Annotated in this window: 39 protein-coding genes and 1 riboswitch; of the genes, 16 read left to right on the forward strand and 23 right to left on the reverse strand. The window is 49.2% G+C overall.

What is annotated here, in order from left to right; all coding sequences use genetic code 11:
• Positions 1–115 precede the first annotated feature (115 nt).
• From FQ015_RS11800 to moaA, 6 genes are all read right to left on the reverse strand, one after another.
• Positions 116–820, reverse strand: a complete 705-nt coding sequence (locus FQ015_RS11800; RefSeq protein WP_000373624.1) for a Bax inhibitor-1/YccA family protein — start codon at positions 818–820, stop codon at positions 116–118.
• 136 nt (positions 821–956) lie between these two features.
• The gene (gene moaE / locus FQ015_RS11805) at positions 957–1409 is read right to left on the reverse strand and encodes a molybdopterin synthase catalytic subunit MoaE (RefSeq protein WP_000852287.1); all 453 of its coding nucleotides are present in this window, start codon (positions 1407–1409) and stop codon (positions 957–959) included.
• A 1-nt stretch (position 1410) separates the two neighbouring features.
• On the reverse strand, positions 1411–1656 hold the full coding sequence (gene moaD, locus FQ015_RS11810) for a molybdopterin synthase sulfur carrier subunit (protein WP_000598604.1): 246 nt from the start codon (positions 1654–1656) through the stop codon (positions 1411–1413).
• On the reverse strand, positions 1649–2134 hold the full coding sequence (gene moaC, locus FQ015_RS11815; RefSeq protein ID WP_000080885.1) for a cyclic pyranopterin monophosphate synthase MoaC: 486 nt from the start codon (positions 2132–2134) through the stop codon (positions 1649–1651). Before moaC ends, moaD begins: the two co-directional genes overlap by 8 nt.
• Before the next feature lie 2 nt (positions 2135–2136).
• On the reverse strand, positions 2137–2649 hold the full coding sequence (gene moaB, locus FQ015_RS11820) for a molybdenum cofactor biosynthesis protein B (protein WP_000084639.1): 513 nt from the start codon (positions 2647–2649) through the stop codon (positions 2137–2139).
• A 21-nt stretch (positions 2650–2670) separates the two neighbouring features.
• Positions 2671–3660: a GTP 3',8-cyclase MoaA gene (moaA, locus tag FQ015_RS11825; protein ID WP_160524093.1), complete on the reverse strand. Its 990-nt coding sequence runs from the start codon at positions 3658–3660 to the stop codon at positions 2671–2673.
• Positions 3648–3792: riboswitch (molybdenum cofactor riboswitch) on the reverse strand. It overlaps the preceding gene by 13 nt.
• A 265-nt stretch (positions 3793–4057) precedes the next feature.
• Here moaA and yvcK point away from each other — a divergent pair.
• Complete coding sequence (yvcK, locus tag FQ015_RS11830) at positions 4058–4966, forward strand: uridine diphosphate-N-acetylglucosamine-binding protein YvcK (protein ID WP_001246025.1); 909 nt, start codon at positions 4058–4060, stop codon at positions 4964–4966.
• A 175-nt stretch (positions 4967–5141) separates the two neighbouring features.
• On the opposite strand, the gene FQ015_RS11835 is transcribed toward yvcK, so the two are convergent.
• The gene (locus tag FQ015_RS11835) at positions 5142–7439 is read right to left on the reverse strand and encodes a pentapeptide repeat-containing protein (protein WP_160524094.1); all 2298 of its coding nucleotides are present in this window, start codon (positions 7437–7439) and stop codon (positions 5142–5144) included.
• Positions 7440–7922: 483 nt separating this feature from the next.
• On the opposite strand from FQ015_RS11835, the gene FQ015_RS11840 reads away from it, so the two are divergent.
• Positions 7923–9575, forward strand: a complete 1653-nt coding sequence (locus tag FQ015_RS11840; protein WP_039021611.1) for a hypothetical protein — start codon at positions 7923–7925, stop codon at positions 9573–9575.
• A gap of 158 nt (positions 9576–9733) precedes the next feature.
• On the opposite strand, the gene uvrB is transcribed toward FQ015_RS11840, so the two are convergent.
• The 5 genes from uvrB to bioB form a co-directional block, all read right to left on the reverse strand.
• Positions 9734–11755 carry an excinuclease ABC subunit UvrB gene (gene uvrB / locus FQ015_RS11845; RefSeq protein ID WP_039021612.1) on the reverse strand — a complete coding sequence of 674 codons (2022 nt, stop codon included), beginning with the start codon at positions 11753–11755 and terminating at the stop codon, positions 9734–9736.
• Positions 11756–12333: 578 nt separating this feature from the next.
• Positions 12334–13011, reverse strand: coding sequence for a dethiobiotin synthase (gene bioD / locus FQ015_RS11850; protein ID WP_000044827.1), 678 nt, complete (start codon positions 13009–13011; stop codon positions 12334–12336).
• Positions 13004–13759, reverse strand: a complete 756-nt coding sequence (gene bioC / locus FQ015_RS11855; protein WP_000246780.1) for a malonyl-ACP O-methyltransferase BioC — start codon at positions 13757–13759, stop codon at positions 13004–13006. The genes bioD and bioC overlap by 8 nt, the downstream gene beginning before the upstream one ends.
• A complete protein-coding gene (bioF, locus tag FQ015_RS11860) occupies positions 13746–14900 on the reverse strand; it encodes an 8-amino-7-oxononanoate synthase (RefSeq protein WP_032302731.1) in 1155 nt (384 codons plus the stop codon). Before bioF ends, bioC begins: the two co-directional genes overlap by 14 nt.
• Positions 14897–15937 carry a biotin synthase BioB gene (bioB, locus tag FQ015_RS11865; protein WP_000951213.1) on the reverse strand — a complete coding sequence of 347 codons (1041 nt, stop codon included), beginning with the start codon at positions 15935–15937 and terminating at the stop codon, positions 14897–14899. Before bioB ends, bioF begins: the two co-directional genes overlap by 4 nt.
• Before the next feature lie 86 nt (positions 15938–16023).
• On the opposite strand from bioB, the gene bioA reads away from it, so the two are divergent.
• From bioA to FQ015_RS11880, 3 genes are all read left to right on the forward strand, one after another.
• Positions 16024–17313: an adenosylmethionine--8-amino-7-oxononanoate transaminase gene (gene bioA, locus FQ015_RS11870; RefSeq protein ID WP_072039642.1), complete on the forward strand. Its 1290-nt coding sequence runs from the start codon at positions 16024–16026 to the stop codon at positions 17311–17313.
• A 58-nt stretch (positions 17314–17371) separates the two neighbouring features.
• Positions 17372–17848: a kinase inhibitor gene (locus tag FQ015_RS11875; protein ID WP_160524095.1), complete on the forward strand. Its 477-nt coding sequence runs from the start codon at positions 17372–17374 to the stop codon at positions 17846–17848.
• 151 nt (positions 17849–17999) lie between these two features.
• A complete protein-coding gene (locus FQ015_RS11880; protein ID WP_039021614.1) occupies positions 18000–19283 on the forward strand; it encodes a putative acyl-CoA thioester hydrolase in 1284 nt (427 codons plus the stop codon).
• Between the two features lie 69 nt (positions 19284–19352).
• Here the strand turns inward: FQ015_RS11880 and FQ015_RS11885 are convergent, their stop codons facing one another.
• The 3 genes from FQ015_RS11885 to FQ015_RS11895 form a co-directional block, all read right to left on the reverse strand.
• The gene (locus FQ015_RS11885; protein ID WP_105278137.1) at positions 19353–21614 is read right to left on the reverse strand and encodes a hydratase; all 2262 of its coding nucleotides are present in this window, start codon (positions 21612–21614) and stop codon (positions 19353–19355) included.
• A 182-nt stretch (positions 21615–21796) separates the two neighbouring features.
• The gene (locus FQ015_RS11890) at positions 21797–23230 is read right to left on the reverse strand and encodes an anion permease (RefSeq protein WP_001036488.1); all 1434 of its coding nucleotides are present in this window, start codon (positions 23228–23230) and stop codon (positions 21797–21799) included.
• 74 nt (positions 23231–23304) lie between these two features.
• The gene (locus FQ015_RS11895; RefSeq protein ID WP_160524096.1) at positions 23305–24357 is read right to left on the reverse strand and encodes a 4-oxalomesaconate tautomerase; all 1053 of its coding nucleotides are present in this window, start codon (positions 24355–24357) and stop codon (positions 23305–23307) included.
• A 183-nt stretch (positions 24358–24540) separates the two neighbouring features.
• Between FQ015_RS11895 and FQ015_RS11900 the strand changes: the two genes are divergently transcribed.
• On the forward strand, positions 24541–25494 hold the full coding sequence (locus tag FQ015_RS11900; protein ID WP_000679972.1) for a LysR family transcriptional regulator: 954 nt from the start codon (positions 24541–24543) through the stop codon (positions 25492–25494).
• Between the two features lie 40 nt (positions 25495–25534).
• On the opposite strand, the gene pgl is transcribed toward FQ015_RS11900, so the two are convergent.
• Entirely contained in the window at positions 25535–26530 is a 996-nt protein-coding gene (gene pgl / locus FQ015_RS11905) for a 6-phosphogluconolactonase (RefSeq protein ID WP_000815435.1), read from the reverse strand.
• Positions 26531–26684: 154 nt separating this feature from the next.
• On the opposite strand from pgl, the gene ybhA reads away from it, so the two are divergent.
• Entirely contained in the window at positions 26685–27503 is an 819-nt protein-coding gene (ybhA, locus tag FQ015_RS11910) for a bifunctional pyridoxal phosphate/fructose-1,6-bisphosphate phosphatase (protein WP_105278139.1), read from the forward strand.
• Here ybhA and modC read toward each other — a convergent pair whose 3' ends face one another.
• The 4 genes from modC to acrZ form a co-directional block, all read right to left on the reverse strand.
• Complete coding sequence (gene modC, locus FQ015_RS11915) at positions 27504–28562, reverse strand: molybdenum ABC transporter ATP-binding protein ModC (RefSeq protein ID WP_105278140.1); 1059 nt, start codon at positions 28560–28562, stop codon at positions 27504–27506. It abuts the gene before it with no gap.
• Positions 28563–28564: 2 nt separating this feature from the next.
• The gene (modB, locus tag FQ015_RS11920; RefSeq protein ID WP_000604034.1) at positions 28565–29254 is read right to left on the reverse strand and encodes a molybdate ABC transporter permease subunit; all 690 of its coding nucleotides are present in this window, start codon (positions 29252–29254) and stop codon (positions 28565–28567) included.
• Entirely contained in the window at positions 29254–30027 is a 774-nt protein-coding gene (modA, locus tag FQ015_RS11925) for a molybdate ABC transporter substrate-binding protein (protein WP_000101979.1), read from the reverse strand. The genes modB and modA overlap by 1 nt, the downstream gene beginning before the upstream one ends.
• 165 nt (positions 30028–30192) lie before the next feature.
• Positions 30193–30342: a multidrug efflux pump accessory protein AcrZ gene (gene acrZ, locus FQ015_RS11930; protein WP_000891515.1), complete on the reverse strand. Its 150-nt coding sequence runs from the start codon at positions 30340–30342 to the stop codon at positions 30193–30195.
• Between the two features lie 128 nt (positions 30343–30470).
• Between acrZ and modE the strand changes: the two genes are divergently transcribed.
• The 7 genes from modE to gpmA all read left to right on the forward strand — a co-directional run bounded on the left by modE (position 30471) and on the right by gpmA (position 38273).
• Positions 30471–31259 (forward strand): molybdenum-dependent transcriptional regulator, encoded by a 789-nt coding sequence (gene modE / locus FQ015_RS11935; protein WP_039021617.1) that lies wholly within the window; start codon positions 30471–30473, stop codon positions 31257–31259.
• Between the two features lie 67 nt (positions 31260–31326).
• Positions 31327–32799, forward strand: a complete 1473-nt coding sequence (gene modF / locus FQ015_RS11940) for a molybdate ABC transporter ATP-binding protein ModF (protein WP_105267134.1) — start codon at positions 31327–31329, stop codon at positions 32797–32799.
• Between the two features lie 260 nt (positions 32800–33059).
• Complete coding sequence (gene galE, locus FQ015_RS11945; RefSeq protein ID WP_001265443.1) at positions 33060–34076, forward strand: UDP-glucose 4-epimerase GalE; 1017 nt, start codon at positions 33060–33062, stop codon at positions 34074–34076.
• A 9-nt stretch (positions 34077–34085) separates the two neighbouring features.
• Positions 34086–35132, forward strand: coding sequence for a galactose-1-phosphate uridylyltransferase (gene galT, locus FQ015_RS11950; RefSeq protein ID WP_039021619.1), 1047 nt, complete (start codon positions 34086–34088; stop codon positions 35130–35132).
• Between the two features lie 3 nt (positions 35133–35135).
• The gene (gene galK / locus FQ015_RS11955) at positions 35136–36284 is read left to right on the forward strand and encodes a galactokinase (RefSeq protein WP_039021620.1); all 1149 of its coding nucleotides are present in this window, start codon (positions 35136–35138) and stop codon (positions 36282–36284) included.
• On the forward strand, positions 36278–37318 hold the full coding sequence (galM, locus tag FQ015_RS11960) for a galactose-1-epimerase (RefSeq protein WP_000931381.1): 1041 nt from the start codon (positions 36278–36280) through the stop codon (positions 37316–37318). Before galK ends, galM begins: the two co-directional genes overlap by 7 nt.
• Positions 37319–37520: 202 nt before the next feature.
• The gene (gene gpmA / locus FQ015_RS11965) at positions 37521–38273 is read left to right on the forward strand and encodes a 2,3-diphosphoglycerate-dependent phosphoglycerate mutase (protein WP_001295305.1); all 753 of its coding nucleotides are present in this window, start codon (positions 37521–37523) and stop codon (positions 38271–38273) included.
• Between the two features lie 157 nt (positions 38274–38430).
• Here the strand turns inward: gpmA and aroG are convergent, their stop codons facing one another.
• On the reverse strand, positions 38431–39483 hold the full coding sequence (gene aroG, locus FQ015_RS11970) for a 3-deoxy-7-phosphoheptulonate synthase AroG (RefSeq protein ID WP_039021240.1): 1053 nt from the start codon (positions 39481–39483) through the stop codon (positions 38431–38433).
• A 315-nt stretch (positions 39484–39798) separates the two neighbouring features.
• Here aroG and FQ015_RS11975 point away from each other — a divergent pair, with 315 nt between their 5' ends.
• Together FQ015_RS11975 and zitB are read left to right on the forward strand one after the other, a co-directional pair.
• Entirely contained in the window at positions 39799–40179 is a 381-nt protein-coding gene (locus FQ015_RS11975) for a YbgS-like family protein (RefSeq protein WP_000784342.1), read from the forward strand.
• Between the two features lie 113 nt (positions 40180–40292).
• Positions 40293–41234 (forward strand): CDF family zinc transporter ZitB, encoded by a 942-nt coding sequence (zitB, locus tag FQ015_RS11980; protein WP_000951276.1) that lies wholly within the window; start codon positions 40293–40295, stop codon positions 41232–41234.
• Here zitB and pnuC read toward each other — a convergent pair.
• The gene (gene pnuC / locus FQ015_RS11985; protein WP_000345406.1) at positions 41231–41950 is read right to left on the reverse strand and encodes a nicotinamide riboside transporter PnuC; all 720 of its coding nucleotides are present in this window, start codon (positions 41948–41950) and stop codon (positions 41231–41233) included. The genes zitB and pnuC overlap by 4 nt on opposite strands.
• A gap of 37 nt (positions 41951–41987) precedes the next feature.
• Complete coding sequence (gene nadA, locus FQ015_RS11990; RefSeq protein WP_000115319.1) at positions 41988–43031, reverse strand: quinolinate synthase NadA; 1044 nt, start codon at positions 43029–43031, stop codon at positions 41988–41990.
• Positions 43032–43349: the final 318 nt, after the last annotated feature.

Here is a 43349-nt window from a genome sequence, read left to right on the forward strand (position 1 = left end):
GGTTTTAATAACTGGCTCAAAGCTGAAAGCTTTCCGGAACCCCCAGCCTAGCTGGGGGTTTTCTGTGCACAAAAAAATCCCGACACATGGCCGGGATATTGATGGTGAAAAAGAATTAACGGCGGTTGCCGAAGATCCGCAACAACATCAGGAACAAGTTGATGAAGTCCAGATACAAGGTTAACGCGCCAAGAATGGAATATTTGCGCAGATTTGACGTGTCGCGGGTATCAATCTGCTCACCCATATTTTTCAATTTCTGAGTGTCATATGCCGTCAATCCGACAAAGACAATCACGCCGATATAGGTAACTGCCCACATCAATGCTTCGCTTTTCAGCCAGAAGTTAACCAGCGATGCCAGCACAATGCCGATTAACGCCATAAACAGCATATTGCCAAAGCCACTTAGATCGCGCTTCGTGGTGTAACCGTACAGGCTCATTGCGCCGAACATCCCGGCAGTAACGACGAAAGTACTGGCGATAGAAGCAGCAGTATAGACAATGAAAATACTGGAAAGCGTAAGACCCGTCAGCGCCGAATAAAGCATAAAGAGCATCGTCGTTACACCTGCGCTCAGCTTTTGAATCATCGCTGATAACACAATAACCAGTGCTAATTGCGCGATGATCAGACCGATTAAAAAAACACGGTTAGTGAACAATAGCTCCATCACGGCCGCAGAATTAGCCGCATACCAGGCAACAAATGCGGTCAGCAACAAGCCAACGGTCATCCAGCCATAGACTTGCGCCATATAAGTTTGCAAGCCAGCCCGGGGTTGTACAATTGAATCAGAACGTGGGAATCTGTCCATGACGATCTCCTGAAGATATAAGGAATATCTTAAGGATACTGCAAAATGATGAGGCTGTGCATCGACGCAGCGTAAACGCATATACTGAGCGGTGAAATTGCCGGACGCAGCGGTGCCTAATCCGGCTAACAAAAAACTACCAGCGTTTTGCCGCCTGCTGATCGCTCTCCCGAGCTTCGACCCAGCGGTCGCCTTCCGGCGTGGCTTCGCGCTTCCAGAACGGTGCGCGGGTTTTGAGATAATCCATAATAAACTGCCCGGCTTCAAACGCACTGCTGCGATGCGCACTGGTGACACCGACAAAAACGATTTCATCGCCCGGCCATAATTCCCCGATGCGGTGAATCACCGTGACGCGCCCCAGCGGCCAGCGGTTACGCGCTTCATCGACAATTTCTGCCAGTGCTTTTTCAGTCATCCCCGGATAGTGTTCGAGGGTTAATGCTTTGACGCTGTCGCCAAGGTTATGGTTGCGCACCTTACCGGTAAAGGTGACTACCGCACCGTCTTCATCACGCTCCGCCAGCCACGGATACTCTTCTCCTACGCTGAATGGCTGCGGGCCGACAACAATTTTGGTTTCTGCCATTTTAACCTCCGGTCACCGGCGGGAAGAAAGCAACTTCGTCGCCGTCAGTCAGCGGATGGTCAAAACTCACCAGCGTCTGGTTGACGGCAGCCAGCAATTTGCCATCTTCCAGCGCCAGCGCCCAGCGATCGCTCTGCGCAGCCAGATGTTGGCGTAACGCTTCAACGGTTGGGAAATCCGCAGCCACTTCGCTTGCATCTGTTCCCACCAACTCGCGCACCTGGGCGAAAAAAAGAACTTTAATCATCCGCTTCCACCTTAAAGTCACCTGACTTGCCGCCGCTCTTCGCCAGCAAACGTACCGGACCAATTACCATATCTTTTTGCACCGCTTTGCACATGTCATAAATGGTCAGCGCCGCCACGGAGGCCGCGGTTAACGCTTCCATTTCAACGCCGGTTTTCCCGGTCAGGCGGCATAAGGTTTCTATACGCACCCGATTGTGCTCCGGCTCGGCCTGCAAATTGACTTCAACTTTACTGAGCATCAGCGGATGACACAGCGGGATCAAATCCCATGTGCGTTTTGCTGCCTGAATACCGGCGATACGCGCAGTGGCAAATACGTCGCCTTTGTGGTGGCGACCATCAATAATCATCGCCAGCGTCTCGCTGCGCATGGTGACAAAGGCTTCGGCGCGCGCTTCACGCACGGTTTCTGCTTTGGCGGAGACATCCACCATGTGCGCTTCGCCAGCGGCGTTGATATGGGTCAGTTGCGACATACTTATTTCTTCAAATGTGGATGGAAATTACACGGACGCGTACGGGCATCCAGCTGCGGTGCGATGATATTTTCCCAGGCGGTACGGCACGCTTTGGTTGAACCGGGCATGGCGAAAATTAGCGTTTTGTTAGCGACGCCCGCTACCGCACGAGATTGCAACGTTGAGGTGCCAATCTCTTCGAACGACAACATCCGGAACACTTCACCAAAACCTTCAACTTCACGGTCGAACAGCGGCAGCAGTGCTTCAGGTGCCTGATCGCCTTCGGTCAGGCCAGTACCACCCGTAATCAACACTACTTGTACATCGTCGCTGGCGATCCACGCAGATACCTGAGCGCGAATAGCGTAGCGGTTTTCTTTCACAATGGCTTTATCGACAACGTGATGGCCCGCTTCTTGCGCCGAATCGCGCAGATAGTGACCGGAGGTATCGTCTTCTTCACCGCGACGATTAGAAACCGTAAGAATAGCAATACGGGTCGGGATAAATTCAGTGCTTACCTGACTCATCTGATCTCTCCTTTTGACGTTTTAGCCGCCAATGTACGATAAGTTTTGCGTAATACCGGTGTTGTTTTGATGCAGGAAATGGGTCTGTTTTTTCTCCCGCAGCGCCGCTGAAATACGTGCTTCCAGCGCCTGTTGCTGGGTATCGTCTTCCAGTAAATCGCGCAGGTTAACGCCGCCTTCACCGAACAGGCAGAGATGGAGTTTACCAATGGAGGAGACGCGCAGGCGGTTGCAAGTGGCGCAGAAGTCTTTTTCATACGGCATGATAAGGCCAATTTCTCCGGCGTAATCCGGATGACAAAAGACTTGCGCGGGACCGTCGCTGCGTTGACGTAATTGGTGGATCCAACCGCGACGCAGTAGCTCGTCACGCAGAACCTGCCCAGAGATATGATGCTTGCGGAAAAGCTCGCTGCCCTCGCCCGTTTCCATCAGTTCGATGAAACGCAGCTGGATGGGGCGATGCTGGATCCAGTTCAGAAAGGTGTCGAGTTGGTGATGATTAACATCACGCATCAGCACGGTATTGACTTTGACCTTCTCAAAACCGGCCTCAAATGCAGCATCGATCCCTGCCATGACCTGATTGAATTTATCCTGTCCGGTAATAGCATGAAACTGGCGAGCGTCGAGGCTATCGACACTCACGTTGATACCAGTAAGACCAGCATCACGCCAGTTCGCCACGTCGCGTTCCAGACGGTAACCATTGGTGGTGACCGCTATCTGGCGAATAGCGTCGTTTTCTCGCACAGCGGCGATGATATCGGTAAAGTCACGACGCAAAGACGGCTCTCCGCCCGTCAGACGGACTTTTTCGGTGCCCAGACTGGCGAAGGCGCGCGTAACCCGGCGAATTTCATCGACGGTAAGAAAGCCTTTATTGGTGACGCAGCTCGGTTTGTAGCCATCCGGCAGGCAGTAGGTGCAACGGAAGTTACACACATCGGTAATCGACAGGCGCAAGTAGTAAAACTTACGCGCAAATGCATCAGTCAGTTGTGAAGCCATGTACACCTTTCCAGATACGGGAGGCGAAGTCATTTCTTCCTTCGCCCTGGTGGCAATCTTTGTAAGCATTGTCACGGCCAAAGCACCGTATCAGTTGACCCAGGTGCAGAGGCTAGAGTGTTTAGTGGTTAAGCCGATACTAGCGTGTAAACAGGATTTTTACCATCCACACTTTCGCTATGTAATCATATATATAGCGTCATGATCGTGCTATTTCACTACAGAATAAGGGAAAATAGCGGTTTTACTTTGATATACATCATCAGGGATGCATAGCGTACATCGTCCTTTAGAGGTAGAAGAAAATAGTTTGTATCCTCAATATTGGCAGGTTAATTGCTGTTTCCCCGCAATTTGCGCTACTGTAACGCGGAAAATCTGACTCCAGGAAACTATAATGCGCAATCGTACGTTGGCTGACCTTGATCGTGTCGTTGCTCTCGGCGGAGGGCATGGACTGGGACGCGTTCTCTCATCACTTTCATCTTTGGGTTCTCGTTTAACGGGTATCGTGACCACCACGGATAACGGTGGTTCAACGGGGCGTATTCGCCGCTCAGAAGGTGGAATTGCCTGGGGCGATATGCGCAATTGCCTTAACCAGTTGATAACGGAACCCAGCGTCGCTTCCGCAATGTTTGAATATCGTTTCGGCGGTAATGGCGAACTTTCCGGGCACAACCTTGGAAACCTGATGTTGAAGGCACTGGATCACCTTAGCGTGCGGCCTCTTGAAGCGATTAATCTGATTCGCAATCTGTTGAAAGTGGACGCACATTTGATTCCGATGTCGGAGCATCCTGTTGATTTAATGGCGATTGACGATCAGGGGCATGAAGTTTACGGCGAGGTCAATATTGACCAGCTCACCGCGCCGATACAGGAGCTACTCTTAACCCCCAACGTACCTGCCACACGTGAAGCGGTGCTGGCGATTAATGAGGCGGATCTGATCATTATTGGGCCAGGGAGTTTTTATACTAGTCTTATGCCCATTCTGCTGCTCAAGGAAATGGCTCAGGCATTACGCCGAACGCCTGCCCCGATGGTGTATATCGGTAATTTGGGGCGAGAATTAAGCCTGCCTGCTGCAAATCTCAAGCTGGAAAATAAGCTGGCGATTATGGAGCAGTATGTTGGTAAAAAAGTGATTGATGCGGTAGTTGTTGGACCGAAAGCTGATGTATCCGCAGTTAACAACAGAATTGTGATTCAGGAAGTACTGGAGGCCAGCGATATTCCTTATCGTCATGACCGCCAGTTGCTGCATAACGCACTGGAAAAGGCATTACAGGCACTAGGTTAAGCGCCTGTGCCGGGGGCAGAAAAATACGACTGTGACTATGGCGTTTTAAATTATAGAAGGCCATAGTCACCTTTTTTTGGCACAACCCCATTGTTAGCAGCTCATTTATCTTTCCACTTTCTGGAATTTAGTTTTGCTTCTTGATGTTTCTTGTGCCATGACTATTCTAATAATGTTATAATCCCCATGCTTTGGGAGCCACCGAATCTAAATATTTATCAATATGATGAGAACGAGTATAATCTGCTATATTTTTTGATAAAATAGCCGTGCAATTTAAACCAGAGCCTAATCCCAGTAGTACCGTTAACCAGTTATCCAGAGCTTCAGATTCAACAATCGAGTTTTCCAGTTCATATGCTTTTAGTAAAAGAGCAGCAGAGTAAATTCTGAGGATTTGCGGAGAATTGTATTCCGTTCCTAAACTTGAAGCTGAAGAATATCTTGCGAACACGACAGCAAAACTTATCAGAAGCATTGCTTGTTCCGTTTTATTTGCATTTTCCATTCTGCAAGCCTTCATTAAATCTTTATAATGGTTTCCCTTAATATTTAAACAAGACTTATACTTCAATAGTTCGCTAACATTCTTTTTTTGTTTTATCTTTTTATTTTTACTTAACATTTCGTAACCCGCACCTTCTATAGATTGCGCCTGCAATGAGTAATTATCTATGAGTTTCATAAGAGGCGCAAAAATTTCATTTAATTTTATTTGTTCATCAATACCATCCATTTTGGTTTGAGAACAACAACTTTGTGATGCAGTGACAAATGGTTCGTATAGATCACCAAGCTGAAGGATTTTGAGATAATTTTTTAATAAAATATTATGTTGTGACCGTTTCCATGGGTAGGAAAACACTGGGAATTCGGTCATCAATACGGTATTAAGATTAATATCTGCAAGCGAGCACACTTGTTCTGGTGCTGCATATAGATAAAAATGGTCCCAGTCCTTATTTTTAATAGTGGTATCCAACATTTTATTTAAGGCATTAGATGAAAGACGCATTGCACGATTATTTTGCTGTGCTGAAAACAATACGTACCAAGCATCATCATGATCTTGTTGTTTACGCCATTCCGAGAAGTCTGGATAATCATTTCCTTCAGTATAAGGTTTAACATCCTTATGTTGTAAATATGTTTTATAAATATTATATGCTTTTTCTGCCAATATATTATTTTTACTTTTTAGTGCCAGGTCAGTCATCATTACATATGCAGTACTAAATGATAACATTAATGTAGGTTGTTCTGTAAAGCGATCTAAATAATAATTAACCCTCTCTTCACTAAGATTAAACAAAAAAGAAGAAGAGATACAGCAATCAACTGTAATTAATGACAAAATAAAGTTATCAAATATATTTATATCATCATTTTGCAATATATCATTTAATCCCTCTGGTGGTCTGTTAGACGTATAGTATTTTGCTAAGCAATTAATTTCTGATACATCCTTTTTTAATTTTGCAAGGTCATAGATACAATTTTTTGTACTCAGTTCGTTGGCGAGGATTTTTTTTATTTCAGGCATTGAATCTTCAGAGATATCTTCAAAGATTTGATAAATTTTCTGGATATGTTCTTTTGCTTTACATATATCAACCCTGATTAAATCTTGTAATGGAGGAGTATCGTCAAAGAAAAATTTCCGCATAGATCCCGTATGCATTTTTATTATTTTCGCTTCACGCAACACTATATTTTTTAAAATACAAGTACTAAAGTCACCTCTCTCTATAGTTGCGTATTCAAAATTTACCCCCGACATATTCGTACCAGCAACATCACAGGAAAATAAAGTGGCATTCTTGAATGAACTATTTTCAAACTGTGCGCCATTCAATATGGCATACTCCATATAACATCCTGAAAAATCTGCACAACCCTTGGCTTCTGTTAGATCTGTCCTTACAAAACTAGCACCGCTCAATTTGCAATCCATGAGTGTTGCTCTCTTCATATTAGCATCATTAAAATTAACGTTAGAAAAATTTGATTCACCGAATTCAGTATCTTCAAAATTGAGCCTCGAAAAATCAAAGCGCCCATTGGGATCCTGCAAAATAATTAGTTGTCGAGTTCTGACTGGTTTATCTCCAATAAAATAAGTTGTTGTCATCACACTGTCTGAAAATTCTATCTTGCACTTAAAAAGCTCATGCATGTGCGGAGGACAAAAATTTTTCAGGGTCAAAAACTCATTACGTTCTTTATTATATTCTTTTTTTTCATCGGTAAGGTAAGGTGATAAAAACAATCCATAGCGAGAATGGATATCATTATACATTCTACTTAAAAAATCTTTTTTCGTTTCGAAACCCAAAATGAATCGCAGCACATCAAAAAGCCGCTCCCATTTACTCATATAAAAAGTATGGTCATTGTCAGCAAGAAGCAATTGCTCTGCGCGCTTTTCATCAATTTCAAAAGATGACTGTCGATGATTAACTGATAACATCATGCTGCCTCCATCAGATAAACAATTAATTGCTGCAGTCTTCCTGAATACAGTTTATTTACTATCAAAAATCGCTCATTTCAAATAGGCTTGTTCCCGATTACACAAATAAAAGCATATTATTTATTAACTTTTAAATAATTACACCTATAATTATAACAATTAATATATATGCATTATCATTATATTAAACTTAAGATAATTGAGATAAAGAGTATTGTCGTTAATATAAATTGAGTCCATTGGATAAACTTGACTCATGTTATGTCTTGCGTAGAAGGATCTAAACACACTTAACTTCGAACTTTCATTAACACATTAATTTTGTCCGACTAAATGAGCGATTTTTGATAGAAAAATATCTTTACTTGTTTAAAAAATTACTCAATTTGATAACAAACGATTGAGTAAGTAAGTACCCTCAAAAAGCAACGATTATCTTATTATGCGGCGAATTTAGTACTTTAACATTAAAAGGAAATAATTATGCACCCTAGATTTTTTACATCATGCACTCCCCGTCTTCCGGAAAGATTTCCAGAAAAATGCCCCCCAAAAGTTTTGCATTCATGGTTTGATAATGGCGCAAAAAAATTTAATGAGGAATTTGCACGCTGGAAAGAGCTCGGGCGTGAAAATGATTTCAATAATCAGCTTATAAGTTCATATATAAATAATAATATCAGCACCTACCAGAATATATCAAATGGTTTACATAATAATATTAATACAATACATGATTTATTAATTGAAAACACATCAAGAATGCCGCTTTCGGAAAGTTTAGACACATTATTAGTTATGGGACAGTTATTTGAAAGTGAATATAACAGAATATTCGCAAATATACCTTTGTTTGCAAACCTCTTTAAAGCAGCCCTAATACAATATATAACAAACAATAACACACTACTAATTGAAATATATAAAAACGCTCTAAATAAAATTCATAATAAAGAGGCCATAAGTTTCATTATTCAGAATATTTTTACTCAATCGATAGATGATCCCTGCTTTTACGAACCGTGCAATTTACATTTTTTACTTGATATCGCTAACAATTATGTCTTTTCTTTTAAAAAAGAGATGTTATTATCAGAACCACACTTACAAAACTCATTCCTGGAAATAATCAATCATTTTAATAATGATGAAGACAAAATAAGAGGTATTATTTTATTTATTTCTTATCTTGAAAATCTAGCTATTAAAATCAAGATTAACTTAAAGGATTTCCTGGAGAAGCTAAGATTTTCTAATATAAAAATTAAGATTGAACTCTATACCCATTTATTCAAAGCATTACCTGAAATAAAAGGGAGCGATATTATATCACTATATTTTACTATTGAATCAGCCTATAAAGAAGATATGCCAAAACAATTAACTGAACTATTAAATTTAGTTACAAACATTCCTGACATTGAAGATAAATTTCAATTCATAACTAAATTGGGTCATGCCTACTGCCTCTCCGGAATTAATCTTTCAGATTACTCAACCTTTCTTTTAAAATTATTTCAGGATACTAAAGTAAACAGATTATGTGATTATTATAAGTTAAGAGTTCCTGGTGAACCAGAGTATCAACTTAGAATACCTTTAGATGGGTTGACATTTCAAATGCTTAGTGAACTGTACAGAGTATCGCCAGAAAACGTTTTCATTTTCGATGAACTTTTTCGAGAAATGATTGATTTCAGCACATTCGAAGGACGAGTGAGTTATTACAACACCATACTTTATTTAATAAACCAGAATACCGAAAGCATCAATAAAATAAATCTATTTAGCCATTTGATTAAACGTCTTCCATTATGTAATTTCAAAACTCAAGACTTTGAAACAAGATTAATACTTGCATTGCCTGAGTTAACAATCGAGCATGTGAATAAAACCGTATTAGAATATTTAAACGAGCTTACTGATATGTACAAAAGAAAACCATATTTAATTCTCACTGACCATGATAAATATTTTAGCTTTATCAAATATGCATTTAACAATGGAAATATTAAGATATCAAATGCCTTGATTGACGTCATAGAGAAAATAAATACAGAAAATCCTACTTCCCAGAGAACAAAAAGAAATCTTTCTGTATTAACGCAACCATTCAAAACATGCCAAATTTTATGAATAACGTAAATAAGTAATGAGTTTAAGTTTAGCACATCAACGTACCAGAGCCGCTTGCAACTCTGGTACGCTTCCTTTTTCACCAGTGTAACTGCACTATGCATGTTAACTGCTTTTGAACATAACAAGCGAAACCGAGCATTTTCCCATCTCCAACATCACGAAGCCGCAATGAACAACTCACGTAGCTGATGCAACTGGTCACGAATTTGCGCCGCTTCTTCGAACTCCAGATTTTGCGCGTGTTGCATCATCAGCCCTTCCAGTTCATGGATTTTCTGCTGCAACGCCTTCGGCGACATATCCATCGGCACATTATCCGGCTCAACAATCGGTCGTGATTTTCCTCTGCCCTTCGCTTTGGTTTTGGCAATGTTCTGCCCCAGCGCCAGGATATCGACCACTTTCTTGTTTAATCCTTGTGGCGTAATGCCGTGCTCTTCGTTGTAGCGTTGCTGTTTCTCGCGGCGACGTTCGGTTTCGCCAATCGCTTTCGCCATTGATGGGGTGATCTTATCGCCGTAGAGAATCGCTTTACCGTTAACGTTACGTGCCGCACGACCAATGGTCTGGATCAACGAACGTTCAGAACGCAGGAAGCCTTCTTTGTCGGCGTCGAGGATCGCCACCAGCGAAACTTCCGGCATATCCAGACCTTCGCGCAGTAAGTTGATCCCTACCAGCACGTCGAACTCACCCAGACGCAAGTCGCGGATGATTTCCATGCGCTCGACGGTATCGATATCTGAGTGAAGATAACGCACACGCTCGCCGTGTTCTTCGAGATATTCCGTAAGATCTTCCGCCATCCGCTTAGTCAATGTTGTGACCAGTACACGCTCGTTAATTGCCGCTCGCTGGCGAATCTCCGAAAGAAGATCATCAACCTGTGTTGCCACCGGTCGCACTTCGATAATCGGGTCAAGCAATCCGGTTGGACGTACGACCTGATCCACCACATCACCACCGGATTTTTCCAGCTCGTAATTACCCGGCGTCGCCGAAACATAGATGGTTTGCGGCGCTAATGCTTCGAACTCTTCAAACTTCAGCGGACGGTTATCCAGCGCTGATGGCAGGCGGAAACCGTACTCCACCAGCGTCTCTTTACGCGCCCGGTCACCGCGATACATGCCGCCAATTTGTGGAATGGTGACGTGAGATTCATCGACGACCAACAGCCCATCGGCAGGCAGGTAATCAAACAGTGTCGGCGGTGGCTCACCTGGTCCACGGCCGGAGAGGAAGCGTGAGTAGTTTTCAATGCCCGAGCAATATCCCAGTTCGTTCATCATCTCCAGGTCAAACTGGGTACGCTGAGTCAGCCGCTGCTCTTCCAGAAGTTTGTTGTTCTCTAACAGCACCTTGCGTCTGGCGGCCAGTTCTTCTTTAATTTCTTCCATCGCCTGCACAATGCGCTCGCGCGGCGTGACGTAGTGCGTTTTCGGGTAGATGGTAAAACGTGGAATGGTGGAAACAATCTGCCCGGTTAGCGGATCAAATAACGACAATCGTTCCACTTCCTCGTCAAACAGTTCCACGCGAAGTGCAATGTCATCCGATTCTGCCGGGAAGATATCAATCACCTCACCACGAACGCGGAAAGTACCACGCTGGAATGCCTGATCATTACGAGCGTATTGCAGCTCCGCCAGTCGACGCAGGATCGCGCGCTGATCGATAATCATACCGACCGTAAGATGGAGCATCATCTTGAGATATAAATCAGGATCGCCCAGACCATAAATCGCGGAAACCGATGCCACCACAACCACATCACGCCGCTCCAGCATCGCTTTGGTGGCGGACAAACGCATCTGCTCGATATGTTCGTTTACCGAGGCATCTTTCTCAATGAAGGTGTCGGAACTCGGTACATAGGCTTCCGGCTGATAATAGTCGTAGTAGGAGACGAAATATTCCACCGCGTTTTCCGGGAAGAACTCTTTCATTTCGCCGTACAGTTGGGCCGCCAGCGTTTTGTTGGGCGCCAGTACCATGGTTGGGCGCTGAAGGTCAGCAATGACATTGGCGATGGTGAAGGTTTTCCCGGAGCCAGTTACACCGAGTAACGTCTGGTGCGCCAGGCCATCTTCCAGCCCCTCTTCGAGACGTCGAATCGCCTCTGGCTGATCGCCAGAAGGTTTAAAAGCGGAATTCAGTTTGAACGGTTTACTCATGAGTCGCTACCTGAAGGAGTTGGGCGGGCAGGTATGTAATTTTACTCGTCGTACTTAATTATGCCAACAAATTATACTGGATAAAAAAACAGTTCCCCACCATAATATTTCTGTTACAGCGTAAACTCCGCTGTCAATCATGAGCAAAATTTACTCTGTGGCGAGATAAAACTCCGGCCTTACGGGGTTATCCCCAAAGCAACGGCTTTTTTAACATTTGTCAAGATGAGTGATGACAGTTTTATGGCAAGAGATGCCTCTTCAGTGACTGCCATTGCAATTATCTAACCAGTTAAAAAATAAAAGATATTTCTTTGAGCCGTCTTTAACGCCAATTCGCGTGCAAGCCGCGTATTCTCTCGCTTGCCTCGTGTTTTCTAACTCTAATACACATGGTTATCCACAGGAATAGTGGATAACTGTCTGCAGCCCCTATCCCCCGCCGCCTGGGCAATTCCCACATTCACCGCATGATGCGGAAGTAAAATTTTTTTCGTGATTATTTTAGAATTTAATTGGTTAAATTGCAGTCAACCGAAGACGCGATCTCGCTCGCAATTTAACCAAATACAGGATGGCTACAACAAGGCAAGGTTTATGTACTTTCCGGTTGCCGCATTTTCTGGATTTTCTGCAAGCCAGGGAATTTCGCCCAGCAGCGGCGCGGGAATCATGCGGGTGAGCGTGGTCATATATTCAGCGTGACGTTTTCCAGGAGGCGTGACATCATTCGCCACCCAACCCGCCAGAGTCAGTCCGGCGTGTTGTATTGCCTGTGCCGTCAACATCGCGTGATTAATACAGCCGAGTTTCACACCAACTACCAGTATCACCGGCAGTTGTTCCTGTGTTACCCAATCCGCAAAAGTGAAAGTGTCAGAAAGCGGCGTAAACCAGCCGCCAGCACCTTCCACTAACACCCAGTCAGCCTGTTGTTCAAGCGCGCGTAATCCGGCGCTCATTACCAATGATTCTATCGGCCTGCCCTCTTGCGCGCTGATGATGTGCGGTGAAGTGGGTTCTGCGAAGGTGTAAGGATTTACCGTTGCGTAATCCAGCTGCAGGCTGCCGTTGTGCTGTAACGCCAGCGCGTCACTATTACGTAAGCCGTCCGGGGTCTTTTCGCTGCCAGAGGCGACCGGTTTATAACCTGCCGTCCGATAACCTGCTGCCTTCGCGGCTTGTAAAAGTGCACAACTGGCGACAGTTTTCCCCACTTCGGTATCCGTTCCGGTGACAAAATAACGTTTACTCACGAGCAATCACTCCCAAAAAAAGATGATACGTCAGAGGATATCGCCCCTGTTGTTGCGGCCAGGCCAGTTGCAATCGCTGCAACTGCGAACGCGTTAATATTCGTGGGTAGCGCCCTTCATGAAGATGCGTGGCACCGATGCCTTTCAGCGAACGCATGGCACTGAGCGCATCAGCAAACCACAGCGTGATGGGCTGAATATGATGTTGATAATGCACGCTGTTCAGCGACTGTTCGATTTCATCTGGCGGTAAAAAGCGATTAGCATGCGGGCGCTCGTCCACCGCCTGCCACGCCTGATGCAATTCAGGGAGCGATCCCTGCACCAGCGTGGTAAACGCGACCACGCCTCCGGGGCGCACCACGCGATACAGCTCGCGAAGTGCCGTGGATAAATTACCGCACCACTGCACCGCGAGATTGCTCCATGCAAGATCGAAGGTTGCAGTCGCTAACGGCAGGGATTCGATATCTCCCGCCAGATAATGGTCTGCGGCATCCTTCTGGCGTGCCTGAACAAGCATTGGCGGCGAGAGATCTAACGCTGTCACCTGCGCGTGACGTTCCCGCCAGTGGCGACTCATCCAGCCAGGTCCACAACCCGCATCCAGTACGTGGGTGTATTTACGCTGTGGGAGCATTGCCAGTAAGACGTCAGCACTCTGGCGCTGTAGATCCGCATGTTGCTCATAATGTGCGGCTGCCCGACCAAATGCCGCAGCAATGGCTTGTTTATTAACCGTTGCCATGCAGCACCTCCAGCAGACGGTCGATATCCTGCATTTCATGCGCGGCGGTTAGCGTTAAGCGCAGTCGCGCAGTACCAGCGGGTACGGTTGGCGGGCGAATCGCCGTGACCCAGCAGCCTTGCTGGCGCAGTTTTTCTGCCAGTTGTAACGCACGGCTGTTATCACCGACAATCAATGGCTGGATGGCGCTGTATGAATCAGCAAGCGTAAACGGCAAATCCTGTACTCCGGCACGAAAACGCGTAATGAGTGCCGCCAGTTTTTCGCGCCGTGCATCACCCTCATCACTGCGAATGACCGCCAGCGACGCACGTAATGCCTGCGCCTGAGCGGGCGGCATACTGGTGCTGTAAATAAGATGGCGGGCAAATTGCAGTAGATAATCCGCCACCGTATCGGAGCAAAGCACCGCTGCCCCGCTGACGCCAAATCCTTTGCCAAAAGTCACCACCAGAAGTTCCGGTTTCACCTGCTGTTGCCAGCAGCTACCGCGCCCCTGTTCACCGATCACGCCCGTGCCGTGGGCATCGTCGACCATCAACCAGCCGTTGTGCTGTTGCGTTACCTGCTGGATTTCCGCCAGTGGCGCACTATCGCCGTCCATGCTGAACACGCCTTCTGTCACCACCAGTTGCTGCCCCGGACAGGGGGAAGCAAGCAGTCGCGCCAGATGAGCGACATCGTTATGGGTAAAACGGCGAAGCTGCGACGGGCTTAAACTGGCAGCTTCCAGCAATGAGGCGTGACTCAGCCGATCGGCAACAATACGGTCCTCTTTCGCCGTCATCGCGGTAATGACTGCCTGGTTAGCGGCAAAACCAGAGATAAACAGCAGTGCCCGCGAATAGCCCAGCCACTCGGCCAGTTCTTCTTCCAGCGCCTGATGCGCCACGCTATAACCGCTGACGTGACCGGAACCGCCGCTACCGACGCCAAATTGCTCCGCACCCTGCTTCCATGCACGGATGATGTGCGGATGATGACTTAAACCTAAATAATCGTTACTGGAAAAGTTCAGATACTGGCATTCATCCGCCACCAGCCAGCGTCCGGCCCCTTGCGCCACCGGATAACGGCGACGCAGGGCATCGGCAGCACGCCGCGCATCGAGCGCCGCGTTGATTTTCTCCTGCCAGCTCATAGTGCTGCCGCGTTGTAATATTCGTCAGTGTCCGGGGTCATCAGCGCCTGTTCAAGACGTTGCTGTTGTTCGTTATCGCCCGCCAGCACTGCGGTTTGCTGCGGATTTAACCCCAGTTTGCGGAACAGTTGCAGGTCTTTATCTTCTTCCGGATTCGGCGTGGTCAGCAATTTGCAACCGTAGAAAATCGAGTTTGCGCCAGCCATAAAGCACATCGCCTGAGTCTGTTCGTTCATCTGCTCGCGTCCGGCAGAAAGGCGCACGTAAGAGGTCGGCATCATGATCCGCGCGACTGCAATAGTGCGAATAAAATCAAAGGCATCGACATCATCGTTATCTGCCAGTGGAGTGCCTTTCACCTTCACCAGCATGTTGATTGGTACGCTTTCCGGCGGCGTCGGCAGGTTTGCCAGTTGCAGCAATAATCCAGCGCGATCTTTTACCGTTTCGCCTAAACCTACAATGCCACCTGAACAGACTTTGATCCCGGCATCACGCACTTTTTCCAGCGTGTCGAGACGTTCCTGATAAGTGCGTGTGGTGATGATATTGCCGTAAAACTCCGGCGAGGTGTCGAGGTTGTGGTTGTAGTAATCCAGCCCGGCATTCGCAAGGCGCTGCGCCTGAGATTCACTCAACGTGCCCAGCGTCATACACGCCTCCAGGCCCATCGCTTTTACCCCCTGCACCATCTGTTCCAGGTACGGCATGTCGCGTTCGTGGGGATTCTTCCACGCCGCGCCCATACAGAAACGTGTCGATCCCGCCGCTTTCGCTTTTCGCGCCGACTCCAATACCTGTTCAACTTCCATCAACCGCTCAGCTTCCAGTCCGGTTTTATAACGCGAGCTTTGCGGGCAGTATTTGCAATCTTCCGGGCAAGCTCCGGTTTTAATTGACAGCAAAGTACTGACCTGCACCTGACGAGGATCGAAATGCTGACGATGCACCTGCTGCGCTTCAAACAGCAGATCCAGCAACGGTTTTTCAAATAATTCTGTGACTTGCGACAATGTCCAGCGTGGGCGGTGAGCCATGGGGCTTCTCCAAAACGTGTTTTTTGTTGTTAATTCGGTGTAGACTTGTAAACCTAAATCTTTTCAATTTGGTTTACAAGTCGATTATGACAACGGACGATCTTGCCTTTGACCAACGCCATATCTGGCACCCATACACATCCATGACCTCCCCTCTACCGGTTTATCCGGTGGCGAGCGCCGAAGGTTGCGAGCTGATTTTGTCTGACGGCAGACGCCTGATTGACGGTATGTCGTCCTGGTGGGCGGCAATCCACGGCTACAACCACCCGCTGCTTAATGCGGCGATGAAGTCGCAAATTGATGCCATGTCGCATGTGATGTTTGGCGGTATCACCCATGCGCCCGCCATCGAGCTGTGCCGCAAACTGGTGGCAATGACGCCGCAACCGCTGGAATGCGTTTTTCTCGCGGACTCCGGCTCCGTAGCGGTGGAAGTGGCGATGAAAATGGCGTTGCAGTACTGGCAAGCCAAAGGCGAAGCGCGCCAGCGTTTTCTGACCTTCCGCAATGGTTATCATGGCGATACTTTTGGCGCGATGTCGGTGTGCGATCCAGACAACTCAATGCACAGCCTGTGGAAAGGCTATCTGCCAGAAAACTTGTTTGCTCCGGCCCCGCAAAGCTGCATGGATGGCGAATGGGATGAACGCGATATGGTGGGCTTCGCACGTCTGATGGCGGCGCATCGTCATGAAATCGCGGCGGTGATCATTGAACCGATTGTTCAGGGCGCTGGCGGAATGCGCATCTACCATCCGGAATGGTTAAAACGAATCCGCAAAATGTGCGATCGTGAAGGTATCTTGCTGATTGCGGACGAGATAGCCACCGGTTTTGGTCGTACCGGCAAACTGTTTGCCTGCGAACATGCGGGGATCGCGCCGGACATTTTGTGCCTCGGTAAAGCCTTAACCGGCGGTACGATGACCCTTTCCGCCACGCTCACTACACGCGAGGTGGCTGAAACTATCAGCAACGGCGAAGCCGGATGCTTTATGCACGGGCCAACCTTTATGGGCAATCCACTGGCCTGCGCAGCAGCAAACGCCAGCCTGGCGATTCTCGAATCTGGCGACTGGCAGCATCAGGTGGCGGCTATTGAAGGGCAGCTACGCGAGCAACTTGCCCCCGCCCGTGACGCCGAAATGGTTGCCGATGTGCGCGTGCTGGGAGCGATTGGCGTGGTCGAAACCACTCGTCCGGTGAATATGGCAGCGCTGCAAAAATTCTTTGTCGAACAGGATGTCTGGATACGACCATTTGGCAAACTGATTTACCTGATGCCGCCCTATATTATTAGCCCGCAACAGTTGCTGCGCCTGACCACAGCGGTTAACCGCGCGGTACAGGATGAAACATTTTTTTGCCAATAACGGGAAGTCAACGTGAGGGTTTCTGGCTACACTTTCTGCAAAAAAGAAAGGAGGTTTCATGAAACTCATCAGTAATGATCTGCGCGATGGCGATAAATTGCCGCATCGTCATGTCTTTAACGGCATGGGTTACGATGGCGATAATATTTCGCCGCATCTGGCATGGGATGATGTTCCTGCGGGAACCAAAAGTTTTGTCGTCACCTGCTACGACCCGGATGCGCCAACTGGCTCCGGCTGGTGGCACTGGGTAGTTGTTAACTTACCCGCTGATACCAGCGTATTACCGCAAGGGTTTGGCTCTGGTCTGGTAGCAATGCCAGACGGCGTTTTGCAGACGCGAACTGACTTTGGTAAAACCGGGTACGATGGCGCAGCGCCGCCGAAAGGCGAAACCCATCGCTACATTTTTACCGTTCACGCGCTGGATGTAGAACGTATTGATGTCGATGAAGGTGCCAGCGGCGCGATGGTCGGGTTTAACGTTCATTTCCACTCTCTGGCAAGCGCCTCGATTACTGCGATGTTTAGTTAATCACTCTGCCAGATGGCGCAATGCCATCTGGTATCACTTAAAGGTATTAAAAACAACTTTTTGTCTTTTTACCTTCCCGTTTCGCTCAAGTTAGTATAAAAAAGCAGGCTTCAACGGATTCATTTTTCTATTTCATAGCCCGGAGCAACCTGTGAACACATTTTCAGTTTCCCGTCTGGCGCTGGCATTGGCTTTTGGCGTGACGCTGACCGCCTGTAGCTCAACACCGCCCGATCAACGTCCTTCTGATCAAACCGCGCCTGGTACCTCTTCTCGCCCGATTCTGTCGGCAAAAGAAGCGCAGAATTTCGATGCTCAACACTATTTTGCGTCCCTGACGCCAGGTGCTGCAGCGTGGAATCCTTCCCCGATTACTCTGCCTGCACAACCTGACTTTGTTGTCGGTCCGGCGGGTACTCCGGGTGTAACGCATACCACGATTCAGGCGGCGGTAGATGCGGCAATTATCAAGCGTACCAATAAGCGCCAGTATATTGCCGTGATGCCTGGTGAATATCAGGGAACGGTGTATGTCCCTGCCGCTCCGGGTGGAATTACCGTTTATGGTACAGGTGAAAAACCGATTGATGTGAAGATTGGGCTTTCCCTTGATGGGGGCATGAGCCCTGCCGACTGGCGTCACGATGTCAATCCGCGCGGCAAATACATGCCCGGTAAACCGGCGTGGTATATGTACGATAGCTGCCAGAGCAAACGCAGCGACAGTATCGGCGTTCTCTGCTCTGCGGTCTTCTGGTCACAAAACAATGGCCTGCAACTGCAAAACCTGACCATCGAAAACACGCTGGGTGATAGCGTAGATGCGGGTAACCATCCGGCGGTGGCACTGCGTACTGATGGCGATAAAGTGCAGATCAACAACGTCAACATTCTCGGTCGTCAGAATACCTTCTTTGTGACCAACAGCGGTGTACAGAACCGTCTGGAAACCAATCGTCAACCACGTACGCTGGTGACGAATAGCTATATTGAAGGGGATGTGGATATCGTTTCTGGTCGCGGCGCAGTGGTGTTCGATAATACCGAATTCCGCGTGGTGAACTCCCGTACCCAGCAAGAAGCGTATGTGTTTGCACCGGCTACGCTGTCTAACATCTATTACGGTTTCCTCGCCGTAAACAGCCGCTTCAATGCTTCCGGTGATGGCGTGGCGCAACTGGGCCGCTCGCTGGATGTTGATGCCAATACCAACGGTCAGGTGGTGATCCGTGATAGCGCCATCAACGAAGGTTTTAACACGGCTAAACCGTGGGCCGATGCGGTGATTTCCAATCGTCCGTTTGCGGGGAATACTGGCAACGTTGATGATAACGACGAAGTACAGCGTAATCTGAATGACACTAACTACAACCGCATGTGGGAATACAATAACCGCGGCGTGGGTAGCAAAGTGGTTGCAGAGGCGAAGAAGTAAAAAAGAAAACCCGATAGTCTGAACCATCGGGTTAATGAAACAGGGCGCTATATTTCATAGCGCCTTTTTTTACATCTGACGGTTTTTATTGAAGTTAATCAAACTACCCGCCTTGATAATCTCGCGCTCTTCAGCAGTCAGACTTTCCATATAGAGCGTAATCTCTGTTACCGGCGCATCTTCATGGATCACATAACCTTTAAACGTCGTCCCCGGATTATCCAGCGCCGCTTTAATGCCAGGGATGTAAATGTAATCGCCCACTTCAAAGTTCGGTGCTTCCGCCATTTGCAGCGGTAACATCCCCCAGTTGATGACGTTAGAACGGTAGCGTTTAGTCGCGTATTCCTCGGCAATATTCGCCAGACCGCCAATCACACGCTGGCAGCTCGCCGCCTGCTCACGCGCAGAACCATCGCCTGGTTTCACCGCATAGACCATGCTGCCAATTTCAGTTTGCAGCGGATCAATATGCTCCTGACCAGCAATCTGCTTAATGCGCGCAAACACCTCTGTCAGCTCGCTGACATTGCCCGCCAGACGCTGATTTTCCAGCTCGGCAGTCGCTTTACTTCTGCCAACATAGCCCGGATCACGGCGTGACAGGGTAAACTCCGCCAAACCAATCGGATTTGAACGATAAGAAGAGGTTTCACCGGAAGGAATCAATTCGTCGGTGGTGGTCACTTCGTCGAGGATCTTCGAGCACACTTTGAGGACGATATTGTCAGTCAGCGCCCCCAATTCCGGCCAGTCTTTGATGTTCGGTCCGTAGATCAGCGATTGCTGGGTCGCCCCTTTCACAAAGCCCTGATAGACGCGATTTTTATACGGCGTGACATCGAAGGCATACTCCGGCACGATGTCCCAGCAGTCCAATTCACTTGCAGAGGTTAAATAACCACCGTTTGCGGCTGTTGCAGCGATAGAACGAGCGTCCATCAACGCCACCGCTGACATCTGCCCATTGGCTGGCTTAGAGCCTTCGCGGTTCGGGAAGTTACGCGTGGTGTGGCGAATACTCAAACCGTTGTTGATTGGCGTATCGCCCGCGCCAAAGCATGGGCCGCAGAACGCGGTTCTGATGATTGCGCCTGCGCCAATCAAATCTGCTACCACGCCTTTTTTGGCTAAATCCATAAACACCGGCTGTGATGACGGATAAACCGCCAGCGAGAAGGTGTCATTGCCACAGGATTGACCGCGCAGTGCATTCGCCGCCGCGATGACGTTTTCGTAGTTACCGCCAGAACAGCCCGCGATAATCCCCTGCTGCACTTTCAGGCGACCATTTTCCACTTTATCCAGCAGCGAGAGTTTGGCTTTCCCGTGCGCCACGCGCTCGGACTCAATTTCAATCTCACGCAGAATGTCAGTCAGGTTCTGGTTCAGCATGTCGATTTCATACACGTTGCTCGGGTGGAACGGCAGCGCAATCATTGGTTTGATGGCACTCAAATCAACGCTGATGCAGCCATCGTAGTACGCCATCGGTTGAGGGTTAAGCTGACAATAATCCTGGCCGCGACCGTGCAGCGCCAGCCAGTTATGAACTTCTTCATCAGTTTGCCAGACAGAACTTAAACAGGTCGTTTCAGTGGTCATCACGTCAACGCTGTTACGGAAATCGGTAGAGAGCGCTGCAACACCGGGCCCCACGAATTCCATCACTTTGTTTTTGACGTAGCCGTTTTTGAACACGGCACCAATGATAGCCAGCGCCACATCCTGCGGCCCCACATACGGCGCAGGTTTTCCGGTCAAATGCACCGCAACAACTCCCGGATAGTCGATATCCCAGGTGTCATTAAGCAGCTGTTTTACCAACTCACCGCCACCCTCACCGACTGCCATTGTCCCTAATGCACCGTAACGGGTGTGGCTGTCTGACCCGAGGATCATTTTGCCGCCTCCTGCCATCATCTCACGCATATATTGATGGATGACCGCAATATGCGGAGGCACAAAAATACCGCCATAACGCTGCGCTGCCGATAAACCAAAAACATGGTCATCACCGTTAATGGTGCCGCCGACGGCACAGAGTGAGTTATGGCAGTTGGTCAGCACATACGGCAGCGGGAAACGTTCCATACCGGACGCTTTAGCGGTCTGTACAATACCAACAAAGGTAATATCGTGAGAGGCTAATGAATCAAACTTAATTTTAAGTTTATCCATATTTCCGGACGTATTATGAGAAGAGAGAATAGACCAGGCAATAGTGCCTTTTTTTGCTTCTTCTTTTTTAATTTCGCCGGTGAAATGTTCTTCGGCAATTATTTCGTTATTACTGGCGAGAAAAACGCCTTTTTCAGATAACTTGATCATCAAATGCTCCAGATATCTGCGCACCGTTAAGTGCGCAGAAAGATAATAAATGGATATACTCTAAATAATTCGAGTTGCAGGAAAGCGACAAGCGAGTGAATCCCCAGTCACTTACATAAGTAAGTGACTGGGGTGAGCGAACGCAGACGCAGCACATGCAACTTGAAGTATGACGAGTATATTTACAGCATGTTCCAGCCGATCAGCATATTCCACCACCACACGCCGAGGGTGATATGTACCAGGAAGGTTAATATCGTCAGTACCGCACCGACCAACCACCAGGATTTAATATCGTTATAGCCTACGCCGAAGATGACCGGACCTGCCGCACCGCCATAGTGAGTAACCATGCCGCCATAGGAGTTGGAGAAAAGCAGCGCCAGCGCAGTTAACATTAACGGTGCGCCGGAGACGTTCGCCAGCATGGCAAATACCGGTAACATGGCAACGATATAGGCACTACCGGAAGCAAAGAAATAACGCACGATGATGCTAAGGAAAATAATAACGAAGAAAGCTACGTTACCATGGCCGTCAAATGCCAGGTTATTTTTAAAGACTTCAGCTAACCATTCGAAGAATTTAACTTTCGATAATAAGGAGCTTAAGCCGATAATACCGCCGTACCAGATTAAGGTATTCCAGCCGCCTTTATTTTTCACCACGTCTTCCCAGGTAACGATCCCCAGCAGCAGCATGGTCGCCATAACAACGATTGCCACAGTGGATTCATCTACCCCGAGCGTTTTACTGAAAATCCAGCCCAACAGCGCCAGCACAAAGACACCGAGCAGCATTTTTTCGCGGATTTTCATCGGCCCCAGTTCAGCAAGGCCCGCTTTGGCGATGGTTTTGTTATCCACTTTCTTAATTTCTGGCGGATACATGGTGTAAATCACCAGCGGAGTGACCAGTAGCATAATGATGCCCGGCAATCCAGCAGCCAGCGCCCATCCACCCCAACTAATTTGTAGGTGCAGAATATCATTGATCATTTTCAGCGCCAGAATGTTCCCCGCCATTGCGGTAAAGAACATATAGCTGGTGGTTTTAGTGACCATGTAAATGGACATCATCAGATAATGTCCAACACGACGTGGGCTTTTTTCAGGTTCTGACCCCAAAGCCACCGCCACGCTGTTGATGATCGGTAACACAATGCCGCCCGCACGCGCGGTGTTAGACGGTGTTGCCGGAGCCAGTACCAGATCGAGGAATACCGTAACGTAACCCAGCCCCAGGGTAGTGCTACCAATTTTGCCAATCAATAAATAGGCAATACGTTTACCTAACCCTGTGGTCACAAATGCGGCGCTTAAGGTAAACGCCGAGAACACCAGCCAGGTGGTACCTGAAGAGTAACCGCTTAATACGGCGGTAGTCTTAAATGCACCATCGGATAAATTACCGACCACCACCATTGAGGCAGCAACGGCAATTAACAGTACGACAGGTTCCGGGAAAGGCTTGATAACCAGCCCGACGATTGCTGCCAGGTAAATACCAAAAAGCACCCACGCCAGTTCGCTTAATCCTGCCGGAGCTGGCATAAAGCCAATAATACATGGGATCGCTAATATCAGAATTAGCTTCCATAACGATTTTTTATTCATTTAAAATCCTGTTCTTTCTGTATGACTTATACAGAAGTCCTTTGTTAATTGCCCTTATCACGACAACGACCTTTTCAGGGAAGATAAACTTCACCGGAAAATATTTTTCTGGTCGTCCGAATAACAGATGCGCGTAAGGTTGTGGCATCCTGACCTTCATTGCTTAAATGAACGTCGAGCGCACCACTGGGATGTTCAATATTGATATTGCCATATCCTACAGAAGGGACGATTTGTCGGGTGACGGTGCCTTCCAATGCACAGCTACTGGAAATGGCAATAGCACCGGTTATCGCCAGCGCACGATGGCAGGAGTGCGGCATAAAATAACGCACATTAATTGCCCCGCCTTTCTGTGCTGGAGAAATAAGCACAGGCTTAGGGATAACCATATTACTGACATCACCTAAGCCCATTGCTTTACCCGCTTGTAGGCGGATAGATTCAATGCGGGCTAATAATTTTTTGTCGGCATCCAGTTCCGTCGGTAATTCATAGCCTGTTTTTCCCAGATATTCAGCCGGAATAATGACGACTGGCATCGCCATATCGATACAGGTCACCGGGACATCGTCAAAATAATCGATCTGATTATCAGTCGGAAAAACTTTTCCGGTTTTTGTTCCGGCGGCATTCAGGAAAGTGAGCGCAACTGGTGCGGCAGTACCCGGTACACCGTCAATCCTGGCACTACCTTCATATTCGACAACACCATTTGGCGTTTGCACATCAGCTTCGATGAATGTACCAGTATTAACGTTGCGGATACGTACGCGGGTAACTGGCGAAGTCGCTGTAATCAAACCATTTTCAATGGCGAATGCCCCAACGCCAGACAGCATATTGCCGCAGTTAGGTGTAGTGTCGACACGTTGCTCATGGACGATAACCTGAGCAAACAGATAATCGACGTCAGCACGCGGATCGCTGGAACGGCTAATTATGGCGACTTTACTGGTCAGTGGATTACCGCCGCCAATACCGTCAATTTCCAGATCGTTACCGGAACCCATAATTGCCATCAATATTTTATCGCGCTGCGTTTGATCTTCGGGTAGATGTTCCGCTAACAGGAACGCGTCCCTCGAGGTTCCACCTCGCATCATCACGCAGGGTATTTTTTTCATAATAATGCCCTCAATTTAAAAACATAACTTATTGCGATATGGTTACATTAAGGGCAAAGCATCTCTAATGACTTTAGCTCAACGATTAATAACATTTTTTCATTAATTTAAGTTGGCTAAATGCAGTTAAAATTTTTAACGGCCAGTCACCCAAAATCGTCGCTTCCATTTTCTGGAGTAATAATGAAGCATGAATTATCAAGTATGAAGGCATTTGTCATACTGGCAGAGTCCAGTTCATTTAACAATGCCGCTAAATTACTCAATATTACGCAACCTGCATTAACGCGAAGAATAAAAAAGATGGAAGAGGATTTACATATTCAACTATTTGAGCGTACAACTCGCAAGGTTACGTTAACAAAAGCAGGAAAAAGGTTGCTCCCGGAGGCGCGGGAATTAATAAAGAAATTCGATGAAACGCTTTTTAATATTCGTGATATGAATGCTTATCATCGTGGTATGGTGACGTTAGCGTGTATTCCGACCGCAGTATTTTATTTTTTACCACTGGCAATCGGTAAATTTAATGAGCTGTATCCCAATATTAAAGTGCGGATTCTGGAACAAGGCACGAATAATTGCATGGAATCGGTGCTGTGTAACGAATCAGACTTTGGCATAAACATGAACAACGTCACAAATTCATCCATTGATTTTACCCCACTGGTCAACGAGCCGTTTGTGCTGGCCTGTCGGCGTGACCACCCATTAGCCAAAAAGCAGCTTGTAGAATGGCAGGAGTTAGTAGGTTACAAAATGATTGGCGTACGCTCCTCCAGCGGCAACCGACTGCTGATAGAACAGCAACTGGCCGACAAGCCCTGGAAGCTGGATTGGTTTTACGAAGTGCGTCATCTTTCGACGTCGTTAGGACTGGTAGAGGCGGGACTGGGGATTTCGGCGCTTCCTGGTCTGGCAATGCCCCATGCGCCCTATTCTTCGATTATTGGTATCCCGCTGGTGGAACCCGTTATACGTCGGACATTGGGGATTATTCGCCGCAAAGATGCCGTACTTTCTCCGGCAGCAGAACGCTTTTTTGCCTTGCTGATTAATTTGTGGACTGACGATAAAGACAACTTGTGGACCAATATCGTCGAACGCCAAAGACATGCGTTACAGGAGATAGGTTAATACACCGGCGCAGGAGAGACTGCGCCGGGTGAATCAGCGGTTAGTGTGCGTTCACCACTACCCACATTGGCCCCTGCCCGACCGCATAACGGCCTTTTTCATGCAGTAGCCCCTGCTCGCCAACAATTTCGTATACCGAGATGTGGTGAGATTTTTGCCCGGCGGCAATCAGATACTTGCCGCTGTGATCAACATTAAAGCCGCGCGGCTGGGTTTCAGTTGGCTGGAAGCCCTCTTTACTCAACACGCTGCCATCTTCCGAAACGCTGAAGACAGTAATCAGGCTGGCAGTACGGTCACAGGCATATAAGTGACGCCCATCCGGGGTGATATGAATATCAGCCGCCCAACGGGTGTCGGAGAAGTTTTCCGGCATCATATCCAGCGTCTGGACACATTCGATATTGCCGTGCGGATCTTTCAGTTCCCAGACATCCACTGAGCTGTTTAACTCATTGACGCAATACGCATATTGTTCGTTTGGATGGAATACCATATGACGCGGGCCGGCCCCTTCAACGGTAGTCACTTCCGCAGGGTCCTGCGCCACCAGATGACCATCATCGCTGACCGTAAACAGGCAAATGCGATCCTGCTTTAATGCCGGAACCCACAACGTACGGTTGTCCGGTGAGATATTGGCGGAATGGCAACCGTCCAGCCCCTCGACCACATCGACGACGCCCACTGGCAGGCCATCTTCCAGACGCGTTACGCTCACGTTACCCGCATTGTAAGAACCTACAAAGACAAACTGCCCCTGGTGATCGGTGGAAATATGCGTCGGACTACCCGGCAGCGCAGACTCTGCGGCAAAGGTCAGTGCGCCATCGTCCGGGGCGATACGATACGCCAGGACGCGAAACTCAGGGCGAACACCAACATAGAGATAACGTTTGTCCGGGCTGACCACCATCGGCTGCACCTGCCCCGGCACATCGACAACCTGTGTCAGCGTCAGTGCGCCTTCATGATTCAGGTTCCAGACGTGAATTTGCTGGCTCTCAGGGCTGGCGATATAAACTGTTTGCTTCATGAATGCTCCTTTGCATTTAGCAACTGACTGTAACAGCTAAAATTAGTCGCTTTTGGCGGTGAATGCTGAATTAAAACGCAGAATTTTGTCCGATAGTGGTATCGGTGTACCATTCGCGCAGACGAAAATTCTTAACCTTAATCTGGAATACGCCATGACCACACGCGTGATTGCACTCGACTTAGACGGCACCTTATTGACCCCGAAAAAAACCTTGCTTCCTTCATCGATAGAAGCCCTGGCCCGCGCTCGCGAAGCAGGCTATCAATTAATCATCGTCACGGGCCGCCATCACGTCGCTATTCATCCTTTTTATCAGGCGCTGGCGCTGGATACACCTGCTATTTGCTGTAATGGCACCTATTTGTATGATTATCATGCAAAAACAGTGCTTGAAGCCGATCCAATGCCCGTTAATAAAGCCCTGCAACTCATTGAGATGCTGAATGAACACCACATTCACGGTCTGATGTATGTGGATGATGCAATGGTCTATGAGCACCCGACCGGGCATGTCATTCGCACGTCTAACTGGGCGCAAACCCTGCCGCCGGAACAGCGTCCGACCTTTACCCAGGTTGCTTCACTGGCCGAGACAGCGCAGGAAGTTAACGCAGTATGGAAGTTCGCCCTGACACACGATGACCTGCCGCAATTGCAGCAATTTGGTAAGCATGTTGAACATGAATTGGGACTGGAGTGTGAATGGTCCTGGCACGATCAGGTTGATATTGCCCGCGGTGGTAACAGCAAAGGTAAACGCCTGACGAAATGGGTTGAGGCGCAAGGCTGGTCGATGGAAAACGTCGTCGCATTCGGCGATAATTTTAATGATATCAGTATGCTGGAAGCCGCTGGTACAGGCGTGGCGATGGGCAACGCTGATGACGCAGTAAAAGCGCGTGCCAACATTGTGATTGGTGATAACACCACCGACAGCATTGCCCAGTTCATTTATAGCCACCTGATTTAATCAGGCGGTTATCGAGACACTTTTAATTTGCGCGTACAGCCACAGGCCTGGTTTGATCGCCAGTTCATCCCTGGCCCACGGGCTGATACGCGCCCACAGCGTTTTACCGCCGACTTCCAGCTCCACTTCCACCTGGCCGTTGTCGTCATAACTATTAACAACTTTTGCCCGCAATACGTTACGAATGCTGGTTTGCTGCGGCGGTTGTAAAACCAGAGAAACATCGGAAGCCTGAATGCGGATACGTAGCGCAGCTTGCAGCGGTTCGTCCAGCTTATTGACCCACAAATGCTGATCGCCCAGCGCCAGCGCGGTCATCGCGTAATGCGGATGATGCTCAAGCACCGTTACTTTCAGAATGCTACTTTGTTGCTCTTTCGGCAGCCACGGATTCATCACGCTACTGCCCCACACTTCCTCCAGCGCGCCAAAGGCTTTCACCTGACCGTTTTCCAGTACCATCACTCGGTCTGCCAGATGGAGGATCTCATCCAGCGAATGGCTGACATAGAGCATCGGAATGTTGATTTCCCGCGTCAACCGTTGCAGATAAGGCAATAGCTCGCGTTTTCGCGGAAGATCCAGCGAGGCCAGTGGTTCATCCAGCAATAATAATTCCGGTGCCGTCAGCAATGCCCGGCCAATTGCCACACGCTGTTTTTCGCCTCCGGACAGGCTGCCCGGTAAACGCTCAAGCAACGGTTCAATGCCTAAAAGCGTCACCAGCTTATCGAACTGATCGACCATGCTTTTCGCCATGCCGTAGCGCAAATTGCCACGCACTTTATAATGCGGAAACAGCCGCGCATCCTGAAACACATAGCCTACGCGACGCTTTTCTGGCGTCAGGCAGATACCTTTATCGGCGTCATTTAGTACCCGACCATTGAGGACAATCCGCCCTTTTTGTGGACGTGTCAGCCCACTGATGGCGTTAATCAGCGAGGTTTTTCCGGCACCAGAGACGCCAAAGATAGCAGTGATACCATTGGCGGGCAGCGTTTCATTAATGGTCAGGCAATGGTTGCCCAACGTCTGGGAAAAATTCAGTTCCAACATGATTAGCGCCCCGCCCTTTCACGGCTGATTCTGGCCAGCCATTCTGAAATCAACAGGGAGATCATCGCCAGCGCAATAGAAATAATACACAGTCTCGCCGCGCCACTTTCCCCGCCGGGAGTCTGGATCAGGGTATACATGGCAGAAGGAATGGTTCGCGTTTCACCAGGAATGTTAGAAACAAAGGTTATGGTTGCACCAAACTCACCGAGCGAACGAGCGAATGCCAGTACCGTACCGACGATAATTCCCGGTAAGGTCAGCGGTAACGTGATAGTAAAGAACACGCGCCAGCGCCCTGCCCCCAATGTTCTTGCGGCCTGTTCCAGTTTGACATCAACCCCTTCCAGCGCCAGACGAATTGCCCGCACCATCAACGGAAACGACATCACGGCGGCAGCGAGAACCGCGCCACGCCAGCTAAAGGCGAAGGTAATGCCAAACCAGTCATACAGACGTTCACCGATAAATCCGCGCCGTCCCATCGAAACTAATAACAAGTAACCGACGACCACGGGCGGTAACACCAGCGGTAGATGCAGTACGCTGTCGAGCAGAGCTTTGCCCGGAAATGTGCAACGCACCAGTAACCAGGCAAAAAAGATCCCAAACGGCAGGCTAAACAGCACAGCCAGGGAAGAAACTTTCAGGCTTAATAAAACCGCCTGCCATTCTGGATCGGTCAGTATCATTACTTGGTTGTAAATCCGTAGCGTTTAAAAATTTCCGCAGCCTGCGGTCCCTTCAGATAATCATAAAATGCTTTTACTGTCGCATTGTTATGTCCTTCCACAACAGCAACCGGATATTCCACTTTTTTATGTGAATCTTCCGGGAAGGTGGCAACCACTTTTACCCCTTTGCTGGCAACAGCGTCAGAACCGTAAACAATACCCAGCGGCGCTTCATTGCGTTCGACCAACGCCAGCGCGCCACGAACATCTTCCGCCGGAGCCAGTTTCGGGGAGAGCGTATCCCATGCGCCCAGTTTTTGCAGTGCTTCTTTTGCATAAATGCCAGCGGGAACATGTTCCGGATCACCAACCGCCAGGCGACCGCCATTCAGCAGCGAAGTCCAGTTGGTTTTGCTGTCAATGGAGAAATCTTTCTGCTCGCTGGCTTTCGGTGCTACAACAACCAGGCTATTACCGAGTAGAGTCTGACGCGAGGCCGTATCGATCGCTTTTTTATCAACCGCATAATCCATCCATTTCTGATCGGCAGAAATAAACAGATCCGCAGGCGCACCCGCTTCAATCTGACGGGCCAGGGTAGAAGACGAGGCGAAAGAAGAGACGACATCTACGCCTTTCTCTTTTTTATACTGCGTAGCGATGTCCTGCATTGCGTTAGTCAGTGATGCGGCGGCGAACACCGTGATTTTTCCTTCATCTGCCAGTACATTGCCAGCAACAGCGAAAGAGAATGCCGCCCCGGCAAACAAGTTCAACCATTTACGAGCCATTGGTAACCCCTTAATGTGACGTTATGTAGGCGACAATATAACGGCAAGTTCAGAATTTTCCCAGCAGTTATTGCTAACCTTTGTGAGGTTGATGAAAAAAATATCGGCAGGAAAAGCAGGAAGTTGAGAAAAAGAAAATGCCCGACTAAGCGGGCATTCAGGGAATCAATGATTTTGTCCGGGCTGGTCTTTTTTACCAACACCAGAAAAGATGTTGAATACTTCACCAAGACCGTAAATCAGACCCAGGATGATGGCCATCACGACAGGTACCATGATTACGGCGAATACCAGACTTTTTAATAACTCTAACATGGTCAACTCCAGATATAGTCATGAGACTATTCTAACCGCTAAGCACAGAAAAGCACTCCCCTTTTGTGCGGTCAGCTTTGCGTGGCGTTCGTTTTCCGTCACAATAAGACTTTTGCCAGGACATTGTTATGCAGGCCGAAATCCTTCTCACCCTTAAGCTCCAACAAAAATTATTCGCCGACCCGCGCCGCATTTCGTTACTAAAACACATTGCGCTTTCCGGTTCCATTAGCCAGGGAGCGAAAGATGCCGGTATCAGCTATAAAAGCGCCTGGGATGCCATTAACGAGATGAATCAGTTAAGTGAGCATATTCTGGTTGAGCGCGCAACAGGCGGTAAAGGTGGCGGCGGCGCAGTACTGACCCGCTATGGTCAGCGACTGATTCAGCTCTATGATTTACTGGCGCAAATCCAGCAAAAAGCCTTTGATGTGTTAAGTGACGATGACGCCTTGCCGCTGAACAGCCTGCTGGCCGCGATCTCACGTTTTTCACTGCAGACCAGTGCCCGTAACCAGTGGTTTGGCACCATCACCGCCCGCGATCATGATGACATTCAACAACATGTTGATGTCTTACTGGCCGATGGCAAAACACGCCTTAAAGTCGCGATTACCGCACAAAGTGGCGCACGTCTGGGACTGGATGAAGGCAAAGAAGTGTTGATTCTGCTGAAAGCGCCGTGGGTGAACATTACTCAGGATGACACTGTCGCCCAGGGTGCCGACAACCAATTGCCGGGCATTATTCGTCATATAGAGCGCGGTGCAGAACAGTGCGAAGTATTAATGGCTTTACCTGACGGGCAAACACTATGCGCCACGGTGCCGGTAAATGAAGCGACTACTCTTCAGCAAGGGCAGAATGTCACGGCCTACTTTAATGCCGACAGCGTGATTATCGCTACGCTTTGCTAAGCGTGTTGACAATTTGTTATGAAACACGTATCCCTGTCAGTAATCGCTGCAAAAAATGGGATATAAAATGTCATCGTTGCAAATTTTGCAAGGCACGTTTCGTCTTAGCGACACAAAAACGCTGCAATTGTCTCAGCTAACGTTAAACGCGGGTGATAGTTGGGCGTTTGTCGGTTCGAATGGAAGCGGGAAGTCGGCGCTGGCCCGCGCGCTGGCGGGGGAACTTCCGCTTTTGAAAGGTGAACGACAAAGTCAGTTTTCCCACATCACTCGTCTCTCCTTCGAGCAATTGCAAAAGCTCGTCAGCGACGAATGGCAACGGAATAACACCGATATGCTCGGCCCTGGCGAAGATGACACCGGACGCACTACGGCTGAGATCATTCAGGATGAAATTAAGGATGCACAGCGTTGTGCGCAGCTGGCGCAGCAGTTCGGCATTACCGCCCTTCTCGACCGACGCTTTAAATACCTTTCCACTGGCGAGACGCGAAAAACCCTGCTGTGTCAGGCGCTGATGTCGGAGCCAGACTTGTTGATTCTTGATGAGCCGTTCGATGGCCTGGATGTTGCCTCACGTCAGCAGCTGGCTGAGCTGCTCGCCTCGTTACATCAGTCCGGTATTACCCTGGTACTGGTGCTCAATCGCTTCGATGAGATCCCGGAATTTGTCCAGTTTGCTGGCGTGCTGGCGGATTGCACGTTAGCGGAAACTGGCGCTAAAGAGGAACTGCTCCAACAAGCACTCGTCGCGCAACTGGCGCATAGCGAACAGCTTGAAGGTGTGCAACTGCCGGAGCCAGATGAACCTTCAGCACGTCACGCCTTACCCGCCAACGAACCGCGCATTGTGCTGAACAACGGCGTGGTTTCTTATAACGATCGCCCCATTCTTAATAACCTTAGCTGGCAGGTGAATCCAGGCGAGCACTGGCAAATTGTCGGGCCAAATGGCGCGGGAAAATCGACGCTATTAAGCCTGATTACAGGCGATCATCCGCAAGGTTACAGCAACGATTTAACGCTTTTCGGACGACGTCGCGGCAGCGGCGAAACCATCTGGGATATCAAAAAGCATATCGGTTACGTCAGCAGTAGTTTGCATCTGGATTACCGGGTCAGCACTACCGTGCGTAATGTGATCCTTTCTGGCTATTTTGATTCGATTGGCATTTATCAGGCCGTTTCAGATCGCCAGCAAAAACTGGTGCAGCAGTGGCTGGATATTCTCGGCATTGATAAACGCACGGCTGACGCTCCTTTCCATAGTCTTTCCTGGGGACAGCAGCGTCTGGCGCTGATCGTTCGCGCACTGGTGAAACATCCGACGTTGCTTATTCTCGATGAACCACTACAGGGGCTTGATCCGCTCAATCGCCAGCTTATCCGCCGTTTTGTTGATGTGCTGATTAGCGAAGGTGAAACGCAATTATTGTTTGTTTCGCACCACGCTGAAGATGCGCCTGCCTGTATTACCCATCGTCTTGAGTTCGTGCCGGACGGTGACTTTTATCGCTATGCGCTGACAAAAATAAACTGAGTCGGTAATGCTGACTGTACCGGAGGCGGCCTTAGCGCCCTCTCCGGCCTAAAGTTCGACGCATCCAGGCATGAAACCGCGACTTTTTTCAGATAAAAAGCGCAATCATTCATAAACCCTCTGTTTTATAATCACTTAATCGTGCATAAAGAACGGCTAAACTCTTGTGTAAACGATTCCACTAATTTATTCCATGTCACACTTTTCGCATCTTTGTTATGCTATGGTTATTTCATACCATAAGCCTAATGGAGCGAATTATGAGAGTTCTGGTTACCGGTGGTAGCGGTTACATTGGAAGTCATACCTGTGTGCAATTACTGCAAAACGGTCATGATGTCATCATTCTTGATAACCTCTGTAACAGTAAGCGCAGCGTACTGCCTGTTATCGAGCGTTTAGGCGGCAAACATCCAACGTTTGTTGAAGGCGATATCCGTAACGAAGCGTTGATGACCGAGATCCTGCACGATCACGCTATCGACACCGTGATCCACTTCGCCGGGCTGAAAGCCGTTGGCGAATCGGTACAAAAACCGCTGGAATATTACGACAACAATGTCAACGGCACCCTGCGCCTGATTAGCGCCATGCGCGCCGCTAACGTCAAAAACTTTATCTTTAGCTCCTCCGCCACCGTTTATGGCGATCAGCCCAAAATTCCATATGTTGAAAGCTTCCCGACCGGCACACCGCAAAGCCCTTACGGCAAAAGCAAGCTGATGGTGGAACAGATCCTCACCGATCTGCAAAAAGCCCAGCCGGACTGGAGCATTGCCCTGCTGCGCTACTTCAACCCAGTTGGCGCGCATCCGTCGGGCGATATGGGCGAAGATCCGCAAGGCATTCCGAATAACCTGATGCCATACATCGCCCAGGTTGCTGTAGGCCGTCGCGACTCGCTGGCGATTTTTGGTAACGATTATCCGACCGAAGACGGTACTGGCGTGCGCGATTACATCCACGTAATGGATCTGGCGGACGGTCACGTCGTGGCGATGGAAAAACTGGCGAACAAGCCAGGCGTACACATCTACAACCTCGGCGCTGGCGTGGGCAGCAGCGTGCTGGACGTGGTGAATGCCTTCAGCAAAGCCTGCGGCAAACCGGTTAATTATCATTTTGCACCGCGTCGCGAGGGCGACCTTCCGGCCTACTGGGCGGACGCCAGCAAAGCCGACCGTGAACTGAACTGGCGCGTAACGCGCACACTCGATGAAATGGCGCAGGACACCTGGCACTGGCAGTCACGCCATCCACAGGGATATCCCGATTAAGGAACGACCATGACGCAATTTAATCCCGTTGATCATCCACATCGCCGCTACAACCCGCTCACCGGGCAATGGATTCTGGTTTCACCGCACCGCGCTAAGCGCCCCTGGCAGGGGGCGCAGGAAACGCCAGCCAAACAGGTGTTACCTGCGCACGATCCAGATTGCTTCCTCTGCGCAGGTAATGTGCGGGTGACAGGCGATAAAAACCCCGATTACACCGGGACTTACGTTTTCACTAATGACTTTGCGGCCTTGATGTCTGACACGCCAGATGCGCCAGAAAGCAACGATCCGCTGATGCGTTGTCAGAGCGCGCGCGGTACCAGCCGGGTGATCTGCTTTTCACCGGATCACAGTAAAACGCTGCCAGAACTGAGCGTTGCGGCATTGACGGAAATCGTCAAAACCTGGCAGGAGCAAACCGCAGAACTGGGGAAAACATACCCGTGGGTGCAGGTCTTTGAAAACAAAGGCGCGACGATGGGCTGCTCTAACCCGCATCCGCACGGACAGATCTGGGCAAATAGCTTCCTGCCTAACGAAGCTGAGCGCGAAGACCGCCTGCAAAAAGAATATTTCGCCGGGCAGAAATCACCAATGCTGGTGGATTATGTTCAGCGCGAGCTGGCAGACGGTAGCCGTACCGTTGTCGAAACCGAACACTGGTTAGCCGTTGTACCTTACTGGGCTGCCTGGCCGTTCGAAACGCTACTGCTGCCCAAAGCCCACGTTTTGCGGATCACCGATTTGACCGACGCCCAGCGCAGCGATTTGGCGCTGGCGTTGAAAAAGCTGACCAGTCGTTATGACAACCTCTTCCAGTGCTCCTTCCCCTATTCTATGGGCTGGCACGGCGCGCCATTTAATGGCGAAGAGAATCAACACTGGCAGCTGCACGCGCACTTTTATCCACCTCTGTTGCGCTCCGCCACCGTACGTAAATTTATGGTTGGTTATGAAATGCTGGCAGAGACCCAGCGAGACCTGACCGCAGAACAGGCAGCAGAGCGTTTGCGCGCAGTCAGCGATATCCATTTTCGCGAATCCGGAGTGTAAGAAATGAGTCTGAAAGAAAAAACACAATCTCTGTTTGCCAATGCATTTGGCTACCCTGCCACTCATACCATTCAGGCGCCTGGCCGCGTGAATCTTATTGGTGAACACACCGACTACAACGACGGTTTCGTTCTGCCCTGCGCGATTGATTATCAAACCGTGATCAGTTGTGCGCCACGCAATGACCGTAAAGTTCGCGTGATGGCAGCCGATTATGAAAATCAGCTTGACGAGTTTTCCCTTGATGCGCCTATTGTCGCACATGAAAACTATCAATGGGCTAACTACGTCCGTGGCGTAGTGAAACATCTGCAACTGCGTAACAACAACTTTGGCGGTGTGGACATGGTGATCAGCGGCAATGTGCCGCAGGGTGCAGGGTTAAGTTCTTCCGCTTCACTGGAAGTCGCGGTCGGAACCGTATTGCAGCAACTTTATCATCTGCCGCTGGACGGCGCACAAATCGCACTTAACGGCCAGGAAGCAGAAAACCAGTTTGTTGGCTGTAACTGTGGGATCATGGATCAGCTGATTTCCGCGCTCGGCAAAAAAGATCATGCCTTGCTGATCGATTGCCGCTCACTGGGCACCAAAGCGGTTTCCATGCCCAAAGGTGTGGCTATCGTCATCATCAACAGTAACTTCAAACGTACCCTGGTTGGCAGCGAATACAACACCCGTCGTGAACAGTGCGAAACCGGTGCGCGTTTCTTCCAGCAGCCGGCCCTGCGCGATGTCACCATTGAAGAGTTCAACGCTGTTGCGCATGAACTGGACCCGATCGTGGCGAAACGCGTGCGTCATATCCTGACTGAAAACGCCCGTACCGTTGAAGCAGCCAGCGCACTGGAGCAAGGCGACCTGAAACGTATGGGCGAGTTGATGGCGGAGTCTCATGCTTCTATGCGCGATGATTTCGAAATCACCGTGCCGCAAATTGACACTCTGGTAGAAATCGTCAAAGCTGTGATTGGCGACAAAGGTGGCGTACGCATGACCGGCGGCGGATTTGGCGGCTGTATCGTCGCACTGATCCCGGAAGAGCTGGTGCCTGCCGTACAGCAGGCTGTCGCTGAACAATATGAAGCAAAAACAGGTATTAAAGAGACTTTTTACGTTTGTAAACCATCACAAGGAGCAGGACAGTGCTGAACGAAACTCCCGCACTGGCACCCGATGGTCAGCCGTACCGACTGTTAACTTTGCGTAACAACGCAGGGATGGTAGTCACGCTGATGGACTGGGGTGCGACTTTACTTTCCGCCCGTATTCCGCTTTCCGATGGCAGCGTCCGCGAGGCGCTGCTCGGCTGCGCCAGCCCGGAATGCTATCAGGATCAGGCCGCGTTTCTGGGGGCCTCTATTGGTCGTTATGCCAACCGCATCGCCAATAGCCGTTATACCTTTGACGATGAAACCGTGACGCTTTCGCCAAGTCAGGGCGTTAACCAGCTGCACGGCGGCCCGGAAGGGTTCGACAAACGTCGCTGGCAGATTGTGAATCAGAACGATCGTCAGGTGCTGTTTGCCTTGAGTTCAGAAGATGGCGATCAGGGCTTTCCGGGGAATCTCGGCGCGACAGTGCAGTATCGTCTGACCGACGATAACCGTATCTCCATTACTTATCGCGCCACAGTTGATAAACCTTGCCCGGTGAATATGACTAATCACGTCTATTTCAACCTCGACGGCGAGCAGTCTGACGTGCGCAATCACAAGTTGCAGATTCTGGCGGACGAATATCTACCGGTTGATGAAGGCGGCATTCCGCACGACGGTCTGAAATCTGTCGCCGGAACATCTTTTGATTTCCGCAGCGCCAAAATCATCGCCAGTGAGTTTCTTGCCGACGACGATCAGCGCAAAGTGAAAGGTTACGATCATGCGTTCTTGTTACAGGCTAAAGGTGATGGCAAGAAAGTGGCGGCGCATGTCTGGTCAGCAGATGAAAAATTGCAACTGAAGGTCTACACCACCGCTCCGGCTCTGCAATTTTACTCCGGCAACTTCCTTGGTGGCACGCCGTCACGGGGAACTGAACCTTACGCCGACTGGCAGGGCCTGGCGCTGGAAAGCGAGTTCCTGCCGGACAGCCCAAACCACCCTGAATGGCCGCAACCGGACTGCTTCCTGCGTCCTGGCGAAGAGTATTCCAGCCTGACAGAATATCAGTTTATAGCTGAATAACTTTAAGCCCTCGCGATGAGGGCTTTCTCCTTATATTGCTCAAATCACCAGCAAACACCGACATATTTGCAACTCAATATTCACAACAACCTTACACTGCGACACTATTTTCGCTATGGTTATGCGTAAGCATTGCTGTTGCTTCGTCACGGCAATATAATGAGAATTATTATCATTAAAAGATGATTTGAGGAGTAAGTATATGGCTGTAACTAAGCTGGTTCTGGTTCGTCATGGCGAAAGTCAGTGGAACAAAGAAAACCGTTTCACCGGTTGGTACGACGTGGATCTGTCTGAGAAAGGCGTAAGCGAAGCAAAAGCAGCTGGTAAGCTGCTGAAAGAGGAAGGTTACAGCTTTGACTTTGCTTACACCTCTGTGCTGAAACGCGCTATCCATACCCTGTGGAATGTGCTGGACGAACTGGATCAGGCATGGCTGCCCGTTGAGAAATCCTGGAAACTGAACGAACGTCACTACGGTGCGTTGCAGGGTCTGAATAAAGCGGAAACCGCTGAAAAGTATGGCGACGAGCAGGTGAAACAGTGGCGTCGTGGTTTTGCAGTGACTCCGCCGGAACTGACTAAAGATGATGAGCGTTATCCGGGTCACGATCCACGTTACGCAAAGCTGAGCGAGAAAGAACTGCCACTGACGGAAAGCCTGGCGCTGACCATTGACCGCGTGATCCCTTACTGGAATGAAACCATTCTGCCGCGTATGAAGAGCGGTGAGCGCGTAATCATCGCCGCACACGGTAACTCGTTACGTGCGCTGGTGAAATATCTCGATAACATGAGCGAAGAAGAGATTCTTGAGCTGAATATCCCGACCGGCGTGCCACTGGTGTATGAGTTCGACGAGAATTTCAAACCGCTGAAACGCTATTATCTGGGTAATGCTGACGAGATCGCGGCGAAAGCAGCGGCCGTTGCTAACCAGGGTAAAGCGAAGTAAACGTCATTCGCTTAAAAATGAGAAAGCCGACTGCAAGTGAGTCGGCTTTTTTGTTGCTAACAATGGAGCACATTGCCTGATGCGACGCTGCGCGTCTTATCAGGCCTACGGTGATTCATCGGATAACCACTGTGACGGCGCATCCGACAATTAAACTTTACCCGCGACGCGCTTTTACTGCATTCGCCAGTTGACGTAACAGAGCATCGGTATCCTCCCAGCCAATGCAGGCATCGGTGATGCTCTTGCCATAGGCCAGCGGTTCCCCGCTCTCCAGGCTCTGATTGCCTTCCACCAGATGGCTTTCCACCATCACACCAATAATGGCTTTCTCGCCACCGGCAATCTGCTGGCAAACGTCAGCACAAACATCCATCTGCTTTTTGAACTGTTTGGACGAGTTGGCATGGCTGAAATCGATCATCACCTGCGCTGGCAGGCCTGCTTTGTTCAGCCCTTCTTTCACTTCTGCGACATGTTTCTCACTGTAATTAGGCTCTTTACCGCCGCGCAGAATGATATGGCAATCGCCGTTACCGCTGGTATTCACAATCGCCGAATGCCCCCATTTCGTTACGGACAGGAAGCAGTGCGGCGCACCGGCGGCATTAATAGCATCGATAGCCACTTTAATCGTACCGTCGGTGCCATTTTTGAAGCCGACCGGACAAGAAAGCCCTGATGCCAGTTCGCGGTGCACCTGCGATTCCGTGGTACGTGCGCCAATTGCGCCCCAGCTCATCAGGTCAGCGAGATATTGTGGGGTGATCATATCCAGGAATTCACCCGCCGCTGGCAGACCGCTGTCGTTAATATCGAGCAGCAATTTGCGGGCAATACGCAGACCGTCGTTGATCTGGAAGCTGTTATCCATATGCGGATCGTTAATCAGCCCTTTCCAGCCCACCGTGGTACGCGGCTTTTCAAAATAGACGCGCATCACGATTTCCAGCTCATCTTGCAGCTCTTCACGCAGCGCCAGCAAGCGAGTGGCATACTCTTTAGCCGCGACGGGATCATGAATAGAACACGGACCAATCACCACCAACAGGCGATCATCATTACCTTTCAGGATCTTATGGATCGCTTTTCGGGCATGGGCAACCGTATTCGCGGCATTTTCAGTAGCAGGGAATTTTTCCAGCAATGCGACAGGAGGAAGTAACTCTTTGATTTCTTTGATGCGTAAATCGTCGTTCTGATAATTCATGTCTGTTCCAGTGTTGCCATACTTATCTTAGTGAATGCAATACTTCCAATCTATATCTTCCGTCAGAATGTGTAAACGGGGTTTTACACTATGAACGGATTAATCCTGGAATTAGCAAGAAAAACGCCAGATTGTCGCGAAAAACGAGATCTCTCCTACAATTTCTAACTGTAACTCCTTTGTTTGTTAATTATTTCAAGATTCTCTGCTGCGTTTTATAACCTGGCTGAAATCTTAAACCATTGCCTTATATTCACCTGCAAATGCACTGTTGGAAGAGGTTATCCGACATAACGACCATAACAGGAGCATCCTATGAAAATGACAAAACTGGCCACACTATTTCTGACTGCCACTCTAAGCCTTGCCAGCGGAGCCGCACTGGCTGCCGATAGCGGAGCGCAAAGCAATAACGGCCAGGCAAACGCCGCAGCTGATGCGGGCCAGGTAGCCCCTGATGCCCGTGAAAATGTCGCGCCAAATAACGTCGACAATAACGGGGTAAATACCGGTTCTGGCGGCACAATGCTGCATCCGGATGGTTCTTCAATGAACAATGACGGCATGACCAAAGATGAAGAGCACAAGAACACCATGTGCAAAGATGGTCGCTGCCCGGATATCAATAAAAAAGTCCAAACCGGTGATGGCATCAACAATGATGTCGATACCAAAACCGACGGTACCACGCAGTAACCCTGCGAAATAGCCAATAATGGGAGAGCGGAGTCTCTCCCTTTTAATTTTTCCCTTCTAAAAGCAGTATGATGTCATAAAGTTAAGTGAGAATAATTAAGGGATGACTCGTCATGGCGCACTCACACTCACACACGTCCTCACACCTGCCAGAAGATAATAATGCTCGTCGCTTGTTGTATGCTTTCGGCGTGACTGCCGGGTTTATGCTGGTAGAAGTCATTGGTGGTTTTCTTTCTGGTTCTCTGGCTTTGCTGGCCGATGCGGGTCATATGTTGACCGATACTGCTGCCCTGCTTTTTGCCCTACTCGCCGTGCAATTTTCACGTCGTCCTCCCACCATTCGCCACACTTTCGGTTGGCTAAGATTGACCACGCTCGCGGCGTTTGTGAATGCCATCGCCCTGGTGGTGATTACTATTTTGATTGTCTGGGAGGCGATAGAACGCTTCCGCACTCCGCGTCCGGTCGAGGGCGGCATGATGATGGCAATTGCCGTGGCTGGGCTGCTGGCAAATATACTTTCTTTCTGGTTACTTCATCACGGCAGCGAAGAGAAAAACCTCAACGTGCGAGCAGCGGCACTGCATGTGCTCGGGGACCTGCTGGGTTCGGTTGGGGCTATTATTGCCGCGTTGATTATTATCTGGACCGGCTGGACACCTGCTGACCCCATTCTCTCAATACTGGTGTCGCTTCTGGTTCTGCGTAGCGCGTGGCGACTGTTGAAAGATAGCGTGAATGAATTACTTGAAGGTGCACCGGTATCGCTGGATATCGCCGAACTGAAGCGTCGTATGTGCCGGGAAATCCCGGAAGTCCGCAATGTGCACCATGTACATGTATGGATGGTAGGCGAGAAGCCGGTGATGACGCTGCATGTGCAGGTGATCCCGCCACACGATCACGATGCCTTGTTAGATCAGATCCAACACTACCTGATGGATCACTATCAGATTGAGCACGCCACTATTCAGATGGAATATCAACCTTGTCATGGGCCAGACTGCCACCTGAATGAAGGGGTGTCTGGCCATTCACATCATCATCATTAATGGGACAGCGCGCGTGAACCTCTTTCGCGTGCGCTGTTGATCCACATCCGGCTGCCGTTGAGGGCAATAAAGGTCAGGATGATGTACTCCAGAGACATGGCGTAAACGCCCTGAAGTGCAAAAATAACGACGCTAATCACGTTAATAATCACCCACAATAGCCAGTTTTCCACATACTTACGCGTCATCAGAATCATTGCCACGATAGATAACACCATCATGCATGAATCCCAGAACGGGAAAGCGTCCGGCTGTAGTTCAGGCATCGCAACCTGTAATCCTAATGCTTGCATGATCATGACTGCCACACGGGTCAAAAATGCAAACACCGGATTGATAAATACCGTCATCAGACCAATCGAAACAACGCAAACCGCCAACCAGCTGAGCGCCTTCGGCAATGGCAACCAGCGAATTTTCAACTCCGCCTCGTTCTGACTGGTTTGTCGCGACCACGCATACCAACCGTAAATATTCGCGGCAAAGAAAAACACCTGTAATAGCAGGCTGGCATACAGCTGAATCTGAAAGAAAATAATGCCAAACAAGGTGACGTTGATCAGGCCAAAGAAGTAGTTGCTGATCTTCTCCAGACTGGCAAGGCCAATACACAGCAACCCGGCGATCGTGCCTACCGCTTCGATCCATGAGAGATCATAACCGCCTGCTCCTATTGGTATATGTACCAGGATATTCTGCACACTAAAAAAATCCATCTTTCCCCCAAAGCGTAACGTGACGCCTTATTATTAGTTATCCACGTAGTGTAGCCGCAAAATCCAGCATACGATTGAGCGGCACCAGCGCCTTCTCTCGCAGCTTTTCCTCAACATGAACCTCGTGATTGCTTCCTTCCTGTTCTAATGCCTCTGCGATGGCCTGAAGGCCATTCATGGCCATCCACGGACAATGCGCGCAGCTGCGGCAGGTTGCGCCCTCACCCGCGGTTGGTGCTTCCAGTAACTCTTTATCTGGCACCGCCTGCTGCATTTTGTAGAAAATACCCCGATCGGTTGCCACGATAAGTCGCTGATGTGGCAATGTTTTCGCAGCAGCGATCAGTTGACTGGTGGAACCGACCGCATCCGCCATATCTACAATAGCTTGCGGTGATTCTGGATGCACCAGTATGGCAGCATCCGGGTATTCTTCTTGCAAGCGGGTTAACGCCTGAGTCTTAAACTCATCATGCACAATGCAGGCACCCTGCCAGCATAAAATGTCTGCTCCCGTCTGTTTTTGCACGTAACGCCCCAGATGTTTGTCGGGTGCCCAGATGATTTTTTCACCCAAACTATCCAGATGATCAATAAGTTCGACGGCAATGCTTGAAGTTACCACCCAATCTGCGCGCGCTTTTACCGCAGCAGAAGTGTTGGCGTAGACGACGACAGTACGATCGGGATGGGCATCGCAAAATGCGTTAAATTCTTCAACAGGGCAGCCGAGATCCAGTGAACATTCAGCCTGAAGTGTCGGCATCAGAATTGTTTTTTCCGGACTGAGAATTTTGGCGGTTTCTCCCATAAATCTCACCCCAGCGACTAACAACGTAGAAGCGGGATGCTTTGCACCGAAGCGCGCCATTTCCAGAGAATCAGAAATACAGCCACCGGTTTCTTCTGCCAGTTGTTGAATTTCGGGATCGGTATAGTAGTGGGCAACCATCACCGCATTACGTTCTTTTAGCAGACGTTTTATCTTCTCGCGGTAATACGCTTTTTCATCAATGCTTAACAGCGTCGGCTTCGGGGGGAAAGGATAAATCGCCGCTTCAGGATCAAACATCACGCTCATCTTACCATCTCGTTTTACAGGCTTAACATTAAAACCGACTTAAGCGTGACATTCGCTATTATCGGCATGATTTGTTTTATATGCTAAACAAGATAGTCGAATGGTGGGGAAAAGTCACTCGAAATACGTATGAGATGACGAATGCCACACTTTGCGTCTTATTCCTCCGACGTAGAGTCGTTTACGCAGCAAGCGCGGAGTATGTCATCAGGGTCAAGAATTGAAATTGAGAGATGCCTGAATAGCAAAAAAGCGCCTTTAGGGCGCTTTTTTACATTGGTGGGTCGTGCAGGATGACTCGCTTCGCTCGCCCTTCGG

The sequence above is a fragment of the Escherichia sp. HH26CH genome (assembly GCF_009820205.1).
GTDB lineage: Bacteria > Pseudomonadota > Gammaproteobacteria > Enterobacterales > Enterobacteriaceae > Escherichia > Escherichia coli_F.

Excerpts from the sequence above, each read along its gene's own strand:
- FQ015_RS11800 (WP_000373624.1), bottom strand. The coding sequence starts at position 820 with ATGGACAGATTCCCACGTTCTGATTCAATTGTACAACCCCGGGCTGGC.
- moaE (WP_000852287.1), bottom strand. The coding sequence starts at position 1,409 with ATGGCAGAAACCAAAATTGTTGTCGGCCCGCAGCCATTCAGCGTAGGA.
- moaD (WP_000598604.1), bottom strand. The coding sequence starts at position 1,656 with ATGATTAAAGTTCTTTTTTTCGCCCAGGTGCGCGAGTTGGTGGGAACA.
- moaC (WP_000080885.1), bottom strand. The coding sequence starts at position 2,134 with ATGTCGCAACTGACCCATATCAACGCCGCTGGCGAAGCGCACATGGTG.
- moaB (WP_000084639.1), bottom strand. The coding sequence starts at position 2,649 with ATGAGTCAGGTAAGCACTGAATTTATCCCGACCCGTATTGCTATTCTT.
- moaA (WP_160524093.1), bottom strand. The coding sequence starts at position 3,660 with ATGGCTTCACAACTGACTGATGCATTTGCGCGTAAGTTTTACTACTTG.
- yvcK (WP_001246025.1), top strand. The coding sequence starts at position 4,058 with ATGCGCAATCGTACGTTGGCTGACCTTGATCGTGTCGTTGCTCTCGGC.
- FQ015_RS11835 (WP_160524094.1), bottom strand. The coding sequence starts at position 7,439 with ATGATGTTATCAGTTAATCATCGACAGTCATCTTTTGAAATTGATGAA.
- FQ015_RS11840 (WP_039021611.1), top strand. The coding sequence starts at position 7,923 with ATGCACCCTAGATTTTTTACATCATGCACTCCCCGTCTTCCGGAAAGA.
- uvrB (WP_039021612.1), bottom strand. The coding sequence starts at position 11,755 with ATGAGTAAACCGTTCAAACTGAATTCCGCTTTTAAACCTTCTGGCGAT.
- bioC (WP_000246780.1), bottom strand. The coding sequence starts at position 13,759 with ATGGCAACGGTTAATAAACAAGCCATTGCTGCGGCATTTGGTCGGGCA.
- bioF (WP_032302731.1), bottom strand. The coding sequence starts at position 14,900 with ATGAGCTGGCAGGAGAAAATCAACGCGGCGCTCGATGCGCGGCGTGCT.
- bioB (WP_000951213.1), bottom strand. The coding sequence starts at position 15,937 with ATGGCTCACCGCCCACGCTGGACATTGTCGCAAGTCACAGAATTATTT.
- bioA (WP_072039642.1), top strand. The coding sequence starts at position 16,024 with ATGACAACGGACGATCTTGCCTTTGACCAACGCCATATCTGGCACCCA.
- FQ015_RS11875 (WP_160524095.1), top strand. The coding sequence starts at position 17,372 with ATGAAACTCATCAGTAATGATCTGCGCGATGGCGATAAATTGCCGCAT.
- FQ015_RS11885 (WP_105278137.1), bottom strand. The coding sequence starts at position 21,614 with ATGATCAAGTTATCTGAAAAAGGCGTTTTTCTCGCCAGTAATAACGAA.
- FQ015_RS11890 (WP_001036488.1), bottom strand. The coding sequence starts at position 23,230 with ATGAATAAAAAATCGTTATGGAAGCTAATTCTGATATTAGCGATCCCA.
- FQ015_RS11895 (WP_160524096.1), bottom strand. The coding sequence starts at position 24,357 with ATGAAAAAAATACCCTGCGTGATGATGCGAGGTGGAACCTCGAGGGAC.
- FQ015_RS11900 (WP_000679972.1), top strand. The coding sequence starts at position 24,541 with ATGAAGCATGAATTATCAAGTATGAAGGCATTTGTCATACTGGCAGAG.
- pgl (WP_000815435.1), bottom strand. The coding sequence starts at position 26,530 with ATGAAGCAAACAGTTTATATCGCCAGCCCTGAGAGCCAGCAAATTCAC.
- ybhA (WP_105278139.1), top strand. The coding sequence starts at position 26,685 with ATGACCACACGCGTGATTGCACTCGACTTAGACGGCACCTTATTGACC.
- modC (WP_105278140.1), bottom strand. The coding sequence starts at position 28,562 with ATGTTGGAACTGAATTTTTCCCAGACGTTGGGCAACCATTGCCTGACC.
- modB (WP_000604034.1), bottom strand. The coding sequence starts at position 29,254 with ATGATACTGACCGATCCAGAATGGCAGGCGGTTTTATTAAGCCTGAAA.
- modA (WP_000101979.1), bottom strand. The coding sequence starts at position 30,027 with ATGGCTCGTAAATGGTTGAACTTGTTTGCCGGGGCGGCATTCTCTTTC.
- acrZ (WP_000891515.1), bottom strand. The coding sequence starts at position 30,342 with ATGTTAGAGTTATTAAAAAGTCTGGTATTCGCCGTAATCATGGTACCT.
- modE (WP_039021617.1), top strand. The coding sequence starts at position 30,471 with ATGCAGGCCGAAATCCTTCTCACCCTTAAGCTCCAACAAAAATTATTC.
- modF (WP_105267134.1), top strand. The coding sequence starts at position 31,327 with ATGTCATCGTTGCAAATTTTGCAAGGCACGTTTCGTCTTAGCGACACA.
- galE (WP_001265443.1), top strand. The coding sequence starts at position 33,060 with ATGAGAGTTCTGGTTACCGGTGGTAGCGGTTACATTGGAAGTCATACC.
- galT (WP_039021619.1), top strand. The coding sequence starts at position 34,086 with ATGACGCAATTTAATCCCGTTGATCATCCACATCGCCGCTACAACCCG.
- galK (WP_039021620.1), top strand. The coding sequence starts at position 35,136 with ATGAGTCTGAAAGAAAAAACACAATCTCTGTTTGCCAATGCATTTGGC.
- gpmA (WP_001295305.1), top strand. The coding sequence starts at position 37,521 with ATGGCTGTAACTAAGCTGGTTCTGGTTCGTCATGGCGAAAGTCAGTGG.
- aroG (WP_039021240.1), bottom strand. The coding sequence starts at position 39,483 with ATGAATTATCAGAACGACGATTTACGCATCAAAGAAATCAAAGAGTTA.
- FQ015_RS11975 (WP_000784342.1), top strand. The coding sequence starts at position 39,799 with ATGAAAATGACAAAACTGGCCACACTATTTCTGACTGCCACTCTAAGC.
- zitB (WP_000951276.1), top strand. The coding sequence starts at position 40,293 with ATGGCGCACTCACACTCACACACGTCCTCACACCTGCCAGAAGATAAT.
- pnuC (WP_000345406.1), bottom strand. The coding sequence starts at position 41,950 with ATGGATTTTTTTAGTGTGCAGAATATCCTGGTACATATACCAATAGGA.
- nadA (WP_000115319.1), bottom strand. The coding sequence starts at position 43,031 with ATGAGCGTGATGTTTGATCCTGAAGCGGCGATTTATCCTTTCCCCCCG.